This window comes from Clostridium sp. AF19-22AC, from assembly GCF_003479085.1.
Lineage (GTDB): Bacteria > Bacillota > Clostridia > Lachnospirales > Lachnospiraceae > Faecalicatena_A > Faecalicatena_A orotica.
The window spans coordinates 57,672-115,342 of record NZ_QUGN01000003.1; the positions used below are offsets into that span (position 1 = coordinate 57,672).

General features: G+C 43.5%; 47 protein-coding genes and 1 tRNA gene (2 of these 48 cut by a window edge). 6 read left to right on the forward strand and 42 right to left on the reverse strand.

Annotated elements, in window-relative coordinates:
• The 20 genes from DWX43_RS04235 to DWX43_RS04330 form a co-directional block, all read right to left on the reverse strand.
• Positions 1-244: the 5' end (the start) of a manganese catalase family protein gene (locus DWX43_RS04235; RefSeq protein WP_109729397.1), read on the reverse strand. Its footprint begins 374 nt before the window's first position; 244 of the gene's 618 nt are visible here — the first part of the coding sequence; the start codon lies at positions 242-244; the stop codon falls past the left edge of the window.
• Positions 245-682, reverse strand: a complete 438-nt coding sequence (locus tag DWX43_RS04240; RefSeq protein WP_242995920.1) for a spore coat protein CotJB — start codon at positions 680-682, stop codon at positions 245-247.
• 122 nt (positions 683-804) lie between these two features.
• Complete coding sequence (locus DWX43_RS04245; RefSeq protein ID WP_109729836.1) at positions 805-2,415, reverse strand: MBL fold metallo-hydrolase; 1,611 nt, start codon at positions 2,413-2,415, stop codon at positions 805-807.
• An 830-nt stretch (positions 2,416-3,245) separates the two neighbouring features.
• Positions 3,246-3,986, reverse strand: a complete 741-nt coding sequence (gene sigE / locus DWX43_RS04250; protein ID WP_109729399.1) for an RNA polymerase sporulation sigma factor SigE — start codon at positions 3,984-3,986, stop codon at positions 3,246-3,248.
• 1 nt (position 3,987) lies between these two features.
• Entirely contained in the window at positions 3,988-4,776 is a 789-nt protein-coding gene (locus tag DWX43_RS04255) for a sigma-E processing peptidase SpoIIGA (RefSeq protein ID WP_118619002.1), read from the reverse strand.
• An 851-nt stretch (positions 4,777-5,627) separates the two neighbouring features.
• Complete coding sequence (ftsZ, locus tag DWX43_RS04260; RefSeq protein ID WP_109729401.1) at positions 5,628-6,827, reverse strand: cell division protein FtsZ; 1,200 nt, start codon at positions 6,825-6,827, stop codon at positions 5,628-5,630.
• A gap of 357 nt (positions 6,828-7,184) precedes the next feature.
• Complete coding sequence (locus DWX43_RS04265) at positions 7,185-8,228, reverse strand: FtsQ-type POTRA domain-containing protein (protein WP_118619004.1); 1,044 nt, start codon at positions 8,226-8,228, stop codon at positions 7,185-7,187.
• A gap of 130 nt (positions 8,229-8,358) precedes the next feature.
• Positions 8,359-9,453: a putative peptidoglycan glycosyltransferase FtsW gene (locus DWX43_RS04270; RefSeq protein WP_118619006.1), complete on the reverse strand. Its 1,095-nt coding sequence runs from the start codon at positions 9,451-9,453 to the stop codon at positions 8,359-8,361.
• A 14-nt stretch (positions 9,454-9,467) separates the two neighbouring features.
• Positions 9,468-10,835 carry a UDP-N-acetylmuramoyl-L-alanine--D-glutamate ligase gene (gene murD, locus DWX43_RS04275; protein ID WP_118619008.1) on the reverse strand — a complete coding sequence of 456 codons (1,368 nt, stop codon included), beginning with the start codon at positions 10,833-10,835 and terminating at the stop codon, positions 9,468-9,470.
• 3 nt (positions 10,836-10,838) lie between these two features.
• Entirely contained in the window at positions 10,839-11,795 is a 957-nt protein-coding gene (gene mraY, locus DWX43_RS04280; RefSeq protein ID WP_109729405.1) for a phospho-N-acetylmuramoyl-pentapeptide-transferase, read from the reverse strand.
• Between the two features lie 150 nt (positions 11,796-11,945).
• Positions 11,946-13,727: a penicillin-binding transpeptidase domain-containing protein gene (locus tag DWX43_RS04285; protein WP_118619010.1), complete on the reverse strand. Its 1,782-nt coding sequence runs from the start codon at positions 13,725-13,727 to the stop codon at positions 11,946-11,948.
• Between the two features lie 90 nt (positions 13,728-13,817).
• Positions 13,818-15,839, reverse strand: a complete 2,022-nt coding sequence (locus tag DWX43_RS04290) for a penicillin-binding transpeptidase domain-containing protein (RefSeq protein WP_118619012.1) — start codon at positions 15,837-15,839, stop codon at positions 13,818-13,820.
• Between the two features lie 11 nt (positions 15,840-15,850).
• Positions 15,851-16,390 carry a hypothetical protein gene (locus DWX43_RS04295; protein WP_118619014.1) on the reverse strand — a complete coding sequence of 180 codons (540 nt, stop codon included), beginning with the start codon at positions 16,388-16,390 and terminating at the stop codon, positions 15,851-15,853.
• A gap of 80 nt (positions 16,391-16,470) precedes the next feature.
• The gene (rsmH, locus tag DWX43_RS04300; protein WP_118619016.1) at positions 16,471-17,406 is read right to left on the reverse strand and encodes a 16S rRNA (cytosine(1402)-N(4))-methyltransferase RsmH; all 936 of its coding nucleotides are present in this window, start codon (positions 17,404-17,406) and stop codon (positions 16,471-16,473) included.
• 37 nt (positions 17,407-17,443) lie between these two features.
• A complete protein-coding gene (gene mraZ / locus DWX43_RS04305) occupies positions 17,444-17,881 on the reverse strand; it encodes a division/cell wall cluster transcriptional repressor MraZ (protein WP_109729410.1) in 438 nt (145 codons plus the stop codon).
• A 517-nt stretch (positions 17,882-18,398) separates the two neighbouring features.
• Positions 18,399-18,635: a hypothetical protein gene (locus DWX43_RS04310; RefSeq protein WP_109729411.1), complete on the reverse strand. Its 237-nt coding sequence runs from the start codon at positions 18,633-18,635 to the stop codon at positions 18,399-18,401.
• 56 nt (positions 18,636-18,691) lie between these two features.
• Positions 18,692-19,531 (reverse strand): DegV family protein, encoded by an 840-nt coding sequence (locus tag DWX43_RS04315; protein ID WP_118619018.1) that lies wholly within the window; start codon positions 19,529-19,531, stop codon positions 18,692-18,694.
• A 509-nt stretch (positions 19,532-20,040) separates the two neighbouring features.
• Entirely contained in the window at positions 20,041-21,384 is a 1,344-nt protein-coding gene (locus DWX43_RS04320) for a putative peptidoglycan glycosyltransferase FtsW (protein ID WP_118619020.1), read from the reverse strand.
• Positions 21,385-21,440: 56 nt separating this feature from the next.
• A complete protein-coding gene (gene asnB / locus DWX43_RS04325; protein WP_118619022.1) occupies positions 21,441-23,321 on the reverse strand; it encodes an asparagine synthase (glutamine-hydrolyzing) in 1,881 nt (626 codons plus the stop codon).
• A gap of 170 nt (positions 23,322-23,491) precedes the next feature.
• Positions 23,492-23,566, reverse strand: a tRNA-Pro gene (locus tag DWX43_RS04330).
• Between the two features lie 111 nt (positions 23,567-23,677).
• Here DWX43_RS04330 and DWX43_RS27595 point away from each other — a divergent pair.
• From DWX43_RS27595 to DWX43_RS04345, 3 genes are read left to right on the forward strand one after another with little or no spacing between them, the layout of a single operon-like run.
• The gene (locus DWX43_RS27595) at positions 23,678-24,172 is read left to right on the forward strand and encodes a spore coat associated protein CotJA (protein ID WP_330405222.1); all 495 of its coding nucleotides are present in this window, start codon (positions 23,678-23,680) and stop codon (positions 24,170-24,172) included.
• Complete coding sequence (locus tag DWX43_RS04340; RefSeq protein ID WP_109729415.1) at positions 24,169-24,438, forward strand: spore coat protein CotJB; 270 nt, start codon at positions 24,169-24,171, stop codon at positions 24,436-24,438. Before DWX43_RS27595 ends, DWX43_RS04340 begins: the two co-directional genes overlap by 4 nt.
• A 3-nt stretch (positions 24,439-24,441) precedes the next feature.
• Complete coding sequence (locus DWX43_RS04345; RefSeq protein WP_109729416.1) at positions 24,442-25,059, forward strand: manganese catalase family protein; 618 nt, start codon at positions 24,442-24,444, stop codon at positions 25,057-25,059.
• A gap of 100 nt (positions 25,060-25,159) precedes the next feature.
• Here DWX43_RS04345 and DWX43_RS04350 read toward each other — a convergent pair whose 3' ends face one another.
• The 8 genes from DWX43_RS04350 to DWX43_RS04385 form a co-directional block, all read right to left on the reverse strand.
• The gene (locus DWX43_RS04350) at positions 25,160-26,470 is read right to left on the reverse strand and encodes a trypsin-like peptidase domain-containing protein (protein ID WP_109729417.1); all 1,311 of its coding nucleotides are present in this window, start codon (positions 26,468-26,470) and stop codon (positions 25,160-25,162) included.
• A gap of 101 nt (positions 26,471-26,571) precedes the next feature.
• Positions 26,572-28,398 (reverse strand): glutamine--fructose-6-phosphate transaminase (isomerizing), encoded by a 1,827-nt coding sequence (gene glmS, locus DWX43_RS04355; RefSeq protein ID WP_118619024.1) that lies wholly within the window; start codon positions 28,396-28,398, stop codon positions 26,572-26,574.
• A gap of 219 nt (positions 28,399-28,617) precedes the next feature.
• Entirely contained in the window at positions 28,618-30,063 is a 1,446-nt protein-coding gene (locus DWX43_RS04360) for a cohesin domain-containing protein (protein ID WP_118619026.1), read from the reverse strand.
• Positions 30,064-30,090: 27 nt separating this feature from the next.
• Positions 30,091-31,410, reverse strand: a complete 1,320-nt coding sequence (locus DWX43_RS04365; RefSeq protein ID WP_118619028.1) for an LCP family protein — start codon at positions 31,408-31,410, stop codon at positions 30,091-30,093.
• 68 nt (positions 31,411-31,478) lie between these two features.
• Positions 31,479-32,426, reverse strand: a complete 948-nt coding sequence (locus DWX43_RS04370) for a glycosyltransferase family 2 protein (protein WP_118619371.1) — start codon at positions 32,424-32,426, stop codon at positions 31,479-31,481.
• Positions 32,427-32,437: 11 nt separating this feature from the next.
• Positions 32,438-33,637 (reverse strand): LCP family protein, encoded by a 1,200-nt coding sequence (locus DWX43_RS04375; RefSeq protein WP_118619030.1) that lies wholly within the window; start codon positions 33,635-33,637, stop codon positions 32,438-32,440.
• Positions 33,638-33,662: 25 nt separating this feature from the next.
• Positions 33,663-35,066 (reverse strand): undecaprenyl-phosphate glucose phosphotransferase, encoded by a 1,404-nt coding sequence (locus DWX43_RS04380; protein WP_109729422.1) that lies wholly within the window; start codon positions 35,064-35,066, stop codon positions 33,663-33,665.
• 209 nt (positions 35,067-35,275) lie between these two features.
• The gene (locus DWX43_RS04385; protein WP_182440617.1) at positions 35,276-36,811 is read right to left on the reverse strand and encodes a glucosyltransferase domain-containing protein; all 1,536 of its coding nucleotides are present in this window, start codon (positions 36,809-36,811) and stop codon (positions 35,276-35,278) included.
• A 145-nt stretch (positions 36,812-36,956) separates the two neighbouring features.
• Between DWX43_RS04385 and DWX43_RS04390 the strand changes: the two genes are divergently transcribed.
• A complete protein-coding gene (locus DWX43_RS04390) occupies positions 36,957-37,937 on the forward strand; it encodes a glycosyltransferase family 2 protein (protein ID WP_118619034.1) in 981 nt (326 codons plus the stop codon).
• A gap of 58 nt (positions 37,938-37,995) precedes the next feature.
• Here DWX43_RS04390 and DWX43_RS04395 read toward each other — a convergent pair whose 3' ends face one another.
• Complete coding sequence (locus DWX43_RS04395; protein ID WP_118619036.1) at positions 37,996-40,707, reverse strand: alpha-L-rhamnosidase; 2,712 nt, start codon at positions 40,705-40,707, stop codon at positions 37,996-37,998.
• A gap of 18 nt (positions 40,708-40,725) precedes the next feature.
• Positions 40,726-42,072 carry an MFS transporter gene (locus DWX43_RS04400; RefSeq protein ID WP_118619038.1) on the reverse strand — a complete coding sequence of 449 codons (1,347 nt, stop codon included), beginning with the start codon at positions 42,070-42,072 and terminating at the stop codon, positions 40,726-40,728.
• A gap of 165 nt (positions 42,073-42,237) precedes the next feature.
• Here DWX43_RS04400 and DWX43_RS04405 point away from each other — a divergent pair, with 165 nt between their 5' ends.
• On the forward strand, positions 42,238-43,311 hold the full coding sequence (locus DWX43_RS04405) for an AraC family transcriptional regulator (protein WP_118619040.1): 1,074 nt from the start codon (positions 42,238-42,240) through the stop codon (positions 43,309-43,311).
• Between the two features lie 74 nt (positions 43,312-43,385).
• Here DWX43_RS04405 and DWX43_RS04410 read toward each other — a convergent pair whose 3' ends face one another.
• From DWX43_RS04410 to DWX43_RS04445, 8 genes are all read right to left on the reverse strand, one after another.
• Complete coding sequence (locus DWX43_RS04410; RefSeq protein ID WP_118619042.1) at positions 43,386-45,839, reverse strand: glycosyltransferase family 2 protein; 2,454 nt, start codon at positions 45,837-45,839, stop codon at positions 43,386-43,388.
• Between the two features lie 9 nt (positions 45,840-45,848).
• A complete protein-coding gene (locus tag DWX43_RS04415; protein ID WP_118619044.1) occupies positions 45,849-46,451 on the reverse strand; it encodes a hypothetical protein in 603 nt (200 codons plus the stop codon).
• A gap of 17 nt (positions 46,452-46,468) precedes the next feature.
• Positions 46,469-47,203 (reverse strand): ABC transporter ATP-binding protein, encoded by a 735-nt coding sequence (locus DWX43_RS04420; protein WP_118619046.1) that lies wholly within the window; start codon positions 47,201-47,203, stop codon positions 46,469-46,471.
• 10 nt (positions 47,204-47,213) lie between these two features.
• Positions 47,214-47,990 (reverse strand): ABC transporter permease, encoded by a 777-nt coding sequence (locus DWX43_RS04425; protein WP_109729428.1) that lies wholly within the window; start codon positions 47,988-47,990, stop codon positions 47,214-47,216.
• 93 nt (positions 47,991-48,083) lie between these two features.
• On the reverse strand, positions 48,084-50,006 hold the full coding sequence (locus DWX43_RS04430; protein WP_118619048.1) for a hypothetical protein: 1,923 nt from the start codon (positions 50,004-50,006) through the stop codon (positions 48,084-48,086).
• A gap of 8 nt (positions 50,007-50,014) precedes the next feature.
• Positions 50,015-50,365, reverse strand: a complete 351-nt coding sequence (locus DWX43_RS04435; protein ID WP_109729430.1) for a DUF2304 domain-containing protein — start codon at positions 50,363-50,365, stop codon at positions 50,015-50,017.
• A 3-nt stretch (positions 50,366-50,368) separates the two neighbouring features.
• Entirely contained in the window at positions 50,369-51,061 is a 693-nt protein-coding gene (locus DWX43_RS04440; protein WP_118619050.1) for a glycosyltransferase family 2 protein, read from the reverse strand.
• Between the two features lies 1 nt (position 51,062).
• Positions 51,063-52,214 (reverse strand): glycosyltransferase family 4 protein, encoded by a 1,152-nt coding sequence (locus DWX43_RS04445; RefSeq protein WP_182440618.1) that lies wholly within the window; start codon positions 52,212-52,214, stop codon positions 51,063-51,065.
• Positions 52,215-52,486: 272 nt separating this feature from the next.
• Between DWX43_RS04445 and DWX43_RS04450 the strand changes: the two genes are divergently transcribed.
• Positions 52,487-53,629 (forward strand): CDP-glycerol glycerophosphotransferase family protein, encoded by a 1,143-nt coding sequence (locus tag DWX43_RS04450; RefSeq protein WP_118619054.1) that lies wholly within the window; start codon positions 52,487-52,489, stop codon positions 53,627-53,629.
• Positions 53,630-53,718: 89 nt separating this feature from the next.
• Here the strand turns inward: DWX43_RS04450 and DWX43_RS04455 are convergent, their stop codons facing one another.
• The 4 genes in view from DWX43_RS04455 to DWX43_RS04470 are tightly spaced (at most 23 nt apart) and all read right to left on the reverse strand, a layout consistent with a single transcriptional unit that may run on beyond the window.
• Entirely contained in the window at positions 53,719-54,741 is a 1,023-nt protein-coding gene (locus DWX43_RS04455) for an acyltransferase (protein ID WP_118619056.1), read from the reverse strand.
• A gap of 23 nt (positions 54,742-54,764) precedes the next feature.
• Positions 54,765-55,811 carry a glycosyltransferase gene (locus tag DWX43_RS04460; protein ID WP_118619058.1) on the reverse strand — a complete coding sequence of 349 codons (1,047 nt, stop codon included), beginning with the start codon at positions 55,809-55,811 and terminating at the stop codon, positions 54,765-54,767.
• A 19-nt stretch (positions 55,812-55,830) separates the two neighbouring features.
• Positions 55,831-56,901, reverse strand: a complete 1,071-nt coding sequence (locus DWX43_RS04465; protein ID WP_118619060.1) for a glycosyltransferase — start codon at positions 56,899-56,901, stop codon at positions 55,831-55,833.
• 11 nt (positions 56,902-56,912) lie between these two features.
• A protein-coding gene (locus tag DWX43_RS04470; protein WP_118619062.1) for an NAD-dependent epimerase/dehydratase family protein crosses the window boundary here: on the reverse strand, positions 56,913-57,671 show its 3' portion. Its footprint extends 330 nt past the window's final position; only the last 759 of its 1,089 coding nucleotides appear in the window; the start codon falls outside the window, past its right edge; the stop codon is at positions 56,913-56,915.

Genomic DNA, 57,671 nt, shown 5'->3' on the forward strand with positions numbered 1-57,671 from the left:
GCTTTGTCAGCTGATAAACCATCGCGCAGATAATCTCCATATGCGCCAGTTCTTCTGTACCGATATCTGTCAAAAGACCGCCCACCTGTTTCACAGGCATGGTATACCTCTGTGAAAGATACCGCATGGATGCGGAGAGCTCTCCGTCGGGTCCGCCGTACTGGCTGATGATCATCTGGGCCGTCTTCGGACAGGTTTTTGTAATTTTAACCGGAAACTGTAATCTTTTTTCATATATCCACATTTAAACACACGCTCCTTCCCAGGGCATGGGACCGTCCTGCCAGCAGAACTTCCCGCCACTCTCACAGTAAATGATGCAGTCTCTCGTCAGGGGATAAAACTTTGCTGCAAATTGTTTTTTCAGCTCATCCCTCTCCTTCGTTTTCTGACTGTACATATCGAGTGCCTGGGTGTCACTCATATGAGTATCCAGATACAACGTCAGATCGTCCAGTAAAAAACTTGTCTCTGCTATTTTGGTTAGCAGCGTTTCTCTTTCCCTCTGCTCCTCAGACTTCGGTGCAGCTTCTTTGATATCCTTCTTTTCAATTTCCGCCGCAAAAAACGGCTTGTTCAGATCCCGGAAAATGGTACCTGCAGCCATCGCTTCTTTTTCATCATATAACGCGCCCCATTGCTGAATCGGAATAGACGCAATTGCCAAATGTTCTTCCTGCATAAAAAAATCTCCTTTCTCCACATAAATGAATACACATCTGTGCACACTTAGTATGTGGAGAAAGAAGATTTCTACGTTATAAAAACGCATCCATTTTTGTCAAAATATATGACAGCACTTACCTATTCCCAGCTGTCCCATTTATCGGCCAGATTGTTGATCTGATTTTCAAATTTTGCCTTATCCTTGTTGGCGATGCCTTCGTTCCTGTAAATAACATCCAGAAGCCGCCTTCCAGCCGCAAGCAGTCTCTCGAATGCCGCATCTGCTTTCTTTTGTGCAGGTTTTTTGGCTTTTACAGGGATCCTTACGCCCTCGCTGAGGATCTCATTTGCTGCAAGGTCTACTTCTCCATTCGGGAAAGGCGCCCACGCCGGACATCCGAATTTCTCTTCTATCGTCGCTGCAAACTCATCTGTAACCCCATCTTCCCCATGCACGACAAACACATGTTCCAGAGGCGTCTTGAAACCGCCAAGCCAGTCTAAAAGCCCATTCATATCCGCATGGCCGCTGACTCCGTGCAGACTCTCTATCCTTGCGTGTACTTCGATCGGCTCTCCGAAAAGCCTGACATTCTTTTCCCCTTCCAGAAGCCTCCTGCCCAGAGTTCCATTTGCCTGATAACCTACAAATAAAATCGTACACTCCGGCCTCCACAGGTTATGCTTCAAATGGTGGCGGATTCGCCCGGCATCACACATGCCGGATGCAGAAATAATAACCTTCGGCTTTTCAATCAGATTAATCATCCTTGAATCATCACTTGTTGTAGATGTCTTCAATCCCGGGAATACAAGAGGGTTAATCCCCGCATTGACCAGTTTCAGGGCATCCTCATCGAAACATTCCCTCATATTTTTTGAAAAAACCTTCGTGGCCTCGATTGCCAGAGGGCTGTCGAGATAAACCTCAAAATCCGGATACTCTTTCAGCAGATTCTGCTCCTTGATCTCCCGGATGAAATACAGCATCTCCTGCGTCCTGCCGACTGCAAAAGAAGGAATGACTACATTTCCCTTTCTGTCAAATGTTTCCCTCAGGACCTTTGTAAAATCTTTCAGGTAGTCTATCTTCTCTGTAGAATGGACACGGTTGCCATAGGTGGACTCAATCACAACATAGTCGGCTGCTTCTGTATAACTCGGATCTTTGATAATAGGCTGATTGGTATTGCCTACATCACCAGAAAATACAATCTTCTTGGAGATATCCCCCTCTGTTATCCACACTTCAATACTTGCTGAACCAAGCAGATGCCCGACATCCGTAAAGCGTACTTCAACCCCGTCGCAGATCCTGATTCTCTCTGAATACTGGCAGGGTACAATCCGTTCTATGGCATCCAGTGCATCCTGCATCACATAGATTGGTTCGAATACCGGCTGTCCTGCACGCCGTCCCTTCCTGTTCCTCCATTCTGCCTCAAATTCCTGGATATGGGCGCTGTCACGAAGCATAATATTGCACAGGTCAGCAGTTGCAAAAGTCGTGAATATCTCGCCCTTGAAGCCTTTCTTAGCCAGCAGCGGAAGTAACCCGGAATGGTCAATATGCGCATGGGTCAAGAGCACATAGTCAATATCCGTCTCCGGAATCGGAAGTCCCGGATTTTCATACAGGTCCGGCCCCTGCTCCATACCACAGTCCACAAGAATATTCTTCCCTGCCGCCTGCAGCAAATGACAGCTTCCCGTTACTTCATGGGCTGCTCCGATAAAAGTCAATTTCATAAGCTTCACCAACCCTTTTCTTTCTATTGTAGCATCTTTCCCCCGAAACTAACAGGGGAACTTTGGAAAATGTGGGAGGGGATTTTGAGGTAAAGGGCCGCCGTGTGGGAGGGGGGATGCCGTGTCGGGAAGCGGGTTTCAGGGGAAACTGCCCCTAATTAAAACGGGAGAGGAAATGCGGGCACCGCAGGTATTCGGCCGAACTCCTAATGAGTTCGGCCTGCAACCTGCTTACACACAGGACTTGTGGTCCTGTGTGTATCCCGCCTTTCCCTTCCCGTTTTGATAAAGGGCAGTAATCCCTGAAAGACGCCTCCCGACACGGCATCCCCCCTCCCACACGGCTACGTTCATCCAATCGGTACTCCACACACTTCCGATCGGTAAGTTCTACCAATACCGCGCATTTGAACTGGCTGGCGCGGTTCAAATGTGCTTTGTACGGTATCGTCATATGACATGCGTAAGCATGTCATACAACTTGCTTTATCACTTCCTATTGAGGACCACCCCGGGCAAAGCGATGGGGCCCCCGCGACTTTCTGGAGACAGCGCTGAGAATCCGGGTATGGCGTGCGGCGGGGGCTTTTAGGGGGATGGGATAAGCGGCTTGATGAAATTCCGGGGGAAATGGTGGATCACTTTACGGACCACAAGTCCGGAAAGTGAGTGGGCTACAGGCAAAAGTCATCAGGACTTTTGCCGCATGCGCACGGTGTCCGCTATTTCCCCCGGGATTTCATTTAGCCGCTTACCCGTTCCCCGACAGCCCCGCCGCACGCCATATCCGGATTCTCAGAAGCGTCCGGGCAAGCCGCCCTCCCCCCGCTTTACTCATACCTCACCATTTCGCGTTTCAGCCGCTGCATGATTTTTTTCTCGAGTCTTGATATGTAGGACTGGGATATGCCGAGCAGGTCTGCTACTTCTTTCTGTGTTTTTTCTTCCCCCTCGGGGTTATCCAGGCCAAAGCGCATTTTTACGATTAGTTTTTCTCTGCTTGACAGTTTGTTGATTGCTTTTACGAGCAGTTTTCTTTCTGCCTCGTTTTCCAGATCTTTGTATATGGTATCCTCGTCGGTGCCTAATATGTCGGACAGAAGAAGTTCGTTTCCATCCCAATCCACGTTCAGCGGTTCGTCGATGGAGACTTCCATCTTAGTCTTACTGTTCCTGCGCAGATACATGAGGATTTCATTCTCAATGCACCGGGATGCGTAGGTCGCGAGTTTGATCTTTTTGGTCGGGTTGAATGTGTTAATGGCCTTGATCAGCCCGATTGTACCGATTGAGATCAAATCTTCCACACCGACCCCTGTGTTATCAAATTTTTTTGCTATGTATACGACCAGCCTTAAATTATGCTCGATCAGAAGTTTTTTAGCCTCCTCGTCGTATTCGGAACCCAGATGCTGTATCACTTCGGTTTCCCGCTCTGTCTCCAGCGGGGCCGGCAGCACCTCGGAACCTCCGATGTAATGTATTTCTTTATGGTTCGGGAAAAAAATACTTCTAAAGTCTGGTATTACTTTTAATTTAAACTGCTGGGGTACTGCTACTTTTACAACCATTTTATATGCCTCCTAATAGGTCAGGATTTAAAATCATCTGATATTCTTCTTGTTCTGAAACACACTCTTCGCAAACTCCTATAAACGGCTTCTCTACCCATCTCTCTTCCTTTAAGTGGATGCACATTTTCCGGATGCGGAACACGGGCATGATACTCTCTTTTCCTACTGTACGGTATGGTATGTAATGAAAACCGTTTTTCATGTCATCATCTGTCAGAATAGACCTTGCCAGAGCTTTATCTACAACACTTACCGGCTCTTTCGACAAATTGTCTTCCAGAGCATTCCCAGTGTCAATTAACGCCTTTACTCTTTGTTCGCCTGCACTTGTATATAACGTAATCTCGCAAATCTTTTCCTGCAATGTCTTAAGTCTTGTAAGAAATTCCCAGATCCCCCTTATCAGGTAATAGCAGCCGACGGCCGCAGCAAAGAACAGACTTCCCGCACGCACGTATGGGTGCAGTGCCTGCAGAATCCCCCCATACAGGAAAGATGCGACATACAGCAAACCAAATGCTTTCCAAAATTGACTTTTTCCTTTGACCTTTAATCCTGTCTTGATCATTATTGTATTGACTGTTGTGTGGAACAAAATGAGTTTTATAATTCCCGGTACCGGAACAGCAATCACAGCACATGTAAGCCCTGCCCCGGCTACTCCCCCTAAATAAATGCGTCCATGTGTGGAAGGACATTTCAGCACCTGATTTACGGTAAGCAGTATTAGAGAATCCATCATAAAATTCACCAGAAACAACACGTCTATGTATAATTCATAGTACATGCTCCACCCTCTTTCTCGTTGGTACTAAATCGATTTGGCACTCAAGCAAGATTTATTATAAAGGGAAGAAGGGAAGAAAATTTGTCAGAAACTGACAGAAAAAAAATAATAATTTCGACACGGGGAATTGTTTTATGGGAAGGGGACGCCAGTATGGGGGAGGCGGGGGAAGGGTGTGGTGTTTTGAATGCCGGACGTTTAGACAAGAGTTTGTAATAGAAAATGAGCCTGCTATGCCGGACGAAATTTGATTTTGAGAATCAAATTTCGTCCGGCATAGCAGGCTCATTTTCTATAACGAACTCTAAGTCACACTTAAGGCAGTTCAAAACACCACACCCCTCCCCCGTCTCCCCCATACTGGCTGTCGCATCCAGCCGTAAAAGATTCCCCCGGAAGTCTTTATAGGAGTGGCAGCGTATTGATTCGCTGGGTGGACAAAACTGAAATCAGACAGAACTCCAGACTTTGATACTTAACCTACATGCTTCTCTGGCGATCAGCTTTCTCCCAGCCACTTTCCTGCCCCACCCTCCATACCGGGATGCACAGCTAAGTGGACGGACAGTCTGGGACCCGCGTGGGTTTCGATGCCGTTTTAAGGGGGCTTAGAGTGCACTTAGAAAGTGTTACAGCAAAAACGAGAAAAATGAAGGTCAGAATTTGGTGCCCAACACCAAATTCTGTAGCCAACTTGTGGAGAAATCATCAAGATTTCTCCGCATATTGGCTAGTGCCTTCATTTTTCTCGTTTTTGCTGTTATACTTTCTTAGTAAACGGTTCGCCCCCTGAAACGGCATCGAAACCCACGGCGGGTCCCAGTCTGTCCGTCCGCTTAGCGTCCCCCCACTTATTTCTTGAAGAAGTCCGGTATTTTTATAGACTGTTCTTTTACCTTGCTTGAAGGTGTCCTTGGCTGATCGAGTGTCGGAATTGTTCCGCCTGACGGTCTGCTTGTTGCCCCTGTCGGTCTTGCTGCCGCAGTTCTGCGCTCCGGATCAATCTGTGTCCTGCCGCTTACCATGTCTCCTGACGGGAGGATGGAACCGACCTTCTGCTGTCCTTCCAGTCTTGCTTTTAACTTGGAAGAGCTTCCGCCTACGTTATGTAAGCCGGTAGCAATGACTGTGATTGTTGCTTCATCAGATCTGGAATCATCATACATAGCACCGAAGATGATGTTTGCGTTCTCACCTGCAAGTTCCTGTACGTATTCTGCTGCATCAGATGCATCCATAAGGGTGATATCACCGGAAATATTGATGATAACATGGGATGCGCCCTGAATGGTTGTCTCAAGCAGCGGGCTGGCAACAGCCTGTTTTACTGCCTCTAATGCCTTATCGTCCCCGCGTCCTGCACCGATACCGATATGGGCGATACCCTTGTCCTTCATAACGGTCTGGATATCTGCGAAGTCGAGGTTGATCAGAGAAGGTACATTAATCAGGTCCGTGATACCCTGAATACCCTGCTGTAACACTTCGTCAGCTTTCTTTAAAGCTTCCGGCATGGTTGTCCTTCTGTCAACAACTTCCAACAGCTTGTCATTCGGGATGACAATCAGTGTGTCTACATTTTCCTTTAATTTATCAATTCCCGCAAGGGCATTGGACATACGTGTCCTTGATTCAAAACGGAAAGGCTTTGTGACAACGCCTACCGTCAGTGCTCCCTGCTCCTTTGCTATACGTGCTACGACAGGAGTCGCCCCTGTTCCTGTTCCACCACCCATACCGCAGGTAACGAATACCATGTCAGCACCTTTAAGTGCGGCTGAAATTTCTTCTGAACTTTCCTCGGCAGCCTTCTCCCCTACTTCCGGCTGTGCCCCGGCACCAAGTCCCTTTGTGAGCTTCTCACCAATCTGCATTAAAGTTGGTGCTTTGCATAACTGGAGTGCCTGTTTATCTGTATTGATTGCTATAAATTCTACACCTGCAATCTGCTCATCGATCATGCGGTTTACTGCGTTATTACCGCCGCCGCCGACTCCGATAACTATAATTCTTGCAGCTGCTTCTGATTCGTTGGTTTTAATTTCTAACAAGAGTGTTTCCTCCTTCGTCGTCCTATTAATATTATTTTATACATCCCTTATTCCCACAGGCATCGACACAACGCCATGCCAGCATGACTGTGACATCCGCCGCGGGGCCAAATCCCCGGCAGCCAGCTGTCGGGACCTTGACTTCAATCTACATTCCGGGTTCATTATGAATGCGGAATGACACAGCAGCAATGCCGCCGTTTTTATTGAACGATATAACTCAATAAGTATATAATATAGTCTTTTACATAAATAATCAATAGATTTTTGCTTATTTTCTCTTTTTTTTATTCAATTCATGAAGGCTTTACAGCTTATTTTTCAGCTTTTCTGTAAACCTGCCTGCCGGAGTATGGATTACGGGAACTCCTCCCCCGTCTGGCCATCTTCCTGATACTGGCTGTCCGTCTGATTCTGGCTGTCCTGCTGGTCCTGACTGTCCTGTTGGTCCTGACTGTCCTGTTGGTCCTGACTGTCCTGTTGGTCTTGTCCGTCCTGAGCGTCCCCTGTATCATCCTGATCTGTCCCACCATCGTCTTTTGACTTGTCCTGAGATGATTTTGGCACAAATCGGACTGCCTTGTCCGAGGCGTCAAAATTCTCCAGATGGAGTGTTCCCTCCTCGTCCGGATATTTTTCTGCCAGCTTCTCAAGGATCGGCGGTACCTGTGCGAGACGATCTTCATAATTGGTCTTGCCGAGCAGGACTTCCACAGTTCCGAAGTAGAGGTTCAGTTCACTGCCTGAACAGGTGATCCGGTCAGGAGTCAGTTCGTATTTTACAATAAGCTGTGAAATCTCTACGATTCGCTGGAATACATTTTTGTCTGATACCGGAAGTATTTTTCCCATCTTTACTTTGGATGCATCGATATCCATACCTTCTATATACGCGGCCCCATCCACTTTGTCTTTTGTCGTCAGAAGTGCCGTCCCTTCTTTATCAAAATAAAGATACTGGTTATTATAATCTATGTATCCGGTTATTTCCTTTTCCTTTACTGTCACACGTATGGACCAGGGTGCTTTCAGGGTGATCCTGGACGATTCTATTGTTGGCAGCTGCTTTGTATCTGCTTTGTTGAACTTCCACCATGCATACACGGAATTCATGCCGTACTTATCGCTCCTGATCCACTCGATCACATCATTTTCAGCTGTATATTTGTTTCCCTTCACTTCTATCTTTTGTATATGGAAGAGGAGGAGAAAAGCAAAAACGATGATTGCTATCCCTAAGACAAATGTCAAAAGTCCCAGAAATACACCCTTTCTCTTCTTCTTTTTTCTCTCAGGAGGACGGTACCCTTCCTTGTATAATACTTCATTTATATATGCTTCATCATCAAACTGTTCATATTTCTCACGTCTGCTCTTCTTACTCTGCTTTCCGCGCTTCATCGATCGTCCTCCTTATATTACTTATCTTATTGCCGTCTGCCCCTTCGGGTGCGTACGGTAATAAGATCTTCCCCTGCCCTATTCTATCAAATACAAGCCATTTTATACAAGACCTATTTTCCCAAACCGCTTACTCGCTTTTTTCAATCGAATTGGATACACTCAGCACGAGTCCCATTTCCAACAGCAGAAACATGACCGAGGTGCCCCCGTAGCTGATAAAGGGCAGTGTGATTCCGGTGTTCGGAATGGAGTTTGTTACAACCGCAATATTCAAAATCACCTGAATCATCATATGTGCCATTGCCCCTGCCGCAATCAATGCCCCCAGAAGGTCTTTCGCATGGGTTGCAATCACAAAAAAACGCCAGATCAGGATCAAAAACAACAGGATAATCAGGCTGGCCCCTACCAGCCCCAGTTCTTCACATATGATAGAAAAAATCATGTCGTTCTGCGCTTCCGGCAGGAATCCAAGCTTCTGCACACTTTCCCCGAGCCCTCTTCCAAACAGGCCTCCTGATCCGATTGCATACAGCCCCTGAAGTGTCTGGTATCCCTTTTCATACTGCTCCGGGTTTCTCCAGATTGCAAGCCGCTCCAGCCTGTAACTCTCCAGTGCCAGAAAGATTCCCATGAAACCTACCCCGGCACCGCCCATCCAGAGAAACTGGGCATACTTTGGGCTTGCCACGAAGATCAGCACTACCGCGATGCCCATGATTATGATCGCGGTACTTAGGTTGCTCGCCCCTACAAGAGCCACAATAGGCAGCACCGGTATCATCACCTTAACAAGCGTACGGAATTTCCCCATCTGCTTCACATTCTTTGTGACAAGGCAGGCAAGAAAAAGGATAATCGCCACCTTTGCAAACTCCGAGGGCTGAAAAGAAATCGGGCCCAAAGAAAGCCATCTTTTGGACCCGTTGTACTCATCTCCTATAAACATAACCGCTACCGATAAAAGGATTGCTGTCAGATACCCGAGCTTTGCCAGAGGCGCCCATTTATGGTAGTCGATATTCGCCACAATCAGCATCCCTGCCATCCCGAGTGCAGTTGCAAATCCCTGCTTTTTCAGGTAATAGAAAGAATCGTGAAACTTAACCCGTCCGTTGTAGGCACTGGTGCTGTATAAAAGGACCAGTCCGATTATCACCAGTAGTAACACAACAATCAGCAGTGTATAATCATACCGCTTCTTTTTAGCAGGACGCTCCAATATAAATTCACTCCTTATAACTGGTTTACAAGTTCTTTGAATTTATCTCCACGTTCTTCATAATTTTTAAACATTCCCCAGCTCGCACACGCCGGTGACAAGAGTACGGCATCCCCGGGAACAGCATTTTCCACACAGATATCCACTGCTTCCTCAAATGTATCAGCCAGAACCGTATCGGTGAAACCAAGCCGTCTGGCTGTCTCATCTATCTTCTCTCTGGTCGCCCCTAAAAGGACCAGCTTTTTCACCTTGCCGTCAAAAGCCTGTATCCATTCTTCATAAGAAGAATCTTTATCATATCCGCCGCCTATCAGGAGCGTCGGGCGTTTCATTGCCTGAATCCCCTTGATGGCTGCATCCGGGTTGGTTCCTTTGGAGTCATTATAATAGGCAACACCATTCTTTTCGGCAACAAACTCTATACGGTGCTCAACCCCCTGGAAATCCATGACCGTCCTGCGGATAATGTCCAGCGGAACTCCATATGCCGCTGCCATCCCAACTGCTGCCATGACGTTTTCATGATTATGCGTCCCCAGAAGCTTCAGCTCATCAATATGGCAGACCACCTCCGGTTCGCCGTCCATATTTAAGAGCATTCTGCCGCCGTCCAGATAGATACCTTTATCTAGTTTACGCCGGCTGCTGAAATATAGAACCTCTGCACTTACTTTTTCCGCGAATTTTCTTGTTACTTCGTCTTCATAATTCAAAACACATGTATCTTCTGCCGTCTGGTTCTTTGCAATATTCTGCTTTGCCCCAATATAGGCTTCCATCGTATGATGACGGTTCAGATGGTCCGGTGAAATATTCAGAATCGCACTCACCCGCGGGCGGAATGTATGTATGGTTTCCAGCTGGAAACTGCTCATCTCCGCAACAATCACTGATTCTTCCTTTGTTTCCAATGCAATGGCCGTGTAAGGGTTTCCAATATTTCCGACAACAAATGTGCTTTCCCGGTAATTCTTCATGATCTCACCTAAGAGTGCGGTCGTCGTTGTCTTCCCGTTTGTTCCTGTAATCGCAAGGACATCGCCTTTTCCGAATACATAGGCCAGCTCTATCTCACCCCATATGGGGATGTCTTTTTCTCTCATCTGCCCTACAACTGCAAGATCGGTAGGAACCCCCGGACTCATGACTGTCAGAGATAGTGTGTCCAGAATCTCCTGCGGCAGTTCTCCGAGAACCACCTGCATATCAGCCCCTTCTGTCTGTCCTGTCAGTATTTCTTTGCGGATACTCCCCGCATCCAGAGAAGCGTTGCCATCATATAAAATCACATCTGCCCCTTGTTTCACAAGCAGTCTGCCGGCCGCTATCCCGCTGATACCAGAACCGAATACCAGCACTTTTTTCTCTCTTAAGTCCATAATCTATACCCCCATGAGTGCAATCAGGCAGAGAATCGCCGTTACGATTGAAAATACAGCAACGACTCTCGTCTCAGACCACCCGCATAATTCAAAATGATGATGAATCGGTGCCATTTTAAAGAACCGTTTCCCTCCCGTTTTCTTAAAATATGTTACCTGAATCATAACGGAAGCGACTTCAACCAGATAAATCAGCCCTACGATAATTACAAACAACGGCATCTGCATCATATAAGCCGTTCCTATGACAAATCCCCCCAAAGCAAGGGAACCGGTATCCCCCATGAAAACACTGGCAGGATATACGTTAAACAGGAGGAATCCAAGCAGGGCACCTACCACAGCACAGGTGATCGGTTCAACGCCGCTCTTCGTTCCAATCGCCACCACGGTGAAGAAAGTCGCTACCAGTACGGTTACACTTGATGCGAGTCCATCCAGGCCGTCTGTAAAGTTCGTTCCGTTTACAGTACCGATTACTGCAATAAATAAAAGCGGGATCGCAATCCATCCGATATCCCAGTACTTGCCGCCTGAGAATGGAACAAGCAGTGTCAGCGGAATCTTAGCCACCTTTATAATATAGTAGGCAAAGATGGCAGTCACCACGATCTGAAGCGCCATCTTCTGTTTCGGGTAGAGCCCGTCGGAACGTTTCATGACGACCTTCAAATAATCGTCCAGAAATCCGATCAGTCCAAATCCAATTGTCAGGAACAGGATCGGGATGATGTTCGGATAATCTTTTACATATAATAAGGAAGTAATCACAACACTGCCAAGGATGATCACCCCGCCCATCGTCGGAGTACCCGCTTTTTTCAGATGGGACTTCACCCCATCCTCTCTCTCGGTCTGACCCATCTTCAGTTTTCTAAGAAACGGTATCACAACTGGTCCCATCAGCAAACTAAGCACGAATGAAATCAATACCGGAATCACTACATGATAACTCATACATACACCTCTTCATCTCTTTTGTTAAATAAAAACTTATTTATTCTTATCATTGCTGCTGTCCTGCCTGAAAATGCCAGCAGAACATCTCATACAGTATACCTCATTAGCTTCTGTTTTTCAACTAGAAAACAACTGTTAATCCCTAACTCAATCCGCGCTGTCTTCCTGTTTTTCTCCCGTTTCTTCTGTGTTTTCCGGTATGGTTCCGGTTTTTTCGATACCCAGATAAGGCAGCACATTATCGTAGATGCTCTTAAGTACGGGTGCCGCAATTGTTCCTCCATAATAGACACCCTGTGGGTTGTGGATCAACACCATGCCAAGAACCTGAGGGTTCTCTGCCGGGGCAAATCCGAGGAAGGATGATATATATTTATTGGCACTTCTTGGCAGTGTCTGTGATGTCGCCGTTTTCCCCCCTATCGTATAGCCCTCGATATAAGCATTCTTGCCAGACCCCTCGGACACTACGCTTTCCAGGAGCGCGCGCATCGTCTTGGAAGTTTCTTCTGATACGATTCCATCTTTTTCTTTGTACTTAAATGTCTCGGTCTCATTCCCGTCTTTGTCCAAAACGCCCACCCCAAGGTGAGGTGTCACTCTCCGCCCCCCGTTGATCAGTGAACTGACAGTCGTCGCCATCTGAATCGGGGTCACCTGAAATGACTGTCCGAAAGACATGGTTGCAAGCTCCACTGTACCAATATCTTCTTTTTTATGCATAATCGTCCCGGCCTCCCCGGGCAGGTCAACATTCGTCAGGCTCATTAAACCGAACTGTTTAAAATAATCATAGAAACGATCAGATCCAAGCCTCAGGCCGATATCTATAAAAACCGGGTTGCAGGAGTTCTGAATTCCCTGCACAAAGGTCTCAGAGCCATGTCCGCCGACTTTATGGCACCTGATCTTCCGGTCCTCCACCACACGGTAGCCCGGACATGAAAAGGTATCAGAAAGCTTCACAACACCTTCCTCCAGACACGCAGAAGCAGTAATGATTTTAAAAACCGATCCCGGCTCGTATGTATCATTGATACACCCGTTCCTCCACATCTGGTTTAACTGGTCCTGCACCTGCTCATCTGTCAACGTGTCCATATCTGCTCCTGTATTCAGTATATACGGTTCGTTCAAATTAAATTCCGGTACATTGACCATTGCCAGTATTTCTCCATTTTGGGGATTCATAAGCAGGATGGATACGCTGTCCGCCTGTTTTTCTTCCATCACCTTCAGTGCCGCCTGCTCACAATACGACTGGATGTTGTAATCCAGACTGACCTTTAGCGTGTTCCCCGCCACCGGCTCAATCCTGTCTTCCGCAACTCCCTCCAGTTCAATCCCCCTTGCATCAGTCATGGTTAAAATTGTCCCGTTGATTCCTTTTAAGTACTCCTCGTATTTTACCTCAAGGCCGATGATGCCCTGATTGTCCCCGCCTGTGAATCCCAGCACCTTCGATGCGATTTCATTATAGGGGTAATAGCGCTTGAAATCTTCATCCACCTTCACTCCGGCCAGATTATAATTCCGGATCCGGTCCCCGGTTTCCTTGTCGACATTTGTTTTTACTTTCTCCATAGAAGAAACCTTTTCCACACGCTTTCTTACCGTCTCCTCGTCCAGTTCAAGTTCTTTCATGAGTGTTTGGATGACCAGTTCCGGGTCTTCAATCTGATTGTGTATGACAGAAATCGTGCAGACTGTTTTATTCGTCGCTAGCACTGTCCCATTTCTGTCTACGATTTCGCCTCTTGCAGCCTTAATCGAACGCTCTCTTTCATGCAGGGATTCTGCCTTCTCCTGATAATATTCTGCGTCAAAAACCATCAGGTATACCAGTCTCCCGATCAATGCCAGCAATACTACAGAAGCGCATAGGAACACAACGAGTATTTTCTTTTTATTATATGTTTTGTTCTTCATAAATAAAAACCTTACAAAAGATGTTTTTATAACATATTACATCTTTTGTAAGGTTATTCGTATCTGTTCCCAGTTACTGCTATTTCATTTCTATTGTGCATCCTGGCCGGTTGCCCAGTCGGCCAGATCCGGATCGTAGTTATCGTCTATATAAGAGCCATCCGGTTTGTCATAATCGTCCTCATAATTCGCGTCAAAATCCTGATAATCTGTCTGCTGCTGGAGCTGCTCGGTCGGCACGGCGCCGTTCGTCGTTCCCGTATATCCTTCCATTGTTGTAATATTCAGGTAAGGGAATGCCTCTGACATAATTTTTTTCGAAAGGTCAAGTACGTAAGAGCTGGTCCCCTGGTCGGCTACATTTGCCTCGTCGATTACGACATACACGACGACTTCCGGATTTTCCTGCGGTGCATATCCGATATATGAAAGCACATACTTCTCATTACCTCGCGGGAGTTTCTCAGCCGTCCCCGTTTTTCCGCCGATATCATAACCTTCGACGTTAGCCCCCTGACCTGTACCGCTTGTCATAACCGCCTTCATATACTGTTTGACCTGTGTTGATGTCTCTGCAGATATCGTCTTTTTCAGCAGCACAGGATTTTTCGTTTCTACTACTTTTCCACTCTCGTCCTGAATCTGTTTTACAATATGGGGCTGATAGTAATTTCCCCCGTTTATCAGGGAACAGAACGCCGCTGTCATCTGCGTCATTGTAACATTGAAGCCCTGTCCGAAAGAACTGGTCGCAAGTTCCGACGGGTTTAACTGTTCTTCTGTATAGAGCAGGGATGCTGTTGATGCTTCCCCCGGCAGGTCAATCCCGGTATACTCACCGAAACCAAAGATATGCTGGTAACGGCTGAAGTCCTTTGCCCCGATGGCCTCCACCATATGCATCAGCGCCACATTACAGGAGTTCGCGACTGCCTGTTCAATAGTCTCTGTCCCATGCCCTGATCTCAAATGACAGGCTATATCATAATCACCCACATGGAGGTACCCCCCACAGACATATGTTTCATTCCCTTTCAAGGCACCTGTTTCCAACCCTGTTGCAACCGTAAACGGTTTTGCAGTAGAACCCGGCTCAAATGCATCACTGACGCAGAAATTTCTCCAGAGCTCATTCATGGCCTCCAGCTTTTCATCGTCAGTCATGGCTTTCAACTTTTCTTCTGTATAAATCCCGGTTAAATCTCTCGGATTATTCAGGTCAAAATTCGGATAAGACGCCTCTGCCAGAATTTCCCCTGTATTGGGGTTCATGATCATAACTGCCGTATTCTTACTTCCCGGCTCTCCCTCACGTTTTTCTCCGGTATGCTCATCATTGAACTCTTTGATACACTTTTCTACAATACTCTGTAGTGTGACATCAATAGTGGATACGACGGTATATCCGTTTTTCGCCGGTTTTACGGTGCGTTCTACGGTCGACGCACTGTCAAAATATCCATATTCACGTCCATCCGTGCCGTTCAGGACTTCATTATAAGCACTCTCTATCCCTATTGCCCCCTGATTGCCGGCAACGCTGAACCCGATCACATCACTCGCAAGTGAATTATATGGATAAGACCGTTGATAATCGTCCTCCAGCCAGATACCTTTTACATTCGGGTATTTCTTCGTATTCTTTTCTATTTTTTGAAATTCTTTGGCCTTTTCATAAGGTACACCTTTCGCAAGAATCTCATACCTGCTTTCAGGATTCTCCTTGATCCGTTCCCTCACATCTGATTCCTTAATATCAAATACATCTTCCAGTACTTTAATCGTAGGTTCGATGTAGTCTTCATCAGACAACACGACATTCACATCCAGTATGACATTGTAAACCCTCTCACTGACTGCCATCTTTGTCCCGTTACGGTCTACAATATCCCCCCGCTTATACGGGATGACACGGCTGTCATACTCCTGCTGGTCCAGTACAATCTTCGTATACTTTTCTCCCTTGGATGCATTAATATAAGTAATCCTGCCTACAAGAACAACAAAAGCCAGTATAATTGCCATAAACAGCATTACCAGCTTTTTCTGCATCCTCTTTGGGAATTTTTTAGTTAAAAATTGAAATCTATTTTGTCTTTTACGTTTTGCCATATTCGTTATCCTTAATCTGTTACATCCTTCGACTTGGCCAGAACTCCGTCTGACGGGATATCACTGTACTGTTTCACATAATCGCTTGTCGGGCTTTTATATTCTATTACATTGCCCTGGGAAGCGTATACCATCCCCATCTCATTCATTGCCTTATCACGGATCTCTTCCAGATTCACAGAATCTTCCGCTGCATTATATGCAGTATCATTTTCTTCGGTCAAATCTGCGAGTTCTTCCTGCAATGCAGAAATATTCTCTGATCTGCTGACCATATCGGACTGGAGCTTTAAGTAAGCTACGCAGATCAAAACCGCACATATTGCTGCTGCCGCCAGAAAAATCGTATATGCAGGACTCGTGTTCATTGCACGTTTCCTGTTCCTGCGAACCTGACGGCTTGTCCTCTTCGGACTCTCCGGCTGTGCCTCCGGCCTTCTCTTTGGCAGAACTTCCGGCTTAGGTACTGTATTACCATAAACATATGCCTGTCTATAGCTGCTTTTGTTATATGCCTGTCTGTAACCTGACGCTTGTCTCCTTGCAGCCATCCTAGTCTGCCCCTTTCTTGATACTGTTTCCGTCAGGCTCTCCCCTTCCTGACGGTATCTATTTGCTATACTCCTGAAAATTAAGCCCGTTCAAATATCCTCAGCTTAGCGCTCTTTGAACGGCTGTTGAACTCCAATTCCTCCTCACCCGGCAGAATTGGTTTCTTTGTGATTACTCTTCCCTTTGATACATTCCCGCATACACATACCGGGAAATTCTTCGGACAGATACATGGATCCTCATTCTTGCGGAAGGCACTCTTCACGATCCGGTCCTCCAGTGAATGGAATGTTATGATGCATATCCTGCCTCCGGGATTCAGTAAATCAATCATCGTATCCAGCGTCTCCTTCAGAACATCCAATTCATGGTTCAGTTCTATCCGGATTGCCTGAAACGTTCTTTTAGACGGATGACCCGATGTTTTCTGAATCTTCATCGGAATCGCCCTGCTGATTACTTCATTCAGCTGTCCTGTTGTTTCAATCGGTCCCTTACCGCGCTCCATTACGATATGCTTTGCGATGTTCTTCGCAAACCTGTCCTCTCCGTAATCCCGGATCACGCGGTAAAGATCCGCTTCGCTATAGTCATTGACGATGTCCCTCGCTGTCATCTTCTGCCTCTGATCCATTCTCATGTCCAGAGGGGCATCTGCGCGGTAGGAGAAGCCCCGTTCTGCCGTATCTAACTGATAAGATGATACGCCCAGATCCAGGATGATCCCATCGACCTTGTCAATGCCTATCTCATGGAGCCTCGGCTTCATATCACAATAATTGCTCCTGATTATTGTAACTCTCTCCCCGAAGTCGAGTAACCGAACGCTGGCTGCTTCTATAGCTGCAGCGTCCTGATCTATTCCTATAAAACTCCCCTTGCTGCTTAACTGCTTACACACTTCAAAGGCATGTCCGCCTCCGCCGAGTGTAGCATCCACGTAAATTCCGTCCGGCTTGATTGCCAGACCATTTACCGTTTCTTCAAGTAAAACTGATGCGTGCTTGAATGCCATAAAATCCTCCATATTCATCCGAAAGCTGCCATTACTTTTAGATTCTGATCCCAATTGCTTCCATACGTTCTGCAATTGCATCCAGATCTTCTTCGCTGACCATGCTCCGTTCTTCCCAAAGTGCTTTATCCCAGATTTCAACGCGGTCCTGTACCCCTACAAGGACAACATCTTTTTCCAGATTGGCCGCTTTTCTCAGAGAAGGTGGTACCAATACTCTCCCCTGCTTGTCAAAACTGCCTTCTGAAGCACTTCCGAAGAAATAACGCTTGAATATTCTGGCATCTTTATTCATACGTGGTAAGGTTTCCAATTCGGCAACAAAGTTGTTCCATTCGTCCATAGAGTACACAAATAGACAGCCCTCCAAGCCATTACAGATTACGAAACTATCTCCCAAGTCGTCTCGCAGCTTAGCTGGGATGATTAGTCGGCCTTTTTCATCAATTGTGTGATTAAACTCTCCTAATAACATCCGGAACCCCTTCTGCTAAGTGGGCCTCCACATTCCACCCCACTTTGTGCCACTATCTACCACTTTCTTACCACTTGTCACCATTGTAAACCACACTCTCTCCATTTTCAAGTATTTTTTTCTTAATTTTTTATGGGGATGGAACAGATTTCCAGAGAAGGAGATGCCGTGGGAAGCGGGAATACGCGGCTTTGGGGCAATTTACTGGGATAAGCGGGGGGGATGAGGAGAAAAATGGAAAAATTATTTTCCCGTTTTCCGACAGGTGGGGGATGGTGGGGGATTTTTTGCATTAGTGGGGGCGAGTGGGGGACATGGTGGATTTTTCTTGAGATTGTGTGTCTTTTTTGTATGTATTTTGGGTTTTAGATGTTTTTAGGACCCATTTTTTAGATTATAGATTTGATTTTTACATAAAAAAGAAAAAGCAGAATCAGAACCGTGATTCGTTATCATGGTTCTGGTCCTGCTTTTTCGTCTTTGTTTAAAATAATTTAATTGTCCTGAAATGTTCTGCCTATTTAGATAACTGACTCAGGTAGTTATTGACTGCATCGTAATTCACTTCAGCCACTGCCCTTTCCTGATTTGCTTCATGTGTCTGGTATGCTGAGAATCCAAGCCAGCCCACTAACGCCAGCGCTGCAAGTCCGAGTACACATTTACGTACAACACTCATGATACGCTGCTTTTTAATAATCTTCTTTCTGTTGGCCTTTTCCTGTTTATATCGTTCTACTTTTTCCTGACTCATCTTTATAAACTCCTTCGTGCTTTTACGTTCTATAAAGCATTTTATCACAAAGTGTTCTATACCACAACTATTATTCCGCCGTCACTTGCATACATTGTACTGATTCCGGCCGTGTCGATGATGAAGCTGCTTTTAAATTTTGCCCGGGCAAGAAGACTCTTCTCTACTTCCAGTGCTCTTTCTTTGCAGTTACAGTGTGAAATCGCCAGTATCTTTTCTTCTGAATTCTCTACATCTTCCACAATGTGGTCCACCATCTTGGCAAGAGCCCTCTTCATCCCCCTTGCCTGTCCGAGCTGGCAGATGACACCTTCCGGCTTTGCCCCCATGACAGGCTTAATATTAAGTGCACTTGCCACGATCGCCTTAATCCCGGAAAGTCTTCCGTTCTTCCGGAGTGTATCCAATGTTTCCAGTACGAAATAAGTATGCTGGGATTCGATATATTTTTCTACCGTACTGACTATTTCCTGAAAACTCATACCCGCTTCTTCACATTCCTGAATCTTCAGCGCAATCAGTGTTTCTCCAATTGATGCGGAACGTGAATTGAAGATATAGATATCCTTCTTTCCATACTCCTCTTCATAAAGCTTTCGGCCAAGCTCTGCACTATTGTAGGAACCACTTAATTCCGCAGATAATGTCACGGCGTATACACGCTCGGCATCACAATGATAACTTTCCATATATTCTTCCGGAGACGGGCAGGATGACTTCGGACATTCCGGACTCGCTGCAACACGTTTCAAAAAATCAGCCTGGTCAAATGTCTCATCATCTACGATACGGACACCACCGACTTCCATGCTGAGTGATGCAGTTTCAAAAATCCCGCTCTCTTTCATCTCCTCCGTCAATTCCCCACAGCTGTCTACTATTACTTTATAACTCATATCAGTTCCTCCCACACTACACCTGATGCATTTTGCATCTATTATATGTAGTTTTAAATACTACATACTAATATAACACACTTTATATAGTATTGAAAGAGATTTTTTTCAAAATCTCCGCAAAATCTCCGTTTTCTTATGCTTCAGTGAGCATAGTATCCCGCAATCAGATTTTCTTATCGTGTACGGATACCCGGCCGGATGCACCAGCCAGTGGCAAGGCGGGTCCGGATGCAGGCAGGGCGGTGTCTGCTGGTGAAAAGTCCGTTAAGTAAGCTGTAGAAGATATTAAAAAAAATGGAAGAAAAATAGAGGGCAGAATTTACTTCCGAAGTAAATTCTGTTGTCGCCTGAGGCGCAAAAACATCGGTTTTTGGGCTGAATGCGGCATGTACCTCTATTTTTCTTCCATTTTCTTTTACATCTTCTTAGCGAAACGCCTCGGACTTTAAGCCAGCAGACACCGCCCCGGCTGCATCCGGACCCGCCTTGACATTGGCGTCCCTCCTCTATCCCTCACTGAGTTTTATTTTTCTGGATATGCCGAGCGCAATTCCCATTTCTGTCATCAGGAACAAAATCGACGTTCCCCCGTAACTGATAAACGGCAGTGTGATTCCTGTTGTCGGGATCAGGTTGGTTACTACCGCGATATTTAAGATTACCTGCAGTGCAATATGTGCAAATATCCCAGTTGCAATCAGTGACCCGAACATGTCAGGCGCATTTCTTGCTATGAACATCAGACGGTACAGAAGCAGCCCGAACAAAACAAGGATCACAATTGCACCGAATACCCCCAGTTCTTCACATACAATTGTCAGGATCATATCGTTCTGTACTTCCGGTATAACTCCGAGTTTTTGTGTACTGTTTCCGAGCCCTTTTCCCCAGAAGCCCCCGGAGCCTATGGCGTAGAGTCCCTGCATAACCTGGAAGCCGCCGCTGTCCGCGTGATTCTCCGGGTCCAGCCATGTGATGATCCTGCGGAGGCGGAAATTTTCACTTGTTGTAATCGTGGCCGCCATAATCGAAATCCCCACTACTGCCACAACCGCCACTACACCGATGATTTTGATAAAGGGCTTTGTCTTCGGATGTGCCACAAAAAACAGGATACATGTGATTGCAAAAACGATAATCGCAGTACTCAGGTTCTCTGTCAAAAACATGACCCCGCCGGCAGCAATCAGGCCAAAGGCCATGATACGCACGAAACCGTCCCTTGTATTAATCTTCTTACCCATCCTGCACAGCTCGTAGGAAATAAACAGGATCACTGCGATTTTAGTAATCTCAGAAGGCTGCAGTGTCAGATTTCCCGGAAGCTGTATCCAGCGCCTGGCCCCGTAAACTTCAATTCCAAGCGGTGTTTTTACAAGAAGCATCATAACCATTGAAAACATATAGCATTCGAATGCAAATGCACCGTAAATATGATAATCGATTTTCGATACAACAATCATAACAACAAAGCTTAATATACCGATGACTCCCTGCTTTGTAAAATAATACATGTCGTTCTGGAAGTCTGACTGCGCGCTGTAAGCACTTGTACTGTACAACATCACCAGTCCGAAGCACATCAGGAATATGATCACAAGCAGTAAATCAAAGTCAAAATATGCCGTTCCCTTTTTTGCTCCCGCCTTTTTGCTTCTCCCCGCTGAAACGGGAGGTGGTACAGGAGGTACACCCCGTAACGGCTGTGTATTGTCCAGTCTTCTCTTTTGTACTTTCCCGGATACACTGCGTCCCGTTTCTGCGCATCGTATCGGTCTTACCTTTTCGTTCCGGGAAACTGCCTTTTCCTGCCTGTTATTGCGGATTGGCCGTACTGTTCTGCTCTTCATAGTATCTCCCCTGTCTGAATAACATCCCGCTTATTACTGTTGTTTTGTAGCATATATTATCTGGCATTCATCGCCGGATGCACCGGTTTCCCATGTTCAAAGTACCTGTCATACCACACGAGGAAAATATATACGGTCCAGATCTTACGGCTGTTGTCCGTCTTTTCGTTCATATTCTTTCCATTTCTGTGGTCATCCAGCATCTTCACAAGCATATCGGTGTTAAAAAACTTCTTTGCCGCCCCGGACGTAAACATGTCCTTCACAATCGTGTAATACTTGTCTTCTTTCAGCCATACACGGATCGGTATTGGGAAGCCCAGCTTCTTTTTCTCGGCGGTCTTACTCCTGATTACCTTCTCTGCGGCCGCGCGAAGCGCAACCTTTGTCATTGGGGCACGTACCTTGTAATTAAGAGGAAGTGTCTCCGCCAGCTCCAGTACCTTTTTATCGAGGAAAGGCACACGTACCTCCAGTGAATTTGCCATTCCCATCTTGTCCCCCTTCATCAGGATATCATGGACAAGCCAGAGGTGGAGATCCACATACTGCATTTTTGTAACCGGGTCTTTTCCCTTTACCCGTTCGTAAAGCGGATGAGTCACTTTCTGGATGCCCGGTTCACATCCCTTTTTCAGAATCCTGCTGGCCTCGCGCTCCGTAAAAATATTCGTCGCATTGGCAAAATACCGTTCTTCCAGTGTCTTTCCGTGGCGCATCAGGAAACCTCTTCCCTTAACCCCGCGGGGCAGACAATATTCTGCAAACTTGCCCAGCACCCTGCGAATGCAAAATGGAATCTTATTAAACCCGGTATGCTCCAAAGGTTCGCAATAAATATTGTATCCTCCGAACAGCTCATCCGAACCTTCGCCGGATAAAACAACCTTCACTTTTTTAGATGCCTCCCCGCTCAGGAAGTACAGCGCAATAGCCGCCGGGTCCGCAACAGGTTCGTCCATATAATACTGAATATCTGACAGCTTATCCCAGTACTCTTCCGGCGTAATGATCTTCGCGTCATTCTGCATATTGATGCTGGCTGCAAACTCCTTCGCATCCTGGATCTCGCTATATTTACCTTCATCAAATCCAACCGTAAACGTATGGTCCACCTGCCCTAAATAAGTCAGATAACTGGAGTCTACACCGCTTGACAGATATGAGGCGACCTCTACGTCACTGATCTTATGCATCTCAACAGATTCTTTCATTACCTTTTCCACATCTTCAACGACTTCCTCAAAAGATTTCTTACTGTCACCTGTAAAATGTGGTTCGAAATAACGGGTAATCTCCATCTCACCGTTCTCATATGTGAAATAATGTCCCGGCTGCAGGCAGAACACACCCTTAAAAAATGTTTCATTCGTCGGAACGAACTGGAAAGAAAGGTAATTTCCCAGTGCCGCCTCATTGAATACCTTGTCAAACTTCGGATGCTCCATGAATGATTTTATCTCGGAACCAAACATCAACGTGCCATTCATTTGTGCATAATATAAAGGCTTAATGCCAAAAATATCTCTGGCAGCAAACAACTTTTTCTTCTTTGTATCCCAGATTGCAAATGCATACATCCCGCGCAGACGGTCTACGAGGCTTTCCCCCCACTGTTCATATCCATGAAGCAGTGTCTCTGAATCTGTGTTGGAAACGAAAATATGCCCCGCATCCACCAGTTCCGCCCTCAGTTCCTGATAATTGTAAATTTCACCGTTAAAAATGAGCACCATGCTTCTGTCCTCATTATAAAGCGGCTGGTCTCCCACTGCCGATAGGTCAATGATGCTCAGACGCCTGAATCCCAGCGCCGCATCCTCGTCCACATACCTGCCCTCACTGTCCGGTCCCCGGTGGACAATCGTGTTCATCATATTGACCAGTACCTGTTCTCTATCCTCAACTTCGCCTACAAATCCTGCAAATCCACACATATATAAACATCTCCTTTATTCAAGTACGCCGGAACATGATTGTACATCAAACACGCCCCAGTACATAACTTGCCCCTTATTATAGCTTTTTTTACATAGAAAAACAACTTTTTTAAAAAAGGGGCTGTGAAACAAGAAAAGCAGTGCCTTATGTGCACTGCCTCTCTGCATCGGGGTGACAGGATTCGAACCTGCGACCTCACGGCCCCCAGCCGTGCGCTCTAACCAAACTGAGCCACACCCCGCCTTTGCTTTTACTATTATATAAAACTTTTGCCCAAATGTAAAGTGGAACCTTTTCTTTTTTCTCCCATATTATATTAGTGTAAACATTAATGGAAGGAGTTAACGCAAAAATGGCGAATTGTCAAAACAATATGCGTTACGGCAGACAGATGAACTTCAATAACGGCTGCAATGCCACGCCTGCCGGAAACAGCAATAACAGCGGATGCCGCAATATGCCTATAAATAATAACACCGAATGCCGCAATATGCCGTCTCGCGGCAGTCAGACCGGCTGTCCTGCACCAATGCCAAAAGCAGACTGCCAGCACCGCACCCCGGAACCATGCGGATGCCCCAAACCGCAGCCACGTAATAATGACTGTATGTCAAAACCCAGAAACACTATGGAGGCCCGTATCCCGGAATGCCAGATGCCGAAGCGCCGCACTCCCGAACCGTGCCAGTGCCGCTATGACGCCCTTGAAGATTTTCCGCTGGCTATGGCTTACGTACCGTGGCAGAGGTGGCAGAATATTTTTGAACCATGTAAAGCATTACAGTGCGGTACGATTTTCGAAGAACTCAGGAAACCATTCCGTGGGAAAGGAGGCTGTAACCGATGAGTGAACGTCCATGTAAAAAAGATCTTCTGAATAAAATAAACGTTGTCAGCTTTGCTGTCGATGACGTAAAACTGTTTCTGGATACCCATCCATGTGATGAAGACGCGCTTGCTTTCTTCCGTGAGTACAGCCGCATGAGAAATGAAGCCTTAAAAGAATATGCTGCATACTACGGCCCTCTTACTATTGACACCACTGTCTATTCCTGTGCTGACAGGTGGGACTGGGTCAATGAGCCGTGGCCGTGGCAGGAAGGAGGATGCTGATATATGTGGGATTATGAAAAAAGACTGCAGTATCCTGTAAAGATTACCCAGACCAACCCAAAACTCGCCCAGATTATCATTTCACAGTTTGGAGGACCTGACGGCGAGCTGGCAGCATCTATGAGATATCTTTCCCAGAGATATACGATGCCTTACAGTGAAGTGACCGGAATCCTCACAGACATTGGAACCGAAGAACTGGCTCACATGGAAATGGTTTGCGCCATTGTACACCAGCTCACAAGAAATCTGACTCCAGAGGAAATTGAAAAATCCGGTTTCGGGACTTATTATGTAGACCATACGCTCGCTCTCTGGCCGCAGGCCGCAAGCGGTGCTCCGTGGACGGCAACTTATTTCCAGTCCAAGGGTGATCCGATCACGGACCTGCATGAGGATATGGCCGCTGAACAGAAAGCACGAACTACCTACGATAATATCCTGAGACTGGTAAAGGACCCTGAAGTATGTGACCCGATCCGTTTCCTGAGGGAACGTGAAATCGTTCATTATCAGAGATTTGGGGAAAGCCTCCGCATCGTACAGGATCATCTGGACAGCAGGAACTTCTATGCAATCAACCCAGAATTCGATACAAATCAGGACTGTGGGTGTAAATAGCAAAAATCAGGCAAAGCTGCTGCAAAGAAAGGAAAGCCGGTCCTCCGCGGATCGGCTTTCTTTCCTTTTTCAATTATTATATTATCCGGCACTGTTCAGATTATTCGGACTTTGCCCCTAATGTTATTTCATAGTTTTTCGCCGTGTACTCACCATTATTGTCAGGTGTCTGGACGGTTACCTGAACCTTCTCACCTTTGGCATAGTACTTGAGCTCTTTCTGTAATGTTTCCATATTGTCAATTGTCGTACCGTTTAATTCTGTAATAACCCCGCCTTTGCTCAGTCCGGCTGCCTTTGCTCCGCCTCCGTCTGTAACGTCTGTAATATATACTCCGAGAGGCATACTGAATCTCTGGGCATATTCTGATGTTACATCAAAACCGGTGATGCCTAAGTACCCTCTCTCAGACTCGGATACTTTTGCTTTTGTCTGCTGGTTCATCAGGTTTGTTATAATATCGGATACATCACTAATCGGGATTGCATATCCTACACCTTCCACGGAACTGCCTACCAGTTTGGAGGAGTTGATTCCGATTACCTCTCCGCTTGCATTGACAAGCGCTCCGCCGCTGTTGCCCGGATTGATTGCCGCATCTGTCTGGATCAGGCTGACGTCATTTACCGTTGTCTGGCCTGTTGCCTGATCTGTTGTTGTACTCTCACGGTCTGTCGCGCTGATAACACCTGTTGTAACAGACTGGCCATAGCCTAATGCATTACCGATAGCAATTGCAGGCTCTCCTACTTTCAGCTTTGTGGAATCGCCCAGTGTTGCAACTGCAATAGCATCCATTGTATCATCTGAAATCGTATTAAGCGGCACTGCAATTACTGCCAGGTCATGTGATGCATCTGTTCCTTTGATGTTCGCCTCAAGACTTGTGTTGTCGTTAAAGGTAACTGTCAGAGTCTCACTGTTCTCTACTACATGGTTATTTGTTACGATGAGCAGTTCTGAATCATTCTGTGAAATGATGATTCCGGTTCCTGCACTTTCACTCTGCTGCTGCGAAACACCGCCGAAGAAATCCTGTACCTGCTGGACACTCATATTCGTAATGGATACAATAGACGGCATTACATTTTCTACGATTCCTGATACATCGGATGTAACAACATTTGATGTCTTTGTCAGTGAACTACTGTTCACTGGTGCCGTGCTCTTAGCTGTTGACTTCGTCTCATTCAGGCCGAGAAGCCTGCTGCCGACAATGCTTGATGTTAAAAATGTTGCGCTTGATACAACTCCAAAGAGCAGCGCAAATCCTGTTACTGCGACAGCTTTCGGCATTTTCTTTTTTTGTTTTGGACCTTTGTTATTTGGTTCGTTAAAATTCTGCTGGCTATTATACTGAGCACTTCCCTGCTGTCCTTCGGGATTGTAATAATTATATTGATTTTCCATACAAATTCCTTCTTTCTCTTGTATTTTATATTGATATAATAGCCGCTCTTTGTGATAGAATTGTGTTCATTTATTTAACAAACTTTGAAACTGTCATTTTTCTATTCGACTGTAACAGATTTCGCGAGATTTCTCGGTTTATCTACATCACATCCCCTGCCCACAGAGATATAGTAACCAAACAGCTGCAATGGGATAATTGCCAGCGAATTAGTAAAGTATTTATTCGTTTCTGGTATGTAAATGACGTAATCTGCCGCCCTTTCCACTTCATCGTTGCCTTCATTCGTAACAGCCAGTACGAATGCACCTCTGGTGCGCACTTCCACCATATTGCTGATCATCTTCTTATAGAGGTCCTCCTGTGTCAGCACGGCTGCAACCAGAGTCCCCTCTTCAATCAGAGAAATGGTTCCATGTTTCAATTCACCTGCCGCATATGCCTCAGAATGGATATAAGAAATCTCTTTCAATTTAAGTGAACCTTCCATCGAGATTGCATAATCAATTCCACGACCAATGAAAAATACGTCTCTCGCCGCCAGATATCTGTTTGCAAACTTCTGGATTCTGTTTTTATTATTCAGCAGCATTTCCACCTGGTCCGGAAGGCGTTTTAAATCTTCAATATATTCCTTCATCTGGCTGTCAGTGATCTGACCGCGCACTCCGGCAAATTTCATCGCAAGAAGGTACATGGCGATCAGCTGGCTGGAGTAAGCTTTTGTCGTAGCAACGGCAATTTCCGGCCCGGCCCATGTATACATAACATTGTCCGCTTCTCTCGCAATAGAACTTCCCACTACATTGACGATCCCAAGGACTTTTGCCCCTCTTGCCTTAGACTCCCGGAGTGCTGCAAGGGAATCCGCAGTCTCTCCGGACTGGCTGATAATCACGACAAGTGTCCCGTCTTCAATAATCGGGTCACGGTACCTGTACTCCGAAGCCACGTCCACCTCTACCGGAATTCTTGCCATCCCCTCGAATACATACTTGCTTGTTACACCCGCATGGTATGCAGAACCGCAGGCTACAATCATAATCTTACGGATGTCCCTGATTTCCTCATCTGTCATATTCAGTTCTTCAATCACGATGTCATGATCTTTTATGCGGGGCGAAAATGTGTCTGTCAGGGCTTTCGGCTGCTCATACATTTCCTTTAGCATGAAATGTTCATATCCGCCCTTTTCTGCCGCATCAACATCCCAGTCAATATGTACTGCACTCTTTTCAATCGGCTCCTCGTCTACATTGAAAAACTCCATAGAATCCTTTGTCATTCTGACAATTTCTTCATTTTCTATAAAGTAGACATCCCTTGTATATTTTAAAACAGCCGGTACATCGGACGCAATGATACAGCCCCCGTCAGACTCACCTACGATCAGCGGACTGTCCTTGCGGACTGCATACAGCTCATCCGGGTGATCCTTGAACATGATCCCAAGGGCATAAGAACCTTCCATACGATGCATGATCTTTGTGATCGTCTGAAGCGGATTCCCGTGGTAATAGTAATCCAGCAGATGTGCGATCACTTCCGTATCCGTATCAGATATAAACTCATACCCTTTTCCTGTCAGCTTCTTCTTAAGCTTCAGATAATTCTCTATGATTCCATTGTGTACGACAACAATCGTTTCATTTTTATTAAAATGAGGATGTGCATTGATATCCGACGGCTCTCCGTGAGTTGCCCATCTTGTATGTCCTATCCCGACCGTACCGGGCATCATCTCTCCGTCATGGGTCAGTTCGCTTAGTACCTTCAATCTTCCTTTGGATTTCTTCATCCCGATTTCTTCACCGTTGTATACAGCGATTCCCGCTGAATCGTACCCCCGGTATTCCAGTTTTGACAAACCATCCAAGAGAATCGGAGCTGCCTGCTTCTCACCAACGTATCCAACTATTCCGCACATATCGTACTCCCTTCTTACAGTTAAAATATCAAGTTAAAAATTACATTACAGCGTGTATTGTAACAAATATTTAACAATTTGTAAATTCCCATTTTCAAACCACACATAAACAAAGAAAACCAGGAATTTTTCGGAACGCTGTTATCTGTCCAGAAAATTTCCCGGTTTCTTTATATCATTTTATCTCTCATACGCTTATAAGAACACTTTATCCCGATTCTAAAGATCAATAAAATCTACTGAAAAATCGTCATCATCACCTTTTTTTGATTTTCTTGACGGTTTTGCCTCATAATCATCTTCGTCATCATAGAACTCATCATCGTCATATTCCTCGAAGCCGTCGTCATACTCATCTTCGTATTCGTCATCATATTCCTCGAAGTCATCGTCTTCCTCATAGTCACTGCCTTCTTCGTAATCTTCAAAGTCGTCCTCTTCTTCATTGTCAAAACCTATGAACTGGTCTCTGGACTTATTCTTGACACGGGGCATATTATCATCCTCGTCATCTCCCAGTCCATACTCATCATACAGTTCATCCAGTTCCTGATTCCTGTGAGAAAGTTTTACAGCAACCACAATTATGATAATTAACAGAAGAAGGATCAGCCCCCACACTGCACACATGACAATCGTCAGATGCTTTTCTATAAAATTCACGATCTTATCCGTCAGTGTATTAGATGAACTTTCCTGCTTCTCTGCCGCCGGGACTGTGTACCTCTGATATGTCTTTTCAGTTTCATCATACTGATAATATCCCTGTGTTCCTTCACTGCTCAGGGCATAAACAAGATAATATGCTTCATCTGTTGAATTATGCCATGCAGTGAACACCTTGCCGCCTATATCTGTTGTTGTCTCCTGATAAATAGAAGGCAGTCCCTCTTTATCCTTGTGGTTCATCAGAAAAATGGAGATATCTGAATTAACATCAATCACTTCTGTCTGTGTAAATGAACCGTCATCTGTACTGTATAGAAAATAATCGGAATTTCCTTCGCTGTCCTCCAGATAATAAATATACTGTCCGCTTACTTCCTGATACATAGCTTTTGTTTTTGTTCCGTTAAGCTCTGTATCTACCGCAGTAAATCCCTTCGGAACCGCTGCTTCTGAAAAATTTGCATTAACAGTGTAGGATTTCCCGTCAACATCTACCTGAAGGCTTCCTGACGCCGCTTTTTCCTTATTTGAGTCCTGACCACCATCTTCTACCGGAGTTCCGCCTTCAATCGTAACCGTAGAATCACCTGTGTCCAGATTCAGTGCCTCATCATTGTAAAGGTATGCCGTATAATCTGATGCCTGAAGTTTGGTCGTACCTTCCTTTAAAGCAGTAAATTCCATTGAGAAAGCAGCCTCTGAAGTATTACCGTCACCCTTGAATGAAAGCTTTACCGTTCCATCCCCGCCTGTCGCATTCGTACCACTTTCGAACCTAAGGACTGACGCATCATATGTTACCGTAACATCAATATCCCCGAGTGCACTTCCGCCAGCATTTACCTTGGATGTAACAGTTACTTTATCCCCTGCTGCCCCGGACGGATCTGAAAACTGAAGTGTACCTTCCGCGGCAAATGCCTGCATGGTGAAACATGATACCGTCAGACATACTGCTAATAATAGGGCCCCTGCTTTTTTTATTATTTTCTCCATCTGTTCCTACCTCTTTTACTTGTCTTATTATTCTGTTGCCGTATTCTGGTCAGCAGTGCCTCCGGTATCTGCCGGACCACTTCCTCCGGTATCCGCCCCGCCGGTATCTCCTGCATTACCACCGTCTGCTGCTCCATTCTCACCACCGGTGGACGGATCTGTGTTCCCTGTATCTGTAGTATCTGCTGGCGGCGTATATCCGTTGTCTGTCCCTGTCCCGGGATCTGCATAGTAATAATTCTCTTCCGGCGTCTCATAAACAGACGGGTCTTCTGTCGTATAACTTCCAGATGCGAATGCCTGTATGGAACTGCTGAGTGATGTCACCGTCGATGATGGACTGTACCCGTCACTGCCAAAGAAAAACTGGTGCAGCTGCTTCACATTATCTTCCAGATCGTCAGCGATAACAGAACTTCCCACACCTGTCAGCGTCGATGTCGATTTATCGAACGGGAAACCGCTCATCTCTGTTAGTTTATAGTCAAACGCATCCTTCGCATAAGCCAGGATCTCAGTCAGTGTAAAATTAGTAGCTACCTTTGGAAATACTTTATCTATAATACGGTTAATCGTTGACAAGTCTGCTTTCTGTGCCTTTATCACTATCTGCTCCAAAACATTGCGCTGGCGCTCGGCACGCTTAAAATCGTCTCCTGTCGTATAACGGATCCTGCAGTAAGAAGTCGCCTGAACACCATCCAGCACCTGTTTACCGGGTTTTGTCAGGTCTGTCGTTGTCTTCCCTGTAACTCTGGAAGTCTCTGTGCAATATCCATTGGTCCAGAATACTTCCTCATCCGTCAAATCGAGTTCGACCCCGCCAAGCTCATCTATCACATCTACCAGCACATTAAAATTGACTGTAACATAGTGCTTGATATCCATGTCCAGATTCTTGTTCAGCATTGCCACCGCTCCCTCTGCGTCATCCGTCGCATAGGCCGTATTTGCCTTATTATATGAACCATCCGGCTGTTCCAGGACGGTATCCCTGAATACGGAGCAGAGCTTGACTTCTTTTGTCTCCCTGTTCAGGCTGGCAATAATGATAGTATCACTCCGTTCTCCTGTCCCCAGTGTTCCGTCTCTTGAATCCAGCCCAAAAAGTGCAACATTTAAATATCCGGTTTCATTATGCTCAACTTCTGTTGAAATATTCAGTTTCGATGTATCTAACTGCGTTGTCTCTATCTTATTCAGCTTCGATGCCGCAAAAGCCACTCCTGCTGTCATAAGCAGTACCAATACCCCGCCTGCTATCGCCAGGACTTTTTTCCACATGGCCCATGCCATAAATCCACGGCGTGATCTTCTTCTGCGCTTTTCATATCTTCTTTTCGCCATTGTAAACCCTTCCTGATAAATTATTTACTCACGATTACACTTTATCATACAATAAATTTGCATAAACTTCAATCACATTTTTGTGATTCTTTGTTCACATCTATCCAATATTTAGGATTTGAAGAGCATCTTAGTACAAGGTTTTGTGGCAGTTTTTTGTAATTCTTTCCAAGAAGAAAACCCAGATATTTGAAAGCACTCTTAATTATAAGCTTCACAATAAGCCACGGTTTCCCGATTCTAACCAGATAAGACGCAGACATACTGACCAGCTTTATCCCTTCACTTTCTGATCTTACCCCTTGAAATACATCCGGATAATCAGCCTGGGAGACGGCCAGGTCAAAATTCCGCTTCATTTGTTGTATGCACGTATAATTATGAGAATGTATTACTTCCGCTTCTGCAACATAAGCACATCTGTATCCCAGCTTCAGCATACGCGCTGCCATGATCATATCTTCATTAAAGATTGCCTTCTTCACAAAACCGCCCGCTTCCTCATAATAGGCTCTCCTATATGCGGCACAGACATTTGAACAGAAGTACGCTTTTATTCCCATTTTTTCAATAGAACTGCTGTCTTTTATAAAACTTTTGACCGGATAATTAAAGCTTCTTGTATAACGTTCGATCACATCGCATTTATCATCCGGCAGCTGTCTCGCATAGGCACATCCAATGGTTTCATCATCGAATACTGCAATGAGGTTTTCAATCAGCTTATTATCTTTCGGTACTGCATCCTGTGTCATACAAACAACAATCTCTGCGTCCGACATACCAACAGCCATGTTTCTGGTGGCGCCGTGGTCAAACTCCCGGCTGCTTATTTCCCTGATAAGAATCTTTGGATCGAGTCCCACTGTCTCCCACGGGAACGGGCCCGCCTTCGTGTTGATCACTATAATCTTCTGAATCGGATAAGACTGTCTTAACAGCCGCTGAATCAGCAGGTCGAACTTTCCACCCGGCTTATATGCAGGGATTATAATATCTACTGTTTTTAATTTCATATTTTCTTCTGTTACCATTGAGCATCCCCATCTGTATAGGTACTGTCCTGATAATTTTCTTCTGAGCCATCGTCTGAATATCCATTATCAACATAGCCGCTGTCATCCGTATAACTGCCGTCATCTACGGGAGTCTCATAATCACTGCCGCTGATTCCCGAGAGGTAGGCAACATCGTTATCGATTTCCTTTACTTTATCGGAAACCTGGTAATCCTTTTCGCCGAATAAGAACTCGTGCAGTTGTTTGACATTGTCAGCCGCACCAATCGCAACAACAAATGACCCTTCCAGTCCGATCACTGAATCAGGTGTAGCAACATCAAACGGATATCCGCTCATCTCCCCGATCTGATACTGGACTGCACTGGCCGCCATGCCAAGAAGGTCATTGGCTGACAGATTCGTCGATACCTGTGGGAATATCTGATCAATAATCTTATTTAGTGTAGATATATTTGCCGTCTTGGCTTTATTAGCTACCTGTTCCAGAACCAGACGCTGTCGTTCCGTACGCTTGAAATCACTGCCTTCTGTTTTACGGATTCGGGCATAGGCAACAGCCTGTATGCCATCCAGTGTCTGCTTTCCGGGCTTTGTCAGTTCTGTTGTTTCCCTTCCAACCACTCTTGAGGTCTCTGTACAATATCCATTCGTCCAAAACACCTCTTCGTCTGTCAATTCCAGTTCTATGCCTCCGAGCAGATCAATCACATCAGCCAAAGCATTAAAATTAACACTCATATATTTCTTTATATCCAGATCAAAATTACGGTTCAGAAGTGAAATTGCCTCTTCAGGCCCTCCATAAGAATAAGCCGCATTTGCCTTGTCATAAGTCCCATCAGCCTGCTGCGTCAGCGTATCCCTGTACACAGAAACAACTTTTACCTCTTTTGTCTTGTTATTGATACTGGCGATCATAATTGCATCGCTGCGCACACCCCCGTCCAGCTCTCCTTCTCTGGAATCGAGGCCGAAAAGAGCAATATTGGTAAATTCACCTGTATCTTGATATATCTCCAGGTTATCCTCATTAATTGTCTTATAATCCAGTTTGTCCAGTTTTGACATAGCATATGCCGCCGCGCCCAAAACCCCGAGCAGAATGATTTCCACCACCAGAAGTACAATTCTTCTTCTGAGTTTCTTCTTATGTAACAAAGCACGCTGCTGCTTTGTCATTTTCACTTTGGATTTCTTTCTTGCCATATTATATCCCCTTATTTACTCGCTCTTAATAAGCATTCTTATTCACAAATCCTTTGAATATTGTCAGGAATAAGATTTTAAAATCAAAACCAATCGTCCAGTTCTCAATATAGTATAGGTCATACTCGATACGCTTCTTTATAGAAGTGTCCCCACGATATCCGTTCACCTGTGCCCATCCGGTTAAACCGGGACGCACCTGATGCTTTACCATATATCTCGGGATCTCTTCTTTAAATTTCTCAACAAACAAAGGCCTCTCCGGTCTGGGACCGACAAGGCTCATGTCGCCTGTTAATACGTTCCACAATTGGGGAAGTTCATCTATACTCGTCTTTCTGATAAACCTGCCGATTCTTGTAACCCTCGGATCATCTTTTGTCGTCCATTTATTTTTTTCCTTATCAGCGTCCTGTACAACCATTGAGCGGAATTTGTACATTGAGAATGGCCTGTTCTGAAGCCCCACTCTCTCCTGCTTGAAGATAAGCGGTCCCGGAGATGTCACTTTTATCGCTGCTGCCGTGAACAGCATGACCGGTGAAAATAAGATCAGTGCACACACAGCCCCGCAGATATCCATTGCTCTTTTCAGGACTTTATTAACCGTACTGTTTAACGGGACATGCCTGATATTAATAACAGGAAGTCCCAGTAAATCTTCTGTATAAGGTTTCGTCGGAATAATGTTATTATAGTCAGGAATAAACTTTGTATGCACACCGGACTTTTCACACATATTCACGATATACTCCAATTTATGGTACTCATCTAACCCCAGAGTGATAGCTATCTCATCTACTCTGTTCTGAGGAAGTATAATAAGAAGGTTATCAATGCTCCCGATTACTTTCACACCCTTGTACTCCATCCCTCTGGGCTGATGGTCGTCAAGGATTCCTCTTACAGAATATCCCCATTCCGGATTAGCCGCAATGCGGTCGATATACTGCTCCGCTGCACGGCTGTATCCTACCAGAATCATGTGTTTCTGGTTGTACCCGTTGCGCCTGATTTTACGTAAGAAGTAACGGATCAGATTCCGGGCCAGAACTTCCAGAAATACGTTCACAACGAAGAACACAAAAATCATCAGTCTTGAAAAGTTAGGCTCATTCGTCACATATAAAATTAAAATGAAACTCATCAGGCCGATGACATTGGCCTGTGTTATATGCCATGCTTCCAGCCGTCTTCCCTGCACCCGTTTGGGAGTATACAGCAAAAATACTGCATACAGCACCAAATATCCCGGTACAATATAAATAAGTGCCTGCATATATACTTCCAGAGGGAGATACCATGCATCCAATTCAAAGAACCCGCTCCTGAACCGTAAGTACCATGCAATCACATACGAAATCATTACAATAAAACCGTCTACAATGACCTGTATCCGGTTAAAATACTTCTGATTATCCTTAATCAACAAATTCACCCGCTTTTCTAACGTCTATATTTGTTTTTTATATTGTCGTCATTCATCTAACATATTTATTATATCCTGCATTATCTGTTATATGATACAATACTTTTTTCAAAAGGACAAGCAAAATCTACCAGACGCTTAACATTCTCTTAATATTTTCGTAATATAGGAACACAATATACGGCAGGAACCGTGGTCCCTGTTCACCTTCATTTTCTCTCCACCTGATTAATTGTATACCACTTTTCACTCGGTTCAGAAAAGAATACAATGATGGACTCTTCTGTCTCTGTAATGCTTCCCTCCTGCGGCCAGATATTCATCCTGCTTTTTAGTTCCAAGGCTGACTGAATGACAGATGGTTCCGGTGCTGTTACGCGGTAGCCTTCTGTCTTCATAAAATTGCACATCCTTGCAATATTACCGTCATCCCATGCAAATACAGAACTTCCAACAGTATCCGAAACAGGCAGGCCCACTTCATCCATATCTTCCATTCCTAAAAAGACAACGGGTTTGCTGTGATAATCATATCCAAGTTTTTTGATATCATACATAACCTGATTTGCTACGGTTCTGTCATGTTCATATGCGACATTTGCAGAATAAAACAGCATATTCATATTCTTTGCATTTAAAAACAGCAGATACGCCGCGGCTGCAATACCGGCCTTTTTTAAGTTTTCCCGCTTTATACATATAAGCATCATATATAATTCTGCTGCCCCTGCAAGGGACAGTCCCAGAAGTACACGGCCGTGGGTCTTATAAGTTCCTAATGCCAGAAACAATGCGAACGGGGCTGCTGTAAGGACAAAAGCATAGAATAGAACTCCTGCCTTTCTTGCAGTGCCCTTTTCTTTTACCAGTTGCCATATAACGAAGATAAGGAAGGCAAGTGTGACAATTCTGATCACTTCACCTCCATATATCGTTTCCCCGGCAACCGGCACTGCAAATGATACTCTTGCAATATTGGCAACAGCCATAAACAGAGCCTTTAATATCCCGCCTTCCTCAAACCAGCCGACATAGTTATCCGTCAGATAACTGGAGGTCCCGACAGCTTTCATTAATATGATATGTACACCATAGTAAATCCCTATCCCAAGAAGGCAGAGCAACGCCCAGGAGCAGATACGGTATACCAGATGGTCTTCCTTCTCCAGATATGCCTTGAAACAATATACGGCCACTGCCGTGATATAGACACAGATATATGCCTGATATACGGCAAACGCATAGACTAAAAACAAAAGCGCAGCCACCCACACCCTTTTTCCCCCGCCTTGCGCTGCCCGGACACTATATAGAAATGCAGCAGCCACACTCAGCATCCCCAGCGCGATCTGGAAGCTGAACATGGAAAACGAGAACATCTCCCCCAGTACAAACGGCAGTGAACACAAGTATGCCTGAAAGAAAAACAACGGGACTTTCTTCACCTTGTCTCCAAACAGAGTATAGCTGAACAGAACCCCCGCCGCATTCCATGACAGGATAGCCAGTATGTCCCACATAACCGGGGCATAACGCCCCTGGTCCATAGAAAGGAAATTAAAAATATCAATACCCCACCGTCCCTGGACTAGCCACATGGCAAACGGCTTTTCAATCTGGATCCATGTTTCCTCATCAATCGAGATCCCCGGTTTAACCAGCATGTAACAAAAACAAAGCAGCGAAAACAGACATGCTGATAAAAATACTTTTTTATAATTTTTTATGTACTCTTTTATATTCATCTTTTTCTCCTGCGTTTCCTTAAGAACTTGGTGCATTATACCATATTGGGCACCGCAATTCAAGATAACCCCGAGTCTGTAATTGCATACCACCCCGTTCTCTGATATAATAAGCAGATATTATAGAAACCGAGGATATACACTCATGGAAGTTACTATCGTTATTCCGAATTATAATGGAAAGCATTTTATGAAGCCTTGTCTGGATTCTTTAGCCTGCCAGACATTCACTGATTTTAAGGTTTTGGTTGTTGATAACGCCTCTACTGACGGCAGTCCTGACTATATGAAAGAACATTATCCGGATGTAGAGGTCATAGCCCTGGACAAAAATTACGGGTTCAGCAGGGCTGTCAATGAAGGAATCCGCCATGCGGACACCCCATATGTCATCCTGCTGAATAATGACACCACTGTTGATGCCCATTACGTAGGGGAATTGGTGAGGGCCATCCGGCGCTCACCCCGCATCTTTTCGGTCAGCAGTAAGATGGTACAGATGTACCACCCGGATCTGATCGACAGCGCCGGGGACCTGTATACCCTGATCGGCTGGGGAATCTGCCGGGGGAGCGGGCGCCCGGTCACAAACTACACCGAACCGTCCGTAATCTTTACCGCCTGCGCCGGTGCTGCCATCTACAGGAGGTCCGTATTTGATAAGATCGGCTATTTTGACGAAAACCACTTTGCCTATCTGGAAGATATCGATATCGGCTACCGTGCCAGGATTTACGGCTACCGTAATATTTATTCCCCGACAGCACTTGTTTATCATGTTGGAAGCGGGACAAGCGGCTCCAAGTATAATTCCTTCAAAGTAAAATTATCCGCCCGCAACAGTGTCTGGCTGAATTACAAAAACATGCCGTTTTTACAGCTGTTGCTTAACATTCTGCCTCTGGCGGCCGGTTATTGTATCAAATACCTCTTTTTCTTAAAGACAGGGTTTGGGAAAGATTACCGGGAAGGAATTTCAGAAGGTCTTCAGACATTAAAAAAGCAGAAAAAGGTTCCTTTCCGTTTTCTGCATCTGCCGAACTACTTTATGATAGAACTGGAATTGATCATAAATACATTCTCCTATGCCAGAGACTGGTTTACGCGAAAGCTTTTCAGAAAATAAGAAGGACATCCCCGTAAGAATCAGGAATACAAAATTCTGATTCTTACAGGGATGTTTTTTAGTTCACTACAGTTTCATATATATACTTCCCGCTTCCGACGGTCTGTGTTTCCATTCCCGGCAGTGCGATCTCTGCCGTAGTATTTACAGGGACCTCAACTTTTACCTCTGCCCGGTTCTGATTCAATTTCCAATGGATCATTGCCTTTCCGTAGGGCGTAATTTCCGATACCCCCGCAGATTCCAGCCCGCACTTCAGGTCAGGCGCAAATCTGATTTTTTTGTATCCGGGTTCCAGAGCCTGTAATCCGCCGATTTCACGGTACAGCCATTCTCCAATACATCCAAAAGCGTAGTGGTTATAACTATAGGTACTTACCGTACCATCCTCCAGCACGGCGCCCCAGCTTTCCCACATAGTCGTTGCCCCATGCTCTACTTCATAGAGCCAGCTCGGACATTTCTTCTGGTATAATAATTTGTATGCATAATCCCGGCAGCCATTTTCACACAATACATCCATCAGGAATAATACACTCAGGAATCCGGTATCAAGACAATTGCCATTTTTCTCAATCAATTCACATAAATGTAAAACCATTTTGGGTCGGAGTTCATCAGTAACCAGTCCATTCTTAAGAGCTATGACATAAATGCCTTGAAGATCTGGTTCAATAAGTCCCTCTGCGCTTACATATTCTTCAATAAATGCCTCTCTGATTTTTTCATATAAATCCTGATAATATGCAGCATCTTCTTTCTTTCCGAGAGCCTCTGCAACTGCTTTCATACTCCGCGCACTAAATGCATAATATGCCGGTGCTACAATGTCTTTTGTTGCAAATGCTGTATCCATCATTGCACCACCATCCGGGTTTCCGAGTACCATACTCGGCACAAGCCAGTCACCAAAATGAAAATCTGTGTTCCAAAGATACTTGCTTCTTTCCTGCCGTGTTTTGTCCCATGCAGCATAATCATCCGGATGATGATTTTGTGTCCTGTCATAAATATAATTCATCCACTTTATCATCGCTTCATAGTTCTGTTCCAGAATCTTTGTATCTCCATAAGCCCGGTAAACTGCAAGCGGCACGATAATGACCGCATCTCCCCAGCCACAGCTTGTATCTGTACCGAATAATTTGTTGACCCCCTGATACGCCTTCATATATGGCACAACATCCGGCACTGCTCCATTCGGGAGCTGGTCTGCCCTTACACTCTGCATCCAGCGCGTAAGAAATGCATTACTTTCTCTATTAAAGCACATCGTAGGGGCAAATGCCATGATATCCCCTGTCCATCCTGCCCTTTCCCTCTGCGGGCAATCCGTAGGAATGGACAGTGTGTTCGAAATCTGGCTCCAGACGATGTTCTTCTGCAGCTGGTTCAGCTGTGGATCAGAAGTCTCGAAGCTTCCAATCTCATCCATATAACTGGACAGCGCATATACCCTGAAATCCTTCAGCTCAGGTTCTCCCGGCCACCCGGTAATTTTCACATAACGGAAACCGTGGTAGGTAAATGCCGGTGTATGAGTCTGTGTCCCCTCTTTTGTAATATATATGTCTGTCTGGTCTTTGTTTGCGCCAAGAATATTATTATAAAAATTTCCTTCTTTATCCAATACTTCTGAATGTTCAAACTTAATAAGTCTGCCTGCCTCAGCTGTTACGGTCCACTCGATTTTTCCCGCAAGTACCTGTCCCACATCAAGTACCGTTTCACCGGCTGGTGTATGAATTATCTGTAAAGGCCGTAATTCTCTGACTACCCTGACAGGTTCCCCATACTGACCAAATAAATTATCAAATGAATATTCGGCCTTATTTAACGATTTCCATTCTTTATCATCATAGTCGGGGAACTCCCATCCGGACAGTTCTTTCGTCGCATCATACTTTTCACCCACAAAGATGTCTGAGAATATTAAAGGCCCTGTAGCCGATACCCCATTTTTCCCGGTAAATATTTCTTTTGTTCCATCTGTATATAGAATCTCTGTCTGAATCAACAGGCCCAGTTTATTACCATACTGGCAGCTGTCACCGGTTGCCCCGATGCGGCCGCACCACCATCCGTCGGCAATTCTGATGCCGATCACATTCCTTCCCTTTGTCAGGTTAGAAGTGATATCATAAGTCTGATATTGTAAAAATTTCTGATATGCTGTATTATCCGGGGCGAATTCCCGCTCATCAGCCAGATACCCATTCACCTGCAGTTTATATACACCATGAGTCGTCATATAGATTCTTGCACTTTCAACCTGTTTTCCTACTGTGAAAGGAATGCGAATGTACTGAACTGGCTGAAATTCCTTATAATCACGATTCGGATCAGAATGCTGGCCGATTTCGAAGTCCATCTCTCCATCAAAGTCAGCACTGGATTCTGTTGGTACCTGAACCGGCTCATACCATGATGCTTTCCATTTTTCATTCAAAAATCCTGTCTCAAAATAAGTTTTGTTTTCTGCGTAATTATTTATAGAATCCCATACTTTAATTTTTACTTCATATCTAGTTTTAGGTTTTGCTTCAAAACCTTCTGCTATAATTTCAATGCTCCGCTGTGATACACATTTTCCAGTGTCACAGACGACCACACTGTCTACAGTACTGATGATAATCTGATATGCCTGCTGCATCACATTACTATCAATGTTATTTTCTAACTTCCAGCAGAATCTGGGACATGTACTGTCAATTCCTACCGGCTGGTTCATATGCTCTACTGTTATTTGGTGAATCCTTAAATTTCCCATGTCAGTCTCCCTTTCTGTTTATGAATTCTGTTCTTTTCTTTTCATCTGCAGATAATTCACCTGCTCTATCAGTTTCTCTTTTGACAGAGGATAGGCAAAGCCAAAAATTAGAATGCCGATGAGTGAGAAGACTGCCGGGAACAGACCAAGGCAAAGAACGATGACTGTATTTACACTGTCAGGCTGTACCTGCAGGCTCGCATCAAACCCTGCTGCTGCCAGAATATAACCTGGGATAGCTCCCCCGACACCCATTGCAAATTTAGTAATAAAACTAGATAAAGAAGCAATCGCCCCTTCCATTCTCTTTCCTGTTTCTACTTCAACATAATCTGTATTATCCGCCTGGATGCCATACATAAGCGGCATACAGATCCCCTGTCCTGCCCCGATCAAAAGTGCGGCCACAATCAGCAGCGGGATGCTTGTTACATTCAGCATACGAACAACAGGAAGTACTCCGAATGTTAACAGTCCGATAATATACAGTTTCTTTTTCCCTATAGATTCAATTAATTTCCCTGTAAGGAGCATCGCCGGGAAAATCGCTGCCGTCTGCACCAGCGAAACTACACTGAACATTGTAAAATTCCCCAGTATGTAAGTGAAATAATATGTATTTACTGTGTTTATAATTGTAAAGCCAGTCATATAAAGCAATGAAGACAAAAATGTTGCCCAGATTGGCTTATAAGTAATCACTTTGAATAAGTCTGTTACCTTATAGCCTTTGCCCGGTTTTGGTTTTACCCTCTCCTTTAGCCCTAATGCACCACCTATCGATAAGACAACTACCAATACGACTACAATTAAAATCAATCTCACATACCCTGCCCTGTTAGAAGTATCGCCCAAAATCAGCGGCGCTGCAGTACTGATTGCCAATACCCCGAGCATATAAAATGTACCTTTGATAGAACTTAATGCATTTCTTTCTTTCATATCTGTCGTCATAACAGGGAGCATACTGTTTAATGAGATATCCATAACAGGAAACAATACGCCCAACAGCAAATAAGAAATATAAGCAATAACCAGTTTACCTGACGGTGCCATCATTGGTCCGAACCATAATAATAGAAAGTTCAACGAGCAAAGAATTGTACCAACAATCAGAGGCGGCCTAAAATGCCCGTATTTCGTATTTGGTAAATGGTCAATTACAAAACCAACGAACGGGTCATTCAAACCGTCCAATACACGTGCGACTAAAAATAACGTAGCACAGGCCGCCGGATTCATTCCGCACACATTAGTATAGAAGATTAGCAGGAAGCTGCTCGCTAAAGTGGTAATTGGAATATTCCCAAGATTTACAGCCACATAAGAAATCTTTTCTTTAAGTGTTACTTTGTCCTGATTCATATTTTCTTCTCCATTTCTTTTTTTGATATTAAGAGAATAACAAATAGTTTATACGGAAACGAGATTATTTGCAGACAAGCGGGGCTACTTTTCGGACATTATAAATGTTTTCACTTTACGCCCTTTTATGCCTTTGCTATACTTTCCATAAAGGGGGACGGACTTATGATAAGCTTAAAATCAGAAACAATATATGAACTCTCAGATACGCTTTTAAAAGAAGAGGAATATAATAAAAAAATCTATAAACTCTATAATGACTGCGACTGGTCACTGCCTATGGAAGTAGAAGAGTTTGAAAAGATAATTACGCAGGAGGACTCTCCGTACGCACATGACAAAGTCTGGTCTGTAGCACATCCAAACAACGATATTTTATCTGATAATATTCTGGATTATTACCAGACAGATATTTATGCAATGATTCCGCCAAATTATCTGCCTCTGCTTTCACACAGCCATACTTTTTTTGAACTTGTATATATAGCCGAAGGTTCTTGTATCAATTATTCTGGAAATCAAAAATTAGAGCTTCAAAAAGGAGATCTACTGATCCTTGCCCCCAATACGCGTCATGCGATTTCCGCTTTTTCAGACGAATGCAGGATTATCAATGTCATGATCCGCAGCATGACCTTTACAGATACTTTTTTTCATGACTTTGATCAGGAAGATATCTTATATTCCTTCTTTCATAATGTACTCTTCCAGTATAAAACAAACACATATATCCTTTTTCGGACAAAGAATGATAGTATCATACAAAGTGTCATGTTTAGCCTTATGGAGGAAAAATCCCCATACCACAGATATCATGATAAAACTAAGACAGCCTCCCTGTCCCTTATTTTCTCAAGACTGATTGATCTGCATGCGGTCAGTGCCGTTGTGTACGGGGATGATACAAGCGACAAGGTTCATGCAATTGCTATGATACTAAATTACATGCAGCAGCATTACCAGCATTTGACTATCACAGAGTTATCCGGCTTTTTTGGCTATAGCGAACGGCATATGTCCCGGGTCTTGAAAAAATTTACAGGGAAAAATTTTCGTGAGAACTTAACCTGTATTAAAATGCGCTATGCTGCGGTTTACCTGAAAGACAGAAATAATTCAGTTGACCAGATATCGGATTATTTGGGCTATTCCACAGCTTATAGCTTCAGGGAAAGTTTCAAGAGGGCTTACAAGTGTACGCCTCAGGAGTATCGGGAGGGAACATTTACAGCAAATTAATGATTCTGAGAAGCAAACTAGAAATAAGGACGGCATAACTCGCCATCCGAATCATGCCGTCCTTATTTTTAATTCTACCGCATATGCACGTTAATGCTAAAATCGTTCTTATCCAATGTCAGGTTCGGACTATAGTATGGATCTCCTTTTTCCAGAAAGTCGGCCCATCTTTTCGAAAACAGTTCGATCTCTGAGTTAAATCTCCTCACTTTTTCATCCGTATCCTCATATCCTCTGGACTTGGATTCATAATGCTTTAATTCTGCATAAGGAGTATAGACGATCAGATATCCAGCCTTTCGTATCTTCAGGCAAAAATCAACGTCATTAAATGCTACAGCAAATTTCTCATCAAAACCGCCAACTTCTTCAAATACCTTCCGTTTCACCAACATACAGGCAGCTGTTACAGCGCTGTAATCCTGTGCAGTCACGATTCTTCTGAAATATCCCGGATCATCCTGATCATATCCGACAAATGCGTGACCGGCAATACCACCAAGCCCTACTATGACACCTGCATGCTGTATGGTATTGTCTTCATAGTACAGCCTTGCTCCCACTGCCCCGACATCCTCACGCATACAATATCCCATCATTTCTTCTATACAATCTTCCACCAGAATCTCCGTATCATTATTTAAGAAAAGGATATAGTCACCGTTTGCATGTTCTACGCCAAAGTTATTGATCAGCGGATAGTTAAAACCTTCTTTATCCCATTTAACGACCTTTGCCTTCGGGTACTTACTTTCCAGTTTCTCGTAATATACAAATGTCTCTGGATCCGTGCTGTTGTTTTCAACAATAATGTACTCAATATTCGTATATTTGTTTTTTTCTTCCAATGAACGAATACATTTATCCAGATCCTCCGTATGATCTTTATTAGGTATCACTACGGAAACAAGGGGGGAGTCTTTCAAAATATACCTGGTGCGGTACAGCCCGTCATATGGCGTCATCTTCACTTCTGCCTGTATTCCGGTTCTGTCATAATGAGCCTGAATCGCCTTCGCTCCGGCTCTGAATGCATACTTCTTACTTTCCGGATTCTCGGCCGTTGAATTCTTATGCGCGCGCCAGTGATATAAGATCTTTGGTATATGCCGGATGTTGTCTGTCTGCTCTACACAACGTAATACAAAATCATAATCCTGTGCCCCGTCAAACTCATGATTCAGCATACCTGCCTTCTCATATATCTCCCGTTTTACTATAAACAGATGGCAAATATAATTTGCACTCCTAAGCATGTCGATATTGAAGTCTGTCTTAAAATGTGGCATGAAATGTTCTTTTCCCTTCATGTCCACTTTGTCTTCGTCTGTATATAGAATTTCTATATTTTGATCCTTATTCAATTCAGATACACATTCATACAGTGCATTTGGGGCCAGCAGGTCATCATGATCCGCAAATGCAATATAGTCACCTGTGGAAATCTCCAGTGCTGCATTTGTATTATCTGAAATATGAAGGGATTTGTTATGATAAACCACCTTAATTCGCTTATCCTCTTTTTCATAAGTCTTCAGTAAATTCTTAATTGGTGAATCACTCCCGCTGCCGTCTGAAAGACATAATTCCCAATTGGAATATGTCTGCTCTTTTACAGATTCTATCATCTCTTTGAGATAGTTTTCAGGTGTCTTGTATAATGGGACAACAATAGAAATCTTTGGCATATAGGAGAATTTTTTTCTCCTCTGCTCTGCTAGAGCCGCTTTTGAAGGAGTCTGTGCCTTATACCATTCTCTGTAACTGATATTATCACGCTTTGTAATCTTCCCAAGAATCTTCTTAATTGTAGACCCTGCCCCATATTGATGGTAATAGCCTTTTGCCTTTTCAAATCCCTTCTTAAGCCCGGCCCCCTTTTTCTCTAAGGCTGACATACGCAGTGGCATAACATAATCTGTCTTCTTTGAGTCTGACTGAAGATGTACTCTTACTTTCTTGGGCACTTCACCTTTATAAGATGCAGTAAATCCTACGACATCTTCCTCTTCGACTTCTGGATAGAGCCGAAGTACATCACTGCGTCTTTTAGAAACCATTGTAACTGGATATTGCTTCCCATCCATGTCATAAAAACCAATCTTTACATGATCCGTGTCAATGTACCAGCCAGAAATGCTAAACCCACTTTCTGTAACGATTCCTTTGTCAATGTACTTCGGGAGCTTTCCTTCAATCCTCTTCAGCCGATCAATTGTGAGCATACAGGAAACATCTCTTTTGGTGCCATAGTCATTAATAACCCGCAATTTTTTCGCTGCTTTCCAGTCCTTTGGAAGATCCACCCAAAGATAATACTGCTTCGTTATGAGCTTTCCATCTTTGCTGCGCAGTTCGCTCATAAACATATCCCTTTCTTCTATATCAACCCGCAGCCTTTTTTTATCCAACAGTACATATAATTTATTATCATTCTTCAGATTATTCCAGAACCACCCCATAATCAGTAGTTTATTTTTATGTTTCGCATGAAATCTACATGCAGTGACTGCAAATCTGTTCTTCATTTTAACTCCTTACTTAAATAATTTATACAGTACCTTTATAAATCCAGTGACAAATGCTACAAATCCCAACAATACAATAAATGTCTCCAGATCAAATCTATGACTTAACGTTCTAGCCACCAAAGTCCCCTGACTCTTTTGATCCTTTATGAACAAAGTATCCTGCCTGTTTTCTGCCGGGTCCACATAAAAACTAATTCCATTGTTTTCATCGGTACCGGTTGCTTTCAGAATAATCGTATATTCTCTTCCCTTTGTACCGCTTATACGTTGAAATTTATACTTATTGAACTTATTGTTTTTTATTTCCGTTCCCTGTATTGTACCACCTATAATCTCATTCGTCCCATTATCCTGCACAGCATATTCCAAAGCAACATTTTCCGCGCTGCCAACGATGGTCGATTTCAGATTGATACCATCCAGTATTTCTTCTTCACAAACAAATGTCTGGGTAATGAGTTCTCCCTCCAGCAGTACCCCCGTACTTACATAATCCTCAGATGGAGTATTCGTGTCATACAAATACCTGTTCTTATCAATATGTGCGTATAAAAAAACCAATACTGTAATTACGACAAATAAAACGGCCATTTTTATCTTTTTCTTCATTTTACGTGTTCCTTTACTTATGATTCCGCATAAATTTTACAAATTTCCTCAGCATCCCCAAACATTTTCAAATGACCTCTTTCAAGCCATACTATCCTGTTGCATATACTCAGCACCTGTTCCAGACTATGAGATACAAATAAAATCGTAGTGCCGTGATCCCGCATCTTTTGAATGCGGTCCGCACATTTTTCCTGAAAACGGAAATCACCAACTGATAATACCTCATCCACAATCAGGATATCCGGTGTCCCGATGGTTGCTATTGCAAATGCAAGCCTGGATACCATACCAGATGAGAAATTCTTAACGGGAACATCCATAAATTCAGCAAGCTCAGAAAATGCTACAATATCATCATACTGCTCTTCCATCTGAGAACGTCTGTATCCAAGAAGCGCACCATTCAGGAATACATTTTCTCTCGCTGTTAAATCCATATCAAATCCGGCACCAAGTTCAATCAATGGAGCAATATTCCCATTCACTGACACTTCCCCCTCCGTAGGCTTGAGAACACCGGCGATTGTCTTGAGCATTGTACTCTTCCCACTACCATTCAAACCAATCAGGCCGAGAGACTCTCCTTTCTTTACTTCAAAAGAAACGTCCTTCAGAGCCCAGAACTCATCGTAACTAACCTGTCTTTTAATACTCTTAATCACATATTCTTTGAAACTGTCAAATTTTTCTGAAGACAGATTGAATTTCATAGATACATGTTCGGCTTTTACAATTGTATCATTTTCCATATCACAGCTCCTATAAATTTAAAATAAACTCATCCTGATTCTTATAAAACACATAAACGCCCAGTAAAAGCGCTGCTGCTACTTCTGCCAGTCCAATCAAAAATGATGACAGAGACGGCAGTGTATTTCCCATCATAAGATCACGGAACATAATCAGATAGTTGGTCAGCGGATTGATCATTACAATGATTTTGATTTTCTCCGGCAGGATGGACATCGGATAGATGACAGGTGTCAGGTACATCAGGCCAGTTGTAAATACAGAATACAGATGTATAATGTCCCTGAACTTAACAGTTAACGCCGCCAGTATCAGTCCAACCCCCAGAGAAAAACCTACCACCATCATAAGAGGTATGACAGATAAAAATGCAGTATAATGCAGTTCTGCACGTGTTGCCACCATAACAAGTAAAAGAGCCGTGAACGATGCCAACAGATTTATAAAACTAGATACAACTCTTGATAATACAAACAAATATTTCGGGACATACACTTTCTTAATCAGCGATGCGCTGCTGATGATTGATGACATCGAACTGGTTGTCGAATCATTAAAGAAGTTAAATATAACCTGTCCGCTCAATACATACAATGGAAAATTTTCCACATCAAACTTAAAAATGTTCGAAAAAACAATAGACAGAATGATCATCATACACAGTGGATTCAATAAAGTCCACAATACCCCAAGTACGGACCGCCTGTACTTTATCTTTATATCTCTCGCCACCAGCTCTGACAGCAATGGCTGAAATTTCAAAAAATTCTTAATATAACCTGACACAATAATCCTCCCTGCCCATCGACAAAATATCCTGATATAGTATAGCATTGCAGTTTGAAAATAGCAAGGATAAAGGCAATATCCGGGGCGGTGCTATCTATACCATATATAATACGGCCCCTCCTCTATTTCCGAGTACAATACATATCCCATGTCTTCCAGCCATTCTGTACACGCCTCATTCTGGCTGACAATGCAGTTCACACCAGCCGCATCTGCCTGCTCCTTAAATGCTTCACTGCTCTCCTCGTTTGGATCCGACGAAAACTGCATATATTTCTCCTGCTCAAATGATGCTGCCGGAGAACCGTTATTAACCGGAAAACGTTCCACCGCAGAAACCGAAACAATATCCGGGGCATAGGTCCTGATCATAACTGAAAGACCATGCATGGCTCCATTCGGGTAAACCCAGTTTGGCGTTACCACATACAATTTCTCTCCTGACTCCTTTGTCAGTTTTTCCAGTTCTTCTCCCAATTTTATTGTAGATTCAGGCATAAAATATTTATTACCCAATATTACTTTAATGCTATTTTTCACATCGGTTTCCGCTACCGGATCTCCGGGCACAAGTGTATCTCCGGTTTTATTAAACCCGTAAGGAATTCCTGCCATAAGAATCATTCCAATAACAAGATATCCAGCCTTAATGAATCTTTCTTTTGCCTTCAGCTTAAAAAAAACCACACACAAATATATGGAGCTCAGGATGATAAGCGTATATATCCACGTTGTCCATGCCCGCCCGGAAACAAAGCGATATACAGATGCCTGTTCAAAAATATCATTCACTTGCGGGATTATCATGCATGCCGCAATCAGTATAATAACCCCGTTTATTTTGTTTATCACCCGTTCTTTTAACAGGAAACTGCCGAGGAAGATAACCAGACTGACAACCACCACAGGGGAATGCAGGCTTTGCCGAACATCTGCATATAGTGTCTCCTGACATCCTGCCGAGCCCGGCAGAATAAAGCCAGCCACACAATAAAGCAGCAGTACAGCCACTGCAAAAACTTTTTCTTTTTTTCCATAGTTCATCAAAAGGCTTACAATAAAATAAGAAATCGCAGTAACGATGAGAACCGGCAAAACAATCGTAGTTTTTGAAATCATGACAAGAGAGATTGCCGCAACACTTAGGATCATCTTTAAATTGATCCTGCAAACTTCTGTAAAATAGAACAGCAATAGGATAATCCCAAGCATTTTGGGCATAGTTGCGCCCAAAAACATTCCTGTATTGAAATGAAAGGTGTCACGGAGCGGTAGTATATTGTATGAAAACAGAAAAATATAGTACATTCCAAATAACAGTGTAATCAATACTGGAAATTGAATAAGTGAGGATTTTATCTTCACGTTTAATTTCTTTAATATATTTTCCGCGAAGCCTTTTACAACATTTAGAAATAGGAAGTAATAAAAGACTGACTGGAAAAGTCTTAAAAAAAGTGCGGGATTTACTCCCAGCAGCTTCACATAAACGGATGCCTCCAATTCCCATGTATTTAGAAGGTAAGAATCAAAACCGCTTTTTCCTACCCCTACCGCATAATTCGTTGCATAACCAGTTGTTGTATATGGAAGAGTGGCTACTTTAGTAATATAATAACCGTCATCCAAATGATTCCCAAGCCAGAACCCTCTAAAATAAAAAAACAGCATTACTGTAAAAGCTGCCAGTATCACATAGAGAATCCAATTTTCTCTTATATAAAGCCCTAATTTAATATGAAATAATTCTGCATCCTTTTTTTTACGGACGTATATAATATATCCGCACAATACCACCCATATTACAGCCATACAGCCTGCAAATACAATCCAGGGAAGGTTTAAAAACTGTACAATAAGCCCACAGACAGCAACAGGAAAGCTATAAACCAGATATCCGGTTGTCAGAAAATGTGACTCACTTTTCTTCTCTCCCGCAGCTGCTTTTCCCAATAGTACTAAAAATACAGTGAATAACATCCAAAATATAAAACAAACGATATATTCTTTCATAGCATTTTCTATTCCTTCTCAGCATCCTTATCAATCTTACGGTCTATTGCAATCTGCTGTGCAAGCGCATCCACTTTGTTTTCTAATTGTGATATCTGTATTGTCATGAAAAACATCTTGACAATCAGCACAAAAATAATCACAAGAAATACCATGCTGATTGGAGACTGGAATCCGATCAGGCCGGATATTCTGTAAAAGACCTTAGGAAATATCCCCATCAAAACAAGAAGCGTTGAGAAGGCTATCCAAAATATGGTATACTCAATTTTAAGTTTCGACTGACGAATTCTTTTCAGCATAAAAACGAGCATCAATATTGCACTGATAATCAATAGTATTCTAATTAAAAAAGTCATAATCTAACCTCTTTTCCTAAAATTCTGCACGAACAGAATAGAAATCAACATCTTCAGCATATACTTCGCAGATCCCGTCAAATTCAAATAACTCTCTCCGAATTGTCTTTCTTCCATTTTTACCTGAACCTCTGAAATCTTCGCTCCGTTCTTCAGAAGATAGGAAACCGTATCCGGTTCCGGCCCATAATTCAGATTCTGTGCAAACTCTTTTATCATTGGGCGTGAGAACATTCTCATACCTGAAGTTGGATCTGAAACCCTCACTTTTGTTGTCATTTTAATAGCAACTGTCAGGATCTTGCTGCCGGCCATCCGCAAACTTTTCCCCTTCTTCTGATTTAAAAAGCGAGATCCAATCACAATATCATATCCTTCTTTTATTCGATCCAACATAGCCTTGATAAACTCAGGCCTATGCTGTCCATCAGCATCAAACTGTATTGCATACTGGTAGCCCTTCACATAAGCATATTTAAGTCCCGCCTGAAATGCACCTGCCAGTCCCAGATTGGTAGGCAAATCTAAAAGCTCATATCCCTTTTCCCTGCAGATTTCTGCTGTTCTGTCTTTAGAACCATCGTTTACAACGACATAATCATACTCTGAATAATTATTTGTAATATAAGTCACTACACTTTCTATATTCTCTTCCTCATTGTACGCAGGTATCACGATCAACAATTCATTCTGCATCTTAAATCCCTTTCTTTGCTTTTGTTATTTCTTCCACCTCTCTGGCACGGTCATCCCAGGTAAATCTATCTAATACTTTATTATAACTCTTTTCCACTGCACCCAGCCTCATCTTTGGATCTCCCAGAACCTTGTCGATAGAAGATTTCAAAACATCAGCGCTCTGTCCCTTCGGAATTATGGTACCATATTCCAGACTTGTTATCAGCTCTTTTGACCCTCCGGCCGTTGTCGTTATAATATAACATTTACAAATCGCCGCCTCGAGAACAGATGTTGGAAATCCTTCTGGATAATCTGTTGGGAGGCAAAAAATCATGGCTTCCTTCATGAGCTTTAATACATCCTCATGCTTCAGCCTCCCAAGATATAAGCAGTGACTATTCTCAGCTTTTGAAAGTTTCTCGTACAAATCTCCATCACCCGCAACAACCAGATACAGGTCAGGATACTTGTCCTCCAATTTTGAAACTGCTTCTACTAATTTTTCAATCCCCTTTTCTTTTAACAATCTTCCCGCATATAAAATGATCTGTGCTTTGTTTGGAATATTATATTGTTCATAAATATTTTGCGGTTCCATTTTGCAGACGGATTCTTCTACTGAATTATATAAGATACCCTCCGTCGTAATTCCAAAATGCAGCAGCCAGTCATTGCAGGCCTGTGACACTCCCATAAAACTGCATTGTGAACGCTTTATGATCGATGTCATGATATGTTCGTATAGTTCAAACCCCTTGTTCACGATTCCCTTCCCGAAGTCAAGATGGGCCGTTGAGTGATCTAATAAAATGCAGGGTATCCTTTTCTTTGCTGCGTATTTTGCACCAAACAGTGATAAGGGGTAATATCTCGTCTGTACAATCACTAAGTCAAACTGGCATTTTATGATATATTTATAAAAACTGCGAAAATGACTGTTGTAATTTATAAGAGGCAGTCTCCCATTACAAGTCTGAAAACTAGGAAGCTTAATCAGCCTGATTCCTTCTTCCATTACCTTCTCAACTTTTTTCCCTTCTCCGCAAGTAATAACAGTGACAAAATCCCCTCTCTTTACCAAAGCCTTTGCGAGACATTTTGTATATATTTCAACACCGCCCAGTTTAGGCAGGTAATTCGCTGTAAAAAAACAATATTTTCTGGACATGCTACATTCCTTTCCTGACTCAGACATATAGATCAGACATGGTTTATCTTATCATTTGTGGTCGATTTTTTCTACCCCTTTTTGTAATTACCGCTTAAATGTGTCTTTTTAAAAACACAATTGCCATGAAATAATTTCTCAAATATTTGAGAATTCCTTTGAACATATGGTATGATAGGCGTATAATTTTATCGTTACTTAAGCCTCACTGAAACCACGAAGGGCACGACAATACACTATAATTCAGATACCGTTCAGAAAGGAAATCATAAATGTCCGATTATTTACAAACTATTATGGCACGTATGCTGCGCCATCTTCTTAAAATACTTTCCGTTGGCAGGCAGCACGCAAAAAGGGTGGTTTTCTTCAGCTACTTTGGTTCGCAGTATTCCTGCAACCCCAAATACATCTGTGAATACATGCTGGAGTATGCTCCTGATTATGAAATCGTATGGGCTTTTGTACAGCCTGAAAAATTCTTATTTTTGGAGGAAAAAGGGATTAAAGTTACAAAGTACCTTTCCCTTCCCTTTTTAAGAATCTGCCTGACTTCCAGATATATTATTACAAACTCTGAGATACCAGCATGGTTCCCGCTCACCGGAAAACAGACGCTGATCAACACATGGCATGGCGGAGGCGCTTACAAAAAAGTCGGTGCCGCCTACCAGAAGGAAACTTCCGGCAAGCAGAAACGGGCCGCAATAGCACGTAAAAATCCCTGCATCTATCTCTCAAGTTCAAAAGCCTTCACCGAAATGACCCTGAAAGAAAGCTTTCAACATACCGGAAAAGTTCTCGCCTTCGGCATGCCGAGAAATGATATGCTTGTACGGCAGGACCGTGATGACCTGTACATGAAAATCAAAGATTTCTATCATATTCCTGCTGAAAACCACATCCTTTTATATGCCCCGACTTACCGGGATTCAAAAAAGGCTTCCGAATATCTGTTTGACTGTCCAAAAGTAAAACAGGCCTTGAGCAGGCGCTTCGGGGGTAGCTGGTCAGTCCTTTACCGGATGCATTATTTTGTCATGAACCAGCTTCCGGAATCTGACGATTATATCGACGCATCCGGATATCCTGACATGCAGGAATTGTTATATGCTTCTGATGTCCTGATTACAGATTATTCCTCCTCCATGTGGGACTTTTCTCTAAAGAAGGGACCGTGCTTCCTTTTTGCAACAGATCTGGACCACTATGACCTTTCCAGGGGATTCTACACGGATATCCATACATGGCCTTTCCCCCTCTCAGAGAATACCGAGGAACTGACTGCAGCCATAGAACATTTTGATGAAAGTCAGTATCTGGCTGATATCCAAAAACATCTTGACGGTCTGGGAAATCAGGAATCCGGAAAGTCAGCGGAAAAGGTTTTTGAATATTTACAAAGTAATCAATAACATGAATGGGGAGCGCAGCAAAATGCCGTGCTCCCCGTAATTTCTTTAAAAATAATATTCTTACATGAAATAATCTCCATGCAAGTATCTTACTTTGATCCCAATTTTATTTTATCAATCAATTTATGAGCAAGCATACTGAGGACGATGCTCAGAGCAATCGTTATACAGGGTATTACAATAGAATACAAAGGGGATGAAACCTTACCATCTTCTTGTATATAATATTCATAAACAGACCTCAAAAATATATGGATCAAATATAATTCCAATGAGCAGGCTCCAAACTTGCTCAAAAGACGATTGAGCCAGCCACAATCCAACAGCCATAGGATCACCGCTGACAGAAGGCAGCAAATGAATCCGATTGGCAGATATGCCGTTCTAAATATGCCAGGAATACTTACCATACGGCTTATTACAATTACAATGGCAATGGTTCCGATCACTGCGGCTGCACTCCCCAGAAACTCCATCCTGCTGAACTTGTGCCCCTCCATCACCCAGACAGCCAAAAGACTTCCAAGAATAAAACTGCTGATACGCCAAAACGCAATCTCTGTTAAAGCAAAGTAGGATGGATTCACCGCATAAATTAATAGCGGCAAAATCAAACTCAAAGCCATCAGTGCAGCCTTCTTATAAGCTTCTTTCCCCTTCAGGAATCCTTTGAAAATAAAAGGATAGACTGCATACAAAATAAGTATCAGAGCTATGTACCATACCTTTCGGTCCCCACTTTTCCAAAAAGCAATAAGACTGTAGTCTAAAAAGAATTTAACAATATCTCTTTTCACCCAGATATCCTGCCAGATCCAATAAGGAAGAGAGATTATCAAATACGGAACCAACACACGTAATGCTCTTTTAGAATAAAATTCTTTTATATTTTCATTTTTCGTCATAGAAAAGAATAAGCCAATTCCTGACACAAGCAGGAACATTTCTACTCCGGTCATCCCCCGTTTAGTTATAAAACTAACAAGAGGTATTGAATGAAATAATTCGGACCAATGAAAGAGCATAATCCAGATTATTGCAATACCCATAATCTGGCTTCTGTATGAACTCAGTATTTTCCAACTCAATTCACTTCGTTGTTTAATTTTCATAAATACTTCCTCTGTTTATGTGCTTATTTATGAATCAGCTTATATAACTTATTCACCCAAAATAAGCACCGTACTTTTTTTCTCTTTATCAATGTCCAGAATACTTTTGTCTGAAACGGTACACCACTCATATCAATTCTGGAGAATGCATCTGCATAAATTTCGTTGCTAATCATTTCTTCCAATTCCTGACGTTTCTCCTTCCGGGACTTTGGATTATTCTCATGAAAGCAGTCATTCTCCATAGCAGTTACTAAGAGGGATGCACACTTTCTGTAATATGCCTGATAAAAATAATCTGGTTTCTGATATTCTTTGATAAATCTTAATATATGTTTCAAAATCCGGGTCAGATATATGATTGCTCCATCTGTATACTTGTGTACTGCCGAGGCATCGTTCAGTCGGTAATGATATAGGTACGCATCAATATAAAGTACTCTATCTGCCCTCTCAAATGCATAAAGATTGAATATCGTATCCTGACCCCTTCTCAATTCCGGCTCATACTTGAGCTGATTATCAATGAGCCACTGCCTTCTATATCCTTTGCACCATGTAGTTCCAAACGTTGCAAACTCCGGTATAAAATCAGCAGCCTTCCTGTAAATACTCTGCAGCTGCAGCTGTTCCTTTTCTTTCCCTTCAAAAATCTTCCTTTTACAATTCCAGAAAGGATTCTTTTTTTCTTCTTTCTGACTATTTAAAAAAGAAGCAAAGACACATATCTGAATGTCCCTGTTCTGGTCAAACTCCTCTTTCAGTGTTCTGCACATATGAGGTTCGACCCAGTCATCTGCATCCACAAATGTTATAATTGGAGCTGAAGCATGCAGAATTCCATTATTCCTTGCCACCGAAACCCCCGCATTTAACTGCGTCAGGTATAGAATACGCGATTCCTTTTTAGCATAATCCCGGCAGAGTTCTTTACATTCTTCTGTTGTCCCGTCATCCACGATTATAATCTGAATATCTTCAAGGCTCTGATTCCTCAGGCTTTCTATACATTTACGCAGATATTCCTTATCCACCCGGTAAACCGGGATCACAACACTAACCTGTGCCATATTTTTCCCCTTTGTAACCTTATGATTTCCTTTTTAATAAACTCCGCAGTGCCCTTTCCAACTTCACATCAGCAAACAGGACACCATACATATGTGCTTTTAATAACATGAGGCGCAGACGGGTAACAGAAATCCGCATTCCGGTTAATTTCATCTGTTTTATAGATGTTGCATATGGTTCTTCTGAAACCATATGTTTAAACTGCTTTAATCTGGTTCTCTCATCAGTCAGATTATTCTGTGGATGGAGATAATACTTTCCAATCAAAAACCATGCTATATATGCTGTCCGCATGTAATAAGTATTCCTGTATCTCGGGTTATCCTTTATTTTTGGTTCCATCAGATAATATTTTTTTAATATTCTGTTAGAAGTATCCACATTTTCCGGGAAAAATGTATGGGTAGTAGATTCAGAATGCAGCCTGTAATGATACATCGGGCGATTTAGATAAGCAAAGGACTTAATATGCATATGATATGAATAGTTAAACAGCTTATCTTCTCCCTGCTTCAGCGTATTGTCAAATAGCAGATGATTATCTATAATGATATCTCTACGATACAGATGACATGTTGTACTTTCCAGGGTCTGTATCCTGATTTCACCCTTTTTAACGGAAATTGTGCGTAAAAAATTAAGGTTTATCTCCTCTAAAAGAACCGGATCCTTTACTATAAGATCCTTTCCGTAATTCTTTCTTATGATTTCACGGCCTGGGGGATTTAAATATGTATTCCAGACCATCATATCGACCTGCTCCCTGTCTGCAATCTGGACCGCTTTTTCAAAAGCGTCTTTTTCAATCCAGTCATCCGGATCAACGAATGCGATCCAATAACCGGACGCTGCCTGAATTCCATTGTTTCTCACATTAGATAATCCCTGGTTTTCCTGATGAATCACCTTGATTCTTTCGTCTTTCCCCGCATAACTATCACAGATTTCCCCACAATTATCAGGTGATCCGTCATCAATGAGAATGAACTCCAGATTTTTATAAGTCTGCTCCAACAGGCTTTCCATACATTCATGCAGATACTCTTCTGCGATCTTATATATAGGTACAATAACACTTATCTTATTCATACTTCATACCTCTATTTATCTTTTGGCATATCATAGATCATTCTCTGATATGCCTCAATCATATCTACTTCCGGACTCCAACCCAGCGCCCTCATCTTTTCACCACTCAGCCTCATCTTCACAGCAGGAGCATAACCGTAGGTCAGTGCCGATTCCGGAATATCAAATTTTACACTGATATTTCCGTCACATATTTCTTCCGCCACCAGTCTGGCCATCTCTCTGATCTGCATGTGGGAATTTTCATTCACAATATTGTATGGTTCCCCATTATTACCACTGTAACCCAATATAAGAAGAGCTTTTAAGACATCCCTGATATAACAGTAGTTTCCCTCGGATGTGCCTTCGGTATGGAGTATGATATCTTCTCTATTGATAGCACTTCTGGCAAACTGAACATAAACCCTGTTGTCACTCTCTAAAATTCCAGCACCAAATGTCTGTGCAAGCCGTGCCGATCTCACTGGCACCCCGTACTCGGCGGCAAATGCCGTACAAAGGCACTCACATACTCTCTTTCCTTCTGAATAACTGCTTCTGACATTTTCTATATCGATATATCCCAGATCTTTTTCCGTCACTTCTTTTAAAGATACATCTGGTATACCATATACTTCCATTGACGAAACATAAACCATCCCTTTCACATGCTTCTCTCTTGCCAGTTCCAGCATATGAAGGGTACCCTGATACGAAGTCTCCAGTGTACACACCGGATGTTCCACCATCATTTTTGATGCAGTTACGCTTACCATATGAAAAATATA

Coding starts and splice junctions, on each gene's coding strand:
- DWX43_RS04365 (WP_118619028.1), bottom strand. CDS start 31,410: ATGGCGAAAAGAAGATATGAAAAGCGCAGAAGAAGATCACGCCGTGGA.
- DWX43_RS04455 (WP_118619056.1), bottom strand. CDS start 54,741: ATGAAAATTAAACAACGAAGTGAATTGAGTTGGAAAATACTGAGTTCA.
- DWX43_RS04345 (WP_109729416.1), top strand. CDS start 24,442: ATGTGGGATTATGAAAAAAGACTGCAGTATCCTGTAAAGATTACCCAG.
- mraZ (WP_109729410.1), bottom strand. CDS start 17,881: ATGTTATTAGGAGAGTTTAATCACACAATTGATGAAAAAGGCCGACTA.
- DWX43_RS04460 (WP_118619058.1), bottom strand. CDS start 55,811: ATGGCACAGGTTAGTGTTGTGATCCCGGTTTACCGGGTGGATAAGGAA.
- mraY (WP_109729405.1), bottom strand. CDS start 11,795: ATGAGTTATCATGTAGTGATTCCGGTATTGATTTCATTCGTGCTTAGT.
- DWX43_RS04430 (WP_118619048.1), bottom strand. CDS start 50,006: ATGAAAGAATATATCGTTTGTTTTATATTTTGGATGTTATTCACTGTA.
- DWX43_RS04440 (WP_118619050.1), bottom strand. CDS start 51,061: ATGCAGAATGAATTGTTGATCGTGATACCTGCGTACAATGAGGAAGAG.
- DWX43_RS04395 (WP_118619036.1), bottom strand. CDS start 40,707: ATGGGAAATTTAAGGATTCACCAAATAACAGTAGAGCATATGAACCAG.
- DWX43_RS04405 (WP_118619040.1), top strand. CDS start 42,238: ATGATAAGCTTAAAATCAGAAACAATATATGAACTCTCAGATACGCTT.
- DWX43_RS04245 (WP_109729836.1), bottom strand. CDS start 2,415: ATGAAATTGACTTTTATCGGAGCAGCCCATGAAGTAACGGGAAGCTGT.
- DWX43_RS04265 (WP_118619004.1), bottom strand. CDS start 8,228: ATGAAGCGCGGAAAGCAGAGTAAGAAGAGCAGACGTGAGAAATATGAA.
- DWX43_RS27595 (WP_330405222.1), top strand. CDS start 23,678: ATGGCGAATTGTCAAAACAATATGCGTTACGGCAGACAGATGAACTTC.
- glmS (WP_118619024.1), bottom strand. CDS start 28,398: ATGTGCGGAATAGTTGGATACGTTGGTGAGAAGCAGGCAGCTCCGATT.
- asnB (WP_118619022.1), bottom strand. CDS start 23,321: ATGTGTGGATTTGCAGGATTTGTAGGCGAAGTTGAGGATAGAGAACAG.
- DWX43_RS04465 (WP_118619060.1), bottom strand. CDS start 56,901: ATGAATAAGATAAGTGTTATTGTACCTATATATAAGATCGCAGAAGAG.
- DWX43_RS04315 (WP_118619018.1), bottom strand. CDS start 19,531: ATGAGTTATAAAGTAATAGTAGACAGCTGTGGGGAATTGACGGAGGAG.
- DWX43_RS04255 (WP_118619002.1), bottom strand. CDS start 4,776: ATGTACTATGAATTATACATAGACGTGTTGTTTCTGGTGAATTTTATG.
- DWX43_RS04350 (WP_109729417.1), bottom strand. CDS start 26,470: ATGGAAAATCAATATAATTATTACAATCCCGAAGGACAGCAGGGAAGT.
- DWX43_RS04285 (WP_118619010.1), bottom strand. CDS start 13,727: ATGAAGAACAAAACATATAATAAAAAGAAAATACTCGTTGTGTTCCTA.
- DWX43_RS04385 (WP_182440617.1), bottom strand. CDS start 36,811: ATGAATATAAAAGAGTACATAAAAAATTATAAAAAAGTATTTTTATCA.
- DWX43_RS04445 (WP_182440618.1), bottom strand. CDS start 52,214: ATGTCCAGAAAATATTGTTTTTTTACAGCGAATTACCTGCCTAAACTG.
- sigE (WP_109729399.1), bottom strand. CDS start 3,986: ATGGTTGTAAAAGTAGCAGTACCCCAGCAGTTTAAATTAAAAGTAATA.
- DWX43_RS04320 (WP_118619020.1), bottom strand. CDS start 21,384: ATGAAGAGCAGAACAGTACGGCCAATCCGCAATAACAGGCAGGAAAAG.
- DWX43_RS04435 (WP_109729430.1), bottom strand. CDS start 50,365: ATGACTTTTTTAATTAGAATACTATTGATTATCAGTGCAATATTGATG.
- DWX43_RS04420 (WP_118619046.1), bottom strand. CDS start 47,203: ATGGAAAATGATACAATTGTAAAAGCCGAACATGTATCTATGAAATTC.
- DWX43_RS04400 (WP_118619038.1), bottom strand. CDS start 42,072: ATGAATCAGGACAAAGTAACACTTAAAGAAAAGATTTCTTATGTGGCT.
- DWX43_RS04240 (WP_242995920.1), bottom strand. CDS start 682: ATGCAGGAAGAACATTTGGCAATTGCGTCTATTCCGATTCAGCAATGG.
- DWX43_RS04360 (WP_118619026.1), bottom strand. CDS start 30,063: ATGGAGAAAATAATAAAAAAAGCAGGGGCCCTATTATTAGCAGTATGT.
- murD (WP_118619008.1), bottom strand. CDS start 10,835: ATGGACTTAAGAGAGAAAAAAGTGCTGGTATTCGGTTCTGGTATCAGC.
- DWX43_RS04415 (WP_118619044.1), bottom strand. CDS start 46,451: ATGAAGAAAAAGATAAAAATGGCCGTTTTATTTGTCGTAATTACAGTA.
- DWX43_RS04340 (WP_109729415.1), top strand. CDS start 24,169: ATGAGTGAACGTCCATGTAAAAAAGATCTTCTGAATAAAATAAACGTT.
- DWX43_RS04410 (WP_118619042.1), bottom strand. CDS start 45,839: ATGAAGAACAGATTTGCAGTCACTGCATGTAGATTTCATGCGAAACAT.
- DWX43_RS04290 (WP_118619012.1), bottom strand. CDS start 15,839: ATGGCAAAACGTAAAAGACAAAATAGATTTCAATTTTTAACTAAAAAA.
- DWX43_RS04295 (WP_118619014.1), bottom strand. CDS start 16,390: ATGGCTGCAAGGAGACAAGCGTCAGGTTACAGACAGGCATATAACAAA.
- DWX43_RS04310 (WP_109729411.1), bottom strand. CDS start 18,635: ATGAGTCAGGAAAAAGTAGAACGATATAAACAGGAAAAGGCCAACAGA.
- DWX43_RS04375 (WP_118619030.1), bottom strand. CDS start 33,637: ATGGCAAGAAAGAAATCCAAAGTGAAAATGACAAAGCAGCAGCGTGCT.
- rsmH (WP_118619016.1), bottom strand. CDS start 17,406: ATGGCATTCAAGCACGCATCAGTTTTACTTGAAGAAACGGTAAATGGT.
- DWX43_RS04390 (WP_118619034.1), top strand. CDS start 36,957: ATGGAAGTTACTATCGTTATTCCGAATTATAATGGAAAGCATTTTATG.
- DWX43_RS04370 (WP_118619371.1), bottom strand. CDS start 32,426: ATGAAATTAAAAACAGTAGATATTATAATCCCTGCATATAAGCCGGGT.
- DWX43_RS04450 (WP_118619054.1), top strand. CDS start 52,487: ATGTCCGATTATTTACAAACTATTATGGCACGTATGCTGCGCCATCTT.